General features: G+C 71.5%; 51 protein-coding genes, 7 tRNA genes and 1 pseudogene (2 of these 59 cut by a window edge). 45 read left to right on the top strand and 14 right to left on the bottom strand.

Annotated features, from left to right (window positions below; translation table 11 throughout):
• Positions 1 to 210, top strand: partial view of a zf-TFIIB domain-containing protein gene (locus IG88_RS0117190; RefSeq protein ID WP_031041394.1) — the 3' portion only. Its footprint begins 75 nt before the window's first position; the window shows 210 of its 285 coding nt (coding positions 76–285); its start codon lies beyond the left edge, outside the window; it ends in the stop codon at positions 208 to 210.
• A gap of 55 nt (positions 211 to 265) precedes the next feature.
• Here IG88_RS0117190 and IG88_RS0117185 read toward each other — a convergent pair.
• The 5 genes from IG88_RS0117185 to IG88_RS0117165 form a co-directional block, all read right to left on the bottom strand.
• A tRNA-Val gene (locus tag IG88_RS0117185) sits at positions 266 to 337 on the bottom strand.
• A 25-nt stretch (positions 338 to 362) separates the two neighbouring features.
• Positions 363 to 434, bottom strand: a tRNA-Val gene (locus IG88_RS0117180).
• 36 nt (positions 435 to 470) lie between these two features.
• Positions 471 to 542 (bottom strand) — tRNA-Val (locus IG88_RS0117175).
• 1 nt (position 543) lies between these two features.
• Positions 544 to 617 (bottom strand) — tRNA-Cys (locus IG88_RS0117170).
• A gap of 38 nt (positions 618 to 655) precedes the next feature.
• Positions 656 to 728: transfer RNA gene (locus tag IG88_RS0117165), tRNA-Gly, on the bottom strand.
• A 177-nt stretch (positions 729 to 905) separates the two neighbouring features.
• On the opposite strand from IG88_RS0117165, the gene IG88_RS0117160 reads away from it, so the two are divergent.
• The 3 genes from IG88_RS0117160 (at position 906) to IG88_RS0117150 (ending at position 3,697) form a co-directional block, all read left to right on the top strand.
• Positions 906 to 1,970, top strand: coding sequence for a chorismate-binding protein (locus IG88_RS0117160; RefSeq protein WP_031041392.1), 1,065 nt, complete (start codon positions 906 to 908; stop codon positions 1,968 to 1,970).
• Complete coding sequence (locus IG88_RS0117155; protein ID WP_031041390.1) at positions 1,967 to 2,788, top strand: aminotransferase class IV; 822 nt, start codon at positions 1,967 to 1,969, stop codon at positions 2,786 to 2,788. The genes IG88_RS0117160 and IG88_RS0117155 overlap by 4 nt, the downstream gene beginning before the upstream one ends.
• An 84-nt stretch (positions 2,789 to 2,872) precedes the next feature.
• The gene (locus IG88_RS0117150) at positions 2,873 to 3,697 is read left to right on the top strand and encodes a GNAT family N-acetyltransferase (RefSeq protein WP_031041387.1); all 825 of its coding nucleotides are present in this window, start codon (positions 2,873 to 2,875) and stop codon (positions 3,695 to 3,697) included.
• A gap of 16 nt (positions 3,698 to 3,713) precedes the next feature.
• On the opposite strand, the gene IG88_RS0117145 is transcribed toward IG88_RS0117150, so the two are convergent.
• Entirely contained in the window at positions 3,714 to 4,238 is a 525-nt protein-coding gene (locus tag IG88_RS0117145; RefSeq protein WP_031041384.1) for a DsbA family protein, read from the bottom strand.
• Positions 4,239 to 4,440: 202 nt separating this feature from the next.
• Here IG88_RS0117145 and IG88_RS0117140 point away from each other — a divergent pair, with 202 nt between their 5' ends.
• Both IG88_RS0117140 and IG88_RS0117135 read left to right on the top strand, forming a co-directional pair.
• A complete protein-coding gene (locus IG88_RS0117140; RefSeq protein WP_031041379.1) occupies positions 4,441 to 4,893 on the top strand; it encodes a hypothetical protein in 453 nt (150 codons plus the stop codon).
• 175 nt (positions 4,894 to 5,068) lie between these two features.
• A complete protein-coding gene (locus IG88_RS0117135; protein WP_030399110.1) occupies positions 5,069 to 5,248 on the top strand; it encodes a hypothetical protein in 180 nt (59 codons plus the stop codon).
• An 85-nt stretch (positions 5,249 to 5,333) separates the two neighbouring features.
• Here the strand turns inward: IG88_RS0117135 and IG88_RS0117130 are convergent.
• A pseudogene (locus IG88_RS0117130) lies at positions 5,334 to 5,777 on the bottom strand (CGNR zinc finger domain-containing protein); the annotation flags it as partial.
• 322 nt (positions 5,778 to 6,099) lie between these two features.
• A complete protein-coding gene (locus IG88_RS0117125) occupies positions 6,100 to 6,513 on the bottom strand; it encodes an SsgA family sporulation/cell division regulator (RefSeq protein WP_004002642.1) in 414 nt (137 codons plus the stop codon).
• Positions 6,514 to 6,704: 191 nt separating this feature from the next.
• On the opposite strand from IG88_RS0117125, the gene IG88_RS0117120 reads away from it, so the two are divergent.
• The 9 genes from IG88_RS0117120 to IG88_RS0117080 all read left to right on the top strand — a co-directional run bounded on the left by IG88_RS0117120 (position 6,705) and on the right by IG88_RS0117080 (position 14,965).
• On the top strand, positions 6,705 to 7,169 hold the full coding sequence (locus IG88_RS0117120; protein WP_031041373.1) for a TIGR02611 family protein: 465 nt from the start codon (positions 6,705 to 6,707) through the stop codon (positions 7,167 to 7,169).
• A gap of 78 nt (positions 7,170 to 7,247) precedes the next feature.
• Positions 7,248 to 7,319 (top strand) — tRNA-Val (locus tag IG88_RS0117115).
• A 351-nt stretch (positions 7,320 to 7,670) separates the two neighbouring features.
• Complete coding sequence (locus IG88_RS0117110; protein WP_031041370.1) at positions 7,671 to 8,960, top strand: ABC transporter substrate-binding protein; 1,290 nt, start codon at positions 7,671 to 7,673, stop codon at positions 8,958 to 8,960.
• 29 nt (positions 8,961 to 8,989) lie between these two features.
• Positions 8,990 to 9,958 carry a carbohydrate ABC transporter permease gene (locus tag IG88_RS0117105; protein WP_031041368.1) on the top strand — a complete coding sequence of 323 codons (969 nt, stop codon included), beginning with the start codon at positions 8,990 to 8,992 and terminating at the stop codon, positions 9,956 to 9,958.
• On the top strand, positions 9,955 to 10,869 hold the full coding sequence (locus IG88_RS0117100; protein WP_031041365.1) for a carbohydrate ABC transporter permease: 915 nt from the start codon (positions 9,955 to 9,957) through the stop codon (positions 10,867 to 10,869). The genes IG88_RS0117105 and IG88_RS0117100 overlap by 4 nt, the downstream gene beginning before the upstream one ends.
• A gap of 11 nt (positions 10,870 to 10,880) precedes the next feature.
• Complete coding sequence (locus tag IG88_RS0117095) at positions 10,881 to 11,480, top strand: hypothetical protein (protein WP_031041360.1); 600 nt, start codon at positions 10,881 to 10,883, stop codon at positions 11,478 to 11,480.
• Between the two features lie 141 nt (positions 11,481 to 11,621).
• Positions 11,622 to 14,357, top strand: coding sequence for a hypothetical protein (locus IG88_RS0117090; RefSeq protein ID WP_031041357.1), 2,736 nt, complete (start codon positions 11,622 to 11,624; stop codon positions 14,355 to 14,357).
• A gap of 38 nt (positions 14,358 to 14,395) precedes the next feature.
• Positions 14,396 to 14,854, top strand: a complete 459-nt coding sequence (locus IG88_RS0117085; protein WP_031041354.1) for an SRPBCC family protein — start codon at positions 14,396 to 14,398, stop codon at positions 14,852 to 14,854.
• 39 nt (positions 14,855 to 14,893) lie between these two features.
• A tRNA-Val gene (locus tag IG88_RS0117080) sits at positions 14,894 to 14,965 on the top strand.
• 53 nt (positions 14,966 to 15,018) lie between these two features.
• On the opposite strand, the gene IG88_RS0117075 is transcribed toward IG88_RS0117080, so the two are convergent.
• On the bottom strand, positions 15,019 to 15,744 hold the full coding sequence (locus IG88_RS0117075; RefSeq protein WP_031041351.1) for an exonuclease domain-containing protein: 726 nt from the start codon (positions 15,742 to 15,744) through the stop codon (positions 15,019 to 15,021).
• Between the two features lie 326 nt (positions 15,745 to 16,070).
• Here IG88_RS0117075 and thrS point away from each other — a divergent pair, with 326 nt between their 5' ends.
• Both thrS and IG88_RS0117065 read left to right on the top strand, forming a co-directional pair.
• Entirely contained in the window at positions 16,071 to 18,047 is a 1,977-nt protein-coding gene (gene thrS / locus IG88_RS0117070; RefSeq protein ID WP_031041348.1) for a threonine--tRNA ligase, read from the top strand.
• A gap of 95 nt (positions 18,048 to 18,142) precedes the next feature.
• Positions 18,143 to 18,691 carry an HIT family protein gene (locus IG88_RS0117065; RefSeq protein ID WP_031041344.1) on the top strand — a complete coding sequence of 183 codons (549 nt, stop codon included), beginning with the start codon at positions 18,143 to 18,145 and terminating at the stop codon, positions 18,689 to 18,691.
• A 118-nt stretch (positions 18,692 to 18,809) separates the two neighbouring features.
• Here IG88_RS0117065 and IG88_RS0117060 read toward each other — a convergent pair whose 3' ends face one another.
• Complete coding sequence (locus IG88_RS0117060; protein ID WP_031041341.1) at positions 18,810 to 20,465, bottom strand: hypothetical protein; 1,656 nt, start codon at positions 20,463 to 20,465, stop codon at positions 18,810 to 18,812.
• 467 nt (positions 20,466 to 20,932) lie between these two features.
• Positions 20,933 to 23,131 carry an elongation factor G-like protein EF-G2 gene (locus IG88_RS0117055; protein WP_031041338.1) on the bottom strand — a complete coding sequence of 733 codons (2,199 nt, stop codon included), beginning with the start codon at positions 23,129 to 23,131 and terminating at the stop codon, positions 20,933 to 20,935.
• Between the two features lie 210 nt (positions 23,132 to 23,341).
• On the opposite strand from IG88_RS0117055, the gene pgsA reads away from it, so the two are divergent.
• From pgsA to relA, 15 genes are all read left to right on the top strand, one after another.
• Positions 23,342 to 24,067 (top strand): phosphatidylinositol phosphate synthase, encoded by a 726-nt coding sequence (pgsA, locus tag IG88_RS0117050; protein WP_031041335.1) that lies wholly within the window; start codon positions 23,342 to 23,344, stop codon positions 24,065 to 24,067.
• Positions 24,064 to 24,993, top strand: a complete 930-nt coding sequence (locus tag IG88_RS0117045) for a phosphatidylinositol mannoside acyltransferase (RefSeq protein WP_031041332.1) — start codon at positions 24,064 to 24,066, stop codon at positions 24,991 to 24,993. Before pgsA ends, IG88_RS0117045 begins: the two co-directional genes overlap by 4 nt.
• The gene (locus IG88_RS0117040; protein ID WP_031041329.1) at positions 24,990 to 26,153 is read left to right on the top strand and encodes a glycosyltransferase family 4 protein; all 1,164 of its coding nucleotides are present in this window, start codon (positions 24,990 to 24,992) and stop codon (positions 26,151 to 26,153) included. The genes IG88_RS0117045 and IG88_RS0117040 overlap by 4 nt, the downstream gene beginning before the upstream one ends.
• A gap of 164 nt (positions 26,154 to 26,317) precedes the next feature.
• Positions 26,318 to 26,860, top strand: a complete 543-nt coding sequence (locus IG88_RS0117035; protein WP_030399093.1) for a membrane protein — start codon at positions 26,318 to 26,320, stop codon at positions 26,858 to 26,860.
• Positions 26,861 to 26,970: 110 nt separating this feature from the next.
• The gene (gene pdxS, locus IG88_RS0117030; RefSeq protein WP_031041316.1) at positions 26,971 to 27,882 is read left to right on the top strand and encodes a pyridoxal 5'-phosphate synthase lyase subunit PdxS; all 912 of its coding nucleotides are present in this window, start codon (positions 26,971 to 26,973) and stop codon (positions 27,880 to 27,882) included.
• Between the two features lie 11 nt (positions 27,883 to 27,893).
• Positions 27,894 to 28,502, top strand: a complete 609-nt coding sequence (gene pdxT / locus IG88_RS0117025) for a pyridoxal 5'-phosphate synthase glutaminase subunit PdxT (RefSeq protein WP_031041314.1) — start codon at positions 27,894 to 27,896, stop codon at positions 28,500 to 28,502.
• Positions 28,503 to 28,551: 49 nt separating this feature from the next.
• Complete coding sequence (locus IG88_RS0117020; protein WP_031041311.1) at positions 28,552 to 29,304, top strand: YebC/PmpR family DNA-binding transcriptional regulator; 753 nt, start codon at positions 28,552 to 28,554, stop codon at positions 29,302 to 29,304.
• Positions 29,305 to 29,414: 110 nt separating this feature from the next.
• A complete protein-coding gene (ruvC, locus tag IG88_RS0117015; protein ID WP_031041306.1) occupies positions 29,415 to 29,981 on the top strand; it encodes a crossover junction endodeoxyribonuclease RuvC in 567 nt (188 codons plus the stop codon).
• Positions 29,978 to 30,583, top strand: a complete 606-nt coding sequence (gene ruvA, locus IG88_RS0117010) for a Holliday junction branch migration protein RuvA (protein ID WP_031041303.1) — start codon at positions 29,978 to 29,980, stop codon at positions 30,581 to 30,583. The genes ruvC and ruvA overlap by 4 nt, the downstream gene beginning before the upstream one ends.
• A 47-nt stretch (positions 30,584 to 30,630) precedes the next feature.
• Positions 30,631 to 31,704 (top strand): Holliday junction branch migration DNA helicase RuvB, encoded by a 1,074-nt coding sequence (ruvB, locus tag IG88_RS0117005; RefSeq protein ID WP_031041300.1) that lies wholly within the window; start codon positions 30,631 to 30,633, stop codon positions 31,702 to 31,704.
• Positions 31,705 to 31,879: 175 nt separating this feature from the next.
• The gene (gene yajC, locus IG88_RS0117000) at positions 31,880 to 32,386 is read left to right on the top strand and encodes a preprotein translocase subunit YajC (RefSeq protein WP_031041297.1); all 507 of its coding nucleotides are present in this window, start codon (positions 31,880 to 31,882) and stop codon (positions 32,384 to 32,386) included.
• 134 nt (positions 32,387 to 32,520) lie between these two features.
• Positions 32,521 to 34,359 (top strand): protein translocase subunit SecD, encoded by a 1,839-nt coding sequence (secD, locus tag IG88_RS0116995; protein ID WP_037836066.1) that lies wholly within the window; start codon positions 32,521 to 32,523, stop codon positions 34,357 to 34,359.
• 3 nt (positions 34,360 to 34,362) lie between these two features.
• Positions 34,363 to 35,484 (top strand): protein translocase subunit SecF, encoded by a 1,122-nt coding sequence (gene secF / locus IG88_RS0116990; protein WP_031041292.1) that lies wholly within the window; start codon positions 34,363 to 34,365, stop codon positions 35,482 to 35,484.
• Positions 35,481 to 36,029, top strand: coding sequence for an adenine phosphoribosyltransferase (locus IG88_RS0116985; protein ID WP_031041290.1), 549 nt, complete (start codon positions 35,481 to 35,483; stop codon positions 36,027 to 36,029). The genes secF and IG88_RS0116985 overlap by 4 nt, the downstream gene beginning before the upstream one ends.
• A gap of 174 nt (positions 36,030 to 36,203) precedes the next feature.
• Positions 36,204 to 38,747, top strand: coding sequence for a GTP pyrophosphokinase (relA, locus tag IG88_RS0116975; protein ID WP_031041288.1), 2,544 nt, complete (start codon positions 36,204 to 36,206; stop codon positions 38,745 to 38,747).
• Positions 38,748 to 38,864: 117 nt separating this feature from the next.
• Here the strand turns inward: relA and IG88_RS0116970 are convergent, their stop codons facing one another.
• Positions 38,865 to 40,094, bottom strand: a complete 1,230-nt coding sequence (locus IG88_RS0116970) for a DUF349 domain-containing protein (RefSeq protein WP_031041286.1) — start codon at positions 40,092 to 40,094, stop codon at positions 38,865 to 38,867.
• Between the two features lie 135 nt (positions 40,095 to 40,229).
• A complete protein-coding gene (locus IG88_RS0116965) occupies positions 40,230 to 41,063 on the bottom strand; it encodes a peptidylprolyl isomerase (RefSeq protein WP_031041284.1) in 834 nt (277 codons plus the stop codon).
• A 183-nt stretch (positions 41,064 to 41,246) separates the two neighbouring features.
• Here IG88_RS0116965 and IG88_RS0116960 point away from each other — a divergent pair, with 183 nt between their 5' ends.
• The 5 genes from IG88_RS0116960 to rpsD all read left to right on the top strand — a co-directional run bounded on the left by IG88_RS0116960 (position 41,247) and on the right by rpsD (position 46,421).
• Positions 41,247 to 41,954 (top strand): MBL fold metallo-hydrolase, encoded by a 708-nt coding sequence (locus IG88_RS0116960; protein ID WP_031041281.1) that lies wholly within the window; start codon positions 41,247 to 41,249, stop codon positions 41,952 to 41,954.
• Between the two features lie 11 nt (positions 41,955 to 41,965).
• Positions 41,966 to 43,228 carry a histidine--tRNA ligase gene (gene hisS / locus IG88_RS0116955; RefSeq protein ID WP_031041278.1) on the top strand — a complete coding sequence of 421 codons (1,263 nt, stop codon included), beginning with the start codon at positions 41,966 to 41,968 and terminating at the stop codon, positions 43,226 to 43,228.
• A 196-nt stretch (positions 43,229 to 43,424) separates the two neighbouring features.
• On the top strand, positions 43,425 to 44,087 hold the full coding sequence (locus IG88_RS0116950; protein WP_031041275.1) for a vitamin K epoxide reductase family protein: 663 nt from the start codon (positions 43,425 to 43,427) through the stop codon (positions 44,085 to 44,087).
• A gap of 69 nt (positions 44,088 to 44,156) precedes the next feature.
• A complete protein-coding gene (locus IG88_RS0116945) occupies positions 44,157 to 45,512 on the top strand; it encodes a replication-associated recombination protein A (protein ID WP_031041272.1) in 1,356 nt (451 codons plus the stop codon).
• Between the two features lie 294 nt (positions 45,513 to 45,806).
• The gene (gene rpsD / locus IG88_RS0116940) at positions 45,807 to 46,421 is read left to right on the top strand and encodes a 30S ribosomal protein S4 (protein WP_030185023.1); all 615 of its coding nucleotides are present in this window, start codon (positions 45,807 to 45,809) and stop codon (positions 46,419 to 46,421) included.
• Between the two features lie 49 nt (positions 46,422 to 46,470).
• On the opposite strand, the gene IG88_RS0116935 is transcribed toward rpsD, so the two are convergent.
• Positions 46,471 to 48,660 (bottom strand): ATP-binding protein, encoded by a 2,190-nt coding sequence (locus IG88_RS0116935; protein WP_031041269.1) that lies wholly within the window; start codon positions 48,658 to 48,660, stop codon positions 46,471 to 46,473.
• A gap of 165 nt (positions 48,661 to 48,825) precedes the next feature.
• Here IG88_RS0116935 and IG88_RS0116930 point away from each other — a divergent pair, with 165 nt between their 5' ends.
• The 8 genes from IG88_RS0116930 to IG88_RS0116895 all read left to right on the top strand — a co-directional run.
• Complete coding sequence (locus IG88_RS0116930; RefSeq protein WP_076973493.1) at positions 48,826 to 49,275, top strand: DUF948 domain-containing protein; 450 nt, start codon at positions 48,826 to 48,828, stop codon at positions 49,273 to 49,275.
• 7 nt (positions 49,276 to 49,282) lie between these two features.
• The gene (locus IG88_RS0116925; RefSeq protein ID WP_031041265.1) at positions 49,283 to 49,654 is read left to right on the top strand and encodes a hypothetical protein; all 372 of its coding nucleotides are present in this window, start codon (positions 49,283 to 49,285) and stop codon (positions 49,652 to 49,654) included.
• Complete coding sequence (gene alaS / locus IG88_RS0116920; protein WP_031041263.1) at positions 49,654 to 52,326, top strand: alanine--tRNA ligase; 2,673 nt, start codon at positions 49,654 to 49,656, stop codon at positions 52,324 to 52,326. The genes IG88_RS0116925 and alaS overlap by 1 nt, the downstream gene beginning before the upstream one ends.
• A 35-nt stretch (positions 52,327 to 52,361) precedes the next feature.
• Entirely contained in the window at positions 52,362 to 52,826 is a 465-nt protein-coding gene (gene ruvX, locus IG88_RS0116915; RefSeq protein ID WP_361673103.1) for a Holliday junction resolvase RuvX, read from the top strand.
• A gap of 127 nt (positions 52,827 to 52,953) precedes the next feature.
• The gene (mltG, locus tag IG88_RS0116910) at positions 52,954 to 54,714 is read left to right on the top strand and encodes an endolytic transglycosylase MltG (RefSeq protein ID WP_037836064.1); all 1,761 of its coding nucleotides are present in this window, start codon (positions 52,954 to 52,956) and stop codon (positions 54,712 to 54,714) included.
• Positions 54,695 to 55,534: a shikimate dehydrogenase gene (locus IG88_RS0116905; protein WP_031041257.1), complete on the top strand. Its 840-nt coding sequence runs from the start codon at positions 54,695 to 54,697 to the stop codon at positions 55,532 to 55,534. The genes mltG and IG88_RS0116905 overlap by 20 nt, the downstream gene beginning before the upstream one ends.
• Positions 55,535 to 56,054: 520 nt before the next feature.
• Positions 56,055 to 57,239, top strand: coding sequence for a chorismate synthase (gene aroC / locus IG88_RS0116900; RefSeq protein ID WP_031041255.1), 1,185 nt, complete (start codon positions 56,055 to 56,057; stop codon positions 57,237 to 57,239).
• Positions 57,236 to 57,254 carry the beginning of a shikimate kinase gene (locus tag IG88_RS0116895; RefSeq protein ID WP_031041254.1) on the top strand. Its footprint extends 497 nt past the window's final position, so only the first 19 of its 516 coding nucleotides appear in the window; the start codon lies at positions 57,236 to 57,238; its stop codon lies off the right edge, out of view. Before aroC ends, IG88_RS0116895 begins: the two co-directional genes overlap by 4 nt.

Here is a 57,254-nt window from a genome sequence, read left to right as displayed (position 1 = left end):
TGCCGCGGCATCTTCCTCGACTACGGCGAGCTGGAGTCGCTGACCCGCCTGGAGGCCCAGTGGTCCCAGCCCGCTCCACCGCCGCCGCCCGCCGCGCCGCAGGCCTACCCGGCGGCCCCGGCTCCGGCATGGGGCGCCCCGCACGGCGGCCACGGCCACTACGGCCACCACCGCCACAAGAGCTTCGGACGGATGCTCTTCTCCAGCTGACCGGCTCACGACGAAGCCCCCGGCCGTGCGAGACGGCCGGGGGCTTCGGTGGGTGTGGACGATACTGGGATTGAACCAGTGACCTCTTCCGTGTCAGGGAAGCGCTCTCCCGCTGAGCTAATCGTCCTGGAAGCACCAGGTGCGGTACTGCGTGCGCGATACTGGGATTGAACCAGTGACCTCTTCCGTGTCAGGGAAGCGCTCTCCCGCTGAGCTAATCGCGCGGGGATCCTTGCGGACCGGAGATCCTTGCGGATCAGTGGACGATACTGGGATTGAACCAGTGACCTCTTCCGTGTCAGGGAAGCGCTCTCCCGCTGAGCTAATCGTCCTTGGAGGTGGAGACGGGATTTGAACCCGTGTAGACGGCTTTGCAGGCCGTTGCCTCGCCTCTCGGCCACTCCACCAGGAGTGTAGGAGACCCGGGAGGCCCCCTGTTCCTGCGAGCGGACGACGAGGCTCGAACTCGCGACCTCAACCTTGGCAAGGTTGCGCTCTACCAACTGAGCTACGTCCGCCTGTCGGTTCGGTCCGCTTGCGCGGCCCGGCGACGTGATGAACTCTAGCGGATTCCGGGGCCAGTACAAAAACGCGTTTGTGCAGCGTGCTGCGGTGCGCCCGCCCCCGGACCTGGTCAGGGCACCCGGAAGGACACGTTCGGGTCACCTGGGAGCCACCCGCCTAGACTCGGCGGCGTGCTCGACCTCCCTCCCCTCGCCCGCTTCGGTGACCGTGTCGCCACCGGTCTCCTCGACGTCACGAGCGACCCCGCCGCCCTCGAATCCGAGGGGTTCTGGGCCGTCTGCGCGGACTTCGAAGGCCGCCTGACCTGCGCACGCTTCGCCGACGTACGCACCGAACCGGTGCCCGCGCCCACACCCGGAGCGTGGCGCGGCCCGGCCGTCGGCGACTGGGCGTCCTCCCTCGACCGCGCCGCGTACACGGAGGGCGTACGGCGCATCCGCGCGCACATAGCAGCCGGCGAGGTCTACCAGGCCAACCTCTGCCGGGTGCTGTCGGCGCCGGTCGGGCCCGGCGCCGACGTGGACGCCCTCACCGCCCTGCTGGCACGCGGAAACCCGGCGCCGTACGCCGGAACGATCCGGCTGCCCGGGCACGGCGTCGAGATCGCCACCGCCTCGCCCGAGCTGTTCCTGCGCCGGGACGGCGGCACGGTCGAGTCCGGCCCGATCAAGGGCACCGGGCGGACCGAGGCCGACCTGCTGGAGAAGGACCACGCCGAGAACGTCATGATCGTGGACCTGGTCCGCAACGACCTGGGGCGGGTCTGCGCCACGGGCACGGTCTCGGTGCCCGACCTGTGCGCCGTGGAGAAGCACCCCGGCCTCGTCCACCTGGTGTCCACGGTGCGCGGCGAGCTGCGGACGGACGCCGGCTGGCCGGAGCTGCTGGCCGCCGCCTTCCCGCCCGGTTCCGTCACCGGCGCGCCCAAGGCGAGCGCCCTGCGGATCATCGACGCGCTGGAGACCGCGCCCCGGGGGCCCTACTGCGGGGGCGTCGGCTGGGTCGACGCCGACCGGGGCACCGGCGAGCTGGCCGTCGGCATCCGCACCTTCTGGCTCGACCGGACCGCCGACGGCCCCACCGCCCGGCTGCGCTTCGGCACGGGCGCCGGCATCACCTGGGGATCCGACCCGGAGGGCGAGTGGCGGGAGACCGAACTGAAGGCTTCCCGGCTGCTCGCGGTAGCGTCGGGAGAGTACGAGGCGAACGTGAGTGGAGAGGCGCTGGCGACGTGAAGATCTGGCTCGACGGCGGACTGCAGGACACCGAGGCCGCCCGCGTCTCCGTGTTCGACCACGGGCTGACCGTGGGCGACGGCATCTTCGAGACGGTGAAGGCGGTGGACGGCAGACCGTTCGCGCTGACCCGGCACCTGGACCGGCTGACCCGCTCGGCCCGCGGCCTCGGCCTGCCCGACCCGGACCTCGACGAGGTGCGCCGTGCCTGCGCCGCCGTCCTCGAGGCCAACCCGATGCCGCTCGGCCGGCTGCGCATCACCTACACCGGCGGCCACGGCCCCCTCGGCTCCGACCGCGGCGAGCAGGGCACCACCCTCGTCGTCGCCCTCGGCGCGACCACCCGCCGTCCCGACTCCACCGCCGTGGTCACCGTGCCGTGGACCCGCAACGAACGCGGCGCGCTCACCGGCCTGAAGACCACCTCGTACGCCGAGAACGTCGTCGCCCTGGCCCGGGCCCGTGAACGGGGCGCCACCGAGGCCCTGTTCGGCAACACGGTGGGGCAGCTCTGCGAGGGCACCGGGTCCAACGTCTTCGTCGTCCTCGACGGCGAGATCCACACCCCGCCGGTCGCCTCCGGCTGCCTCGCCGGCATCACCCGGGCCCTCGCGGTGGAGTGGACCGGGGCCCGCGAGACCGACCTCCCGCTGGACGTCCTGGACCGCGCCGACGAGGTGTTCCTGACCTCCACACTGCGGGACGTCCAGGCGGTGCACCGCGTCGACGACCGTGAGCTGCCGGGCGCTCCCGGCCCGGTGACCGCCAAGGCCATGCGCGTCTTCGAGGAGCGTTCCGGGGACGACCTGGACCCCTGATCCGGGCCCCGGGCCACGCACCCGCCCCGCGAAGTCGCCGATATTCGGCTGCCGTTCTTGTCCGCGGTGGGTAGAACTGCCGTGATGACAACGACTCTGCGGCCGACCGAGCCGCTCCAGCGCGCCGCCGACGGGACCCGTTCGCGCCACTACCGGGTGTGCGTGAACAGCCGCCCCGTCGGCGAGCTGCACCTCGGTACCTCACGCGACCTCGGCGACACGGTGGCCGTGATCCACAAGCTGCGCGTCGACGGGCCGGACCGCCGGCGCGGCCGCGGCACGGTGGCCGCGCTCGCCGCCGAGGAGGTGGCGCGCGGCTGGGGCTGCCGCGTGATGGAGGCGGCCGTCGACGGTGACGCCGAGGCGGGCACACGCCTCGCGGCCTCGCTCGGTTACGTCCTGCGCAACCGCACCATGACCAAGCCGCTCGGCGACACCCCGCCCGGCCTGCCCGCGGGCAGCCGGGCCCGGTCCATGACGCCGGAGGAGTTCACCGGCTGGCAGGCGTACGAGAAGGAGCACTACGCCCGGACCTGGATGGAGCGGGGCGTGCCCGAGGCCGACGCGCACGCCAAGTCCCGCCGCGATCACGAGGTGTTGCTCCCTCAGGGGATGGACACCGAGAACATGCTGTTCAGCGTGTTGGAACACGAGGGGGAGCGGGTCGGGACCCTGTGGCTGGCGCTGCGCGAGGACCGGGCCTTCGTCTTCGACGTCGAGGCCGACGCGGCCCACCGGGGCCGGGGACACGGCCGCACCCTGATGCTGCTGGCCGAGGCCCGGGCGATCGCCGCCGGCCGCCCGCTCATCGGCCTCAACGTCTTCGCGGGCAACACCCCGGCCGAGCGGCTCTACGAGTCGCTCGGCTACCGGACGACGCGGTTCAGCTACAGCAAACCGCTGCTGTGACGGGGGCGGCCGGCCCTCAGCCCCGCTGCTCCGCGAGCAGCCGGTCGGCGATCTCCTCGACGCGCTCGCGCAGCCCTTCCTGACTCTTGCCGCCGTCCAGGCGTTCGCCGCCGATCACGTACGTGGGGGTGCCGGTCACGCCGATCGCCTTGCCCTCGGCCTGGTCGGCGTCGACGATCAGGATGTGCCGGCCGTCGACGAGCGCCGTGTCGAACTCCTCGGCGTCCAGTCCCAGCTCCCGGGCCACCTCGACCAGCACGGTCTCGCCCTTGCGGTCCAGCTCCGCGACCCGGCCCAGGACGGCTTCGACGTACGGCCAGCCCGTGCCCTGGGCGACGGCTTCCTCGGCGGCCTGCGCGGCGGCGAAGGCGTGCTTGTGCTTCTCCAGCGGGAAGTGCCGCAGCCGCACCTCCAGGCGGTCGCCGTAGCGGGCGCGCAGGGCGCGGAGGTCGTCCAGGGCGGTGCGGCAGTCGGGGCACTGGAGCTCGCACCAGACGTCGAGGACGGGCGCGGCGGGACGGGCGGGGGAGGAGTCGCTCATGGCACCCATCCTCCCAGCCCCCGGCGCGCCGCCCCAACCGGCGTCGTGCGTCACCCACCGGCACCTGCGGAGGAGCCGACCCCGAGCCGACCCCGAGATCTCCCTGATCTCCGGCTTGCGGCATGGCCTCACGGCGGGCGGACGGTGCAGGATGGAAGGGACGAAGTACTCACACCCGATCGAGCCCAGCCTGGAGGACCGGATGATTGCCGAGACCGTCTGCTCCGCGGTGTCCGCGGCGGGCTTGGGCATCGCGGCGGTCACCGCGTACCGCAGGCGTTTCCTCACCGCCGCCCGCATCGCCGCCTACTCGCTGGTCCCGATCGGCCTGGTGATGACCGGCGTCGTCGAGTGGCTCGCGGACACCGCCTTCAGCCCGGTGGCCTGGGCCGGCTTCGGAGTGCTGGGCGTGGCCTGGGTGCTCTTCATGACGACACGTGCCGTGGAGCGCCGCCGCGGCGGCACCCGCAAGGAGCGCAGGGCGGCCCGGGCCGCCGCACAGCGCGACGCGGTGGCGCCGGAGGCCTCCGCGCCCTCGCTCGGCCCGGGTGCCCGTCCGGCCGCCCAGCCGGCGTCCCGGCCCGCCAAGGCATCCCGGGGCGGCGACGACGACTTCAGCGACATCGAGGCCATCCTCAAGAAGCACGGGATATGACCGCCGGCCCGGGGTGGGAGTCCTGGGACTGAAACGACACAGCGGTCGCAGGCCGACAGCGCGCGCTCCGGAATGATCACGATCCGACCCGACCTTGCGACATTCAACGAACACCCGGTCTCAGCGGGCGTGTTGATCGCGCGGACCAGGCCCGTTGCGTCATCATCGCGGCGAGATGCCGGACACCACTCGGCTGGAGCCCCAGCCGGACACGAGACAGAGCGAAACCGCGCGGACGCAGGACGAACCACGCGGCTGCCTCTTCGCCCTATCCCAGCCACCGCTCATGATCTTCCTTGCGGTGATCGGGTGTCTGCTGCTCATGGCTTCGTTGCACGACCTGCTGTTGCTGTGAGCCGTACCCGCGCTCCCCGGCGTCACCCGCCGGGGGCCGCGTCGCCGTCCGCGTCCTCGCCTCCTCGGGGCCGAAGGCGGGAGGGTCAGCCCGCCGCCTCCTTGCGCCGCGCCCGGTAGGCGGCCACGTGCAAGCGGTTTCCGCAGGTGCGGCTGTCGCAGTACCGCCGCGAGCGGTTCCGGGAGAGGTCGACGAAGGCGCGCCGGCAGTCGGGGGCCTCGCAGCGCCGCAGCCGCTCCTGCTCCCCGGCGACCACGAAGAACGCCAGGGCCATCCCGCAGTCCGCGGTGAGGTGGTCCGCGACGGAGGCGCCGGGCGCGAAGTAGTGGATGTGCCAGTCGTAGCCGTCGTGGTCGGTGAGCCGGGGCGTGGTGCCGGCCGCCGCGACCAGGTCGTTGATCAGCCCCGCCGCCGTACGTGCGTCGGGGGCGGCGAAGACCGCCGCGAACCGCCCGCGGACCCGGCGCACCGCCGTGAGGTCGACGTCCGAGAGCACACCGACGTCGCTGATCTCGTGCGTTCCCACGAACTCCCCCGGGGGGGGGGGGGGGGGGGGCCCCCCGCCGATGCTGGCCGATGGTAGTGGCTCGCGCGGCGGGCGAACCGGCCGTGATCCGGTCCCGGTCGTGGATTGCCCCGAAGACTGCCCCTGCAACGGCGGCCGGCCCGCCTTCGTTCCCGGCGCCACCCGCGCGGCGCCACCCGCCCGGCGCCGCCGCGCCACACACGCGGCGGCGGCGCCCCCGCGGAGGACCGCGGCGACGACGCCGGTGTGTGCCGTATGCGGTTGTCCTGGCCCGTGCCGTCACCCCGAGTCGACGGCGACGGGCGGCTTCACGCGGGGCCCCGCCCTAGCTTTCCGCCAGGATGTGCGAGAGCTCCTGATCGAGATCGAAGTGCCGGTGCTCCGTGCCGGGGGGCACGGCGGCGTCTGTGCGCTTCAGGAAGGACTCCAGGGCCCGCGCCGGGGCCTCGAGCAGTGCCTCGCCCTCCGGGGAGCTGAGAGCGATGCACACGACGCCCTGGCCGTGACTGCGCGACGGCCAGACACGGACGTCGCCGGTTCCGGTGGGGCGGTGGAGACCTTCGGCGAGGAGGTCGCGGGCGAACACCCACTCGACGGTCTCCTCGGCTCCGGTGTGGAAGGTGGCGTGCACGGCGTAGGGGTCGGCCGTGTCGTACCGCAGGCCTGCGGGGACAGGCAGGGAGGACTCGCTCGACACAACGAGGCGCAGGTGCAGCTCGCAGCTGACCGTGGTGTTCATAAGCGCCAGGGCCTTTCGCTCAGTGTGCGCTCGGGGATTCGCACGTCGGCGAAATCGACATGCCACCTACGGTGCCGTTGTAAACCCCTCTGCGTGTTTTGCGTGCCTTTACGTAACTCTTCCGGCCGAGAGATCGTTCGGGTCGTACGCCCATTCCGGTGACAGCTTTCGCTCCGGTAGTGTTTGGCCGTATGAACACGGGGAGTGACAAGCCCGGCGAGGCGGCCGTGACGGCAGACCGTGCGGGGACGGACGAGGTCACGGCCGGGGCCACGGACGAGCGGGCGCTCGGCTCCAGAGCGCCGGAATTCGTCAAGGCGCGCCGTGCGCTGCACCTGAGCTGGCAGGTCGGCGTCTTCGTCGTCGGCCTCGCGGTCGTGGTGACCGGCATCATCATGCTGCCGCTGCCCGGGCCGGGCTGGGTCGTGATCTTCGGCGGCATGGCGATCTGGGCGACCGAGTTCGTCTGGGCCCAGTTGGTGCTGCGCTGGACCAAGCGCAAGGTCACCGAGGCGGCGCAGCGCGCCCTCGATCCGAAGGTGCGGCGCCGCAACATCATCCTGACCTCGGTCGGCGTGGTGATCATCGCCGTGCTGGCCGGGATCTACCTGTGGAAGTTCGGCCTCGAGATGCCCTGGAAGATCAAGGACCAGTGATCGTCCGCGGGGGTGCGCGGTCGCGGCCCCCGTTGGTCACGGGCGCCTGTGACATGGGGTAATGTTCTTCCTGCGTCCGGGCGATTAGCTCAGTGGGAGAGCGCTTCGTTCACACCGAAGAGGTCACTGGTTCGAACCCAGTATCGCCCACCGGATCAGCAGGCGGCCCCGTTCACGATCGTGAGCGGGGCCGCCTTCGTGTGCGGTGTCCGCGGGTGCGCGGCCTTCCCGGTCCGCCCGCCTTCACCCAACCGTGACCTTCCGCGGCGGCGCCCCCGACGGCCCTCCGCGTGTTCGGCCCGTCGGTCACACCGCGCCGACCTGTGGGTTTTCCACGGTGACCGACCACCGCTTCCCGGGGGGTGACAACTCCGTCCCGGCCGCTGTCCGTCAATTCCTGTCGGAATCATTGACGCGCCCCCGACCCCTCCGTACCTTGTGCCAGCAAGCGCTTACTTGAAACGATTCATGAGGCGAACGCGACGTTGCGGGGAGGCTCGTATGCAGCAGGGCGGGAATGTGGAGAGGCGCACGATTCTCAAGGCGGCGGGGGCCTCACTGGCCGTCGCGGGACTGGGGGCCACGGCCACCGCGTGCGGCGGCGGCAGCGGCTCGGGGGACGGGACGGTGACGATCCGTTACTCCTGGTGGGGCGCCGAGGACCGGGCGGAACGCATCAACAAGACCATCGCGCTCTTCGAGAAGAAGTACCCGAAGATCAAGGTCAAGACCGACTTCCAGCCGTACACCGACTTCTGGAAGAAGTTCAACACCCAGGCCTCCGGAGGCAATCCACCGGATGTCTTCCAGAATGCCATTGGATTCCTGCGCAAATACGACGCCAAGAATGTGCTGCTCGACCTGAGCGGACAGGTCGAGGCGGGAAACCTGTCCATGGACGGATTCCGCGCGGGTCTTGAGAAGTTCGGCGAGGTCGACGGCAAACTCCTCGGTGTGCCCGTCGGTTCCAACTCGATGGCCCTGGTCATCGACAAGCCCGTCTACACCCGGGCCGGCGTCAAGCCCGAACAGGGCTGGACGTGGGACGACTTCGACGAGGCGATGACGAAGGTCCGGGACAAGACCGGCCGGGCCGGCGACAGCGGCATGTACGGCGTCATGTACCTCTACGACCTGTACCTGCGTCAGAACGGCAAAGCATTCTTCACCGAGGACGGACTCGGCTTCACCGAGGCCGACCTGACCGCCTGGTGGACCAAGGCCGAGAAGCAGGTGAAGTCCGGCCTGTTCGCCGACGCCAAGAAGGTCGCCCAGATCAAGCCCAAGTCCGCGCTCTCCGCCGAACTCGCCGGCAGCGAGTTCACCTGGGACAACTTCACCGTCCGCTACACCTCCGAGGGCAAGAGCGAGTACGGGCTCGCGCCGATCCCCACCACCGACGGCAAGCGGACCGCCCAGTACCTCGGCTCGCTCATGCTCAGCGCCTCCAAGCGCACCCAGCACCCCAAGGAAGTCGCCCAGTTCATCGACTTCATGGTCCACGACCCCGAGGTCGCCAAGATCATGGGCTACGACCGCGGCGTCCCCACGACCCAGACCCAGTACGACGCGTACAAGCCGACCGACCCGGTCAACCAGGCCATCGCCGCCTACGAGGAGTCGCTCGTCGAGGCCGGTGTCCTGGAGAAGATCACTCCGCACCCGAACGGTGCCGACATCTGCGAGGCGGCCTTCCTGCGCATCGCGGAGGAGATGGCGCTCGGCTCGCGGTCCGTCGAGGAGGCCGTCAAGCAGTTCTTCACCGAGTCGAAGACGGCTCTCGCCGGCTGAGGAGAAGCGCCGTGACACACGCCCCCGCGATGGAGGGCCCGACGGTCTCCGGGCCGCGGCCCGACCCGGTGAAGCCCCCGCACCCCGCCGGACCGAAGCGGCGGGGCCGCCGGGAGAACCTGGCCGGATACCTCTTCATGTCCCCCTGGATCGCCGGATTCCTGCTGCTGACGGCGGGACCGATGGTCGCTTCCCTGTACTTCGCCTTCACCGACTACAACCTGTTCGACGCCCCGCGGTGGATCGGCCTGGACAACTTCTCCGAGATGTTCGGCGACCCGCGCTGGCGGCACTCGGTCCGCGTCACCCTGTGGTACGTCGTGCTCGGCACGCCGGTGAAGCTGCTCGCGGCGCTCGGCGTAGCCCTGCTGCTCGCCCAGAAGCGGCGCGGGCAGGCCTTCTACCGGGCCGCCTTCTACGCCCCGTCGCTGATCGGCGCGAGCGTGTCCGTCGCCATCGTCTGGAAGGCCATCTTCTCGGACGACGCGGTCGTCGACCGCACCCAGCGGCTCTTCGGGATCGACGCCGGCGGCTGGACCGGCGACCCGGAGCTGATCATCTACAGCCTGGTGGCGCTCACCGTATGGCAGTTCGGCGCCCCGATGGTCATCTTCCTGGCCGGTCTCAAGCAGGTGCCGCGCGAGCTGTACGAGGCGGCCGACGTCGACGGCGCGGGCAAGCTGCGCCAGTTCTGGAACATCACCCTGCCGATGATCTCCCCGGTCCTCTTCTTCAACGTCCTGCTGGAGACCATCCACTCCTTCCAGATCTTCAGCTCCGCCTACATCGTCGGCGGCGGTGCCGGCGGCAACGCCTGCGGCCCGGCCGACGGCACGATGGTCTACACCTGCTACCTGTACGTCCAGGGCTTCGAGAACAGCCGCATGGGCCTGGCCTCCGCCATGGCGTGGATGCTGCTGGTCGCCGTCGCCCTGGTCACCGCGGTGCTGTTCTGGTCCCAGAAGCGCTGGGTGCACTACGAGGAGGGCGGCCGATGAGCGCGCAGGCCACCGACATCACACCACCGGCCACCGACGCCCCGCCGCCCCGGTCCGGCCGGGCGGCCGCGCTCCGGCGCGGGCTGCCCGGGTCGCTCGCCTGGCACCTCGGGTCACTGGCGATCCTCGCCGTGATCCTCTACCCGGTGCTCTGGGTCGTCGGCGGCTCCTTCAAGGAGAGCGGCGACATCGTCGGCAGCCTGGACCTCTTCCCGGGCGACCCGATCACGGACAACTACACGAGCCTGGCCGACGGCATCGCGGACATCCCGATCTCCACCTTCTTCGTCAACTCGCTCTTCCTCGCCGTCGGTTCCGTCATCGGCATCGTCGTGTCCTGCTCGCTGACCGCGTACGCCTTCGCGAAGATCAGGTTCGCCGGCCGCAACCTGCTGTTCACCCTGATGATCGGCACGCTGCTGCTGCCCTACCACGTGCTGCTGATCCCGCAGTACGTGCTCTTCCGCAACCTGGACATGGTCAACACGTACACCCCGCTCCTGCTGGGGAAGTACCTGGCCACCGAGGCGTTCTTCGTCTTCCTGATGGTGCAGTTCATGCGCAACCTGCCCAGGGAACTGGACGAGGCGGCCCGCCTGGACGGCTGCGGGCACTTCCGAATCTACTGGTCGATCGTGCTCCCGCTGTGCCGGCCGGCGCTGATCACCAGCGCGATCTTCACCTTCATCAACTCCTGGAACGACTTCATGGGCCCGCTGATCTACCTCAACGAGCCCAGCAAGTACACGATCTCCCTCGGCCTGAAGATGTTCGTGGACCAGGAGGGCCTGGCGAACTACGGCGGCATGATCGCCATGTCGCTCGTCGCCCTGCTGCCGGTCCTCGCCTTCTTCCTGGCCTTCCAGCGCTACCTGATCGACGGCATGGCGACGTCCGGCCTGAAGGGCTGAGGTGGAGTGCGATGAGCGAAGCGCGTGCCAAGGCCCGTACGGAACCGGGGGAGTCCCGGTTCGCCCAGGGCTTCGCCCTGTTCGCCGAGTGCCTGCTCACCGGCGTGTGGATCGCCGTGGCGGCGCTGCCGCTGGTCACCTACCCCGCCGCGTTCGCGGCCGGCGCGCGGCACCTCGGGCGCCGGCTGGCCCACGAGAGCGGCGGCTGGCGGAAGTTCGTCGCCGACTTCCGGGCGGCGGTGCGCCGCGGATGGCTCGTCGGGGTGGCCGGCTGGGTGGCCCTGACGGTGGTCTGGATCGACGTACGGGCCGTACGGGACGGTCTGCCCGGCGGACCGCTGGTCGGTGCCGTCGGCGTCCTCGCCCTCATCGGCGCGGCCGTCGCCGGACTGCGCGCGGCGGCTGTCTGGCGCCCCGGTGCCTCCTGGCGGTCGCTGCTCGCCCGGGCGGGCCGGCGCACCGTCCTGGACCCCGCCGGTTCCTTCCTGCTCGTCGGCGGGCTGGCCGTCGTGGTCTGCTCCGCCTGGTTCAGCGCCCCGCTGGCCGTCGCCGCCCTGGGCGCCGTCGCCGCGGCGGCCGTGGCGGTGGAGGAACGCCACCGGCGCCGCTGACGAGGTCACTTCTCCCCGGGGGCGGTTCCGTGCCGGACCGGCCGCCGCCCCCTTCCCGCCGGTGCCGGTGCCCGGCGCCGTACCTCGGTCTGTCATGCCCTTGACATGTCTTGCACAGTCGCACGGAAAGGAACGGCCATCATGTCCCCCATCCCCCGCAGGTCCCTCCTCAAGGCGGCCGCCGTCGCCGGCGCCGCCGCCCAGTTCAGCTTCGCCCTGGGCACCAGGAGCGCCCAGGCCGCCCCCGCCGCCCCGGCCGCCGACGACAGCCCCGTCACCCTGGCCTGGCTGGAAGACGGAGGTCTCGGCGCCGCCCCCGGCTCGACCGTCGGCGTCCCCTGGCCCCGGGGCACCTTCCAGGAGGACCAGTCCTTCGCCGTCACCGACGCGGACGGCAAGGCCGTACCCGTACAGTCCTGGCCGCTCGCGTACTGGCCCGACGGCTCCCTCAAGTGGACCGCCCACGCCGTCGGTTCCGGAAACGGAAAGCTCACCCTCGCCCCCGGCGCGCCCGCCGCCCCCGCCAAGAAGGTCACCGTCGCCCGGCACGGCGGCACCATCGACATATCGACCGGCGTCATCACCGCGCGGATCGGCACCTCCGGATCGGCACTGATCAAATCCGTCACCCGCGGCTCCACCGAGATCGCCAAGAACGGCCGCCTGGTCCTGCTGCGCCAGCCCGAGATCGAGGACGGCGACCAGGGAACCGTGAAGTACGAGCGCTTCGACGGCGCCGTCGACGCGGTGAAGGTCGAACAGGACGGCCCGGTCCGCGCCGTCGTCCGCATCGACGGCAAGCACCGCAAGGGCAACCGCGGCTGGCTCCCCTTCTCCATCCGCCTCTACTTCTACGCGGGCGCCGACTCCTTCCGCATGGTGCACACCCTCACCTTCGACGGGAAACAGGAACCCGGAAAGGCCGGCGGCGACTTCGTCCGCGGCCTCGGCGTCCGCTTCACCGTCCCGATGCGCGACGCCGCCCACGACCGCCACATCCGCATCGGCGGAGAGGGCACCGGCCTGCTCCGCGAAGCCGTCAAGGGCATCACCGGCCTGCGCCGCGACCCCGGAGCCGCCGTCCAGGCCGCGCAGTTCGCCGGCGAGAAACTGCCCGACCCCGCCACCTGGGACCAACGGGTCACCACCCGCCTCCAGTACATCCCCGAATGGGGCGACTACACCCTCTCCCAGCTCTCCGCCGACGGCTTCACCGTGCGCAAGCGCACCAAGAAGGGCCACGGCTGGATCGGCGCGGGCGGCGGACGGCGCGCCTCCGGCTTCGGCTACGTCGGAGGCGCGAGCGGCGGCCTCTCCTTCGGCCTGCGCGACTTCTGGGAGAAGTACCCCGCCCAGCTCGACATCCGCGACGCCCAGACCGACGCGGCCGAAGTCACCCTCTGGCTCTGGTCGCCCGAGGCCCAGCCCATGGACCTGCGCTTCTACCACGACGGCATGGGCCAGGACACCTTCCCCGAGCAGGTCGAGGGCCTCAACATCACCTACGAGGACTACGAACCGGGCTTCGGCACCCCCTACGGCATCTCCCGCACCTCCGAACTCCTCTTCTGGGCCAACGCCGCCACCCCGAGCGCCGAGAAGCTCGCCGAACAGGTCGAGGCGGTGCGCGTCCTGCCGCAACTGGCGGCCCCGCCGAAGCAGCTCATCAAGGCCGGGGTCTTCGGCCCCGGCCTCTACTCCGAGCCCGACCGCTCCACCCCCGCCAAGTCCAGGATCGAGGACCACCTCGACTTCCTCTTCACCTACTACAAGGACCAGGTGGAACAGCGCCGCTGGTACGGCTTCTGGGACTACGGCGACATCATGCACACCTACGACGCCGCCCGGCACACCTGGCGCTACGACATCGGCGGCTACGCCTGGGACAACTCCGAACTCTCCCCGGACCTCTGGCTCTGGTACGCCTACCTGCGCTCCGGCCGCGCCGACATCTTCCGCTTCGCCGAGGCCATGACCCGGCACACCGGCGAGGTCGACGTCTACCACCTCGGCGAATGGGCCGGCCTCGGCACCCGGCACGGCGTCCAGCACTACGCCGACAGCGCCAAGCAGCAACGCATCGCCAACACCACCTACCGGCGCTTCTACTACTTCCTCACCGCCGACGAACGCGTCGGCGACCTCATGCGCGCCAACGTCGACTCCGACGAGACCTTCCTCGCCCTCGACCCCCTGCGCAAGATCCGCACCGAGCCCTACACCCCCGACCGCAACGCCCTGTCCATCGGCTTCGGCACCGACTGGAGCGGACTGGTCTCGGCCTGGCTCACCGAGTGGGAACGCAAGGGCCCCCAGTGGAAGAAGGCCCGCGACCGCGTCCTGTCCACCATGGAGACCATCGCCGCCCAGCCCAACGGCTTCGTCCAGGGCAGCGGCCTGTACGACCTGGACACCGGCAGGTTCGCCGTCGCCGACACCCCGAAGGTCGAGGTCTCCCACCTGTCCGCCGTCTTCGGCCTCAACGAACTGTGCGCCGAACTCATCGACCTCGTCGACATGCCGGAGTTCGAGGAGGCGTACTACGACTACTGCCGGTACTTCAACGCGAGCAAGACGGAACAGGCCGAACGCTACGGCAGCAACTTCGGCAGCCTCATCCTCTTCCAGGGCCACTCGCGCCTCGACGCCTACGCGGCCGTACGCACCGGCGACGACAGGCTCGCCACGCGCGCGTGGCAGAAGTTCTACGACTCCGACGGCTACAAGGAGTCCGCCCCCTGGACGACGGAGAAACTGACCGGCCCCGCAGCCCTGGTCCCCGGCAGCGAGGCGAGCTGGGTCTCCACCAACGACACCGCCCTCTACGGACTCGCCGCCATCGAGAACCTCGCACTCCTGGGCGACAGAATGCCGTAGCGGCCCCCGCCGGGCGCGGGCGCGGGCACACTGCACGGGTGGACTGGAACCATTACCGCTTCCGCAGCCTGTGGCCGCTGCCCGCGCCCGCCCCCGACGTCTACCGCGCCCTGGAACGCATCGAGGACTACCCCCACTGGTGGCCGCAGGTGCGCGAGGTCACCCGGCTCGACGACACCAGCGGCGTCCTGCGGGCCCGCTCCCTCCTCCTGTACGACCTGACGACGACCCTGCGCAACGGGCACCGGGACCCCGCCGCCGGCGTGCTGGACGTCGAGATGGACGGCGACATGGAGGGCTGGGCACGCTGGACGATCACCGGACGGGGCTCCGGCAGCCTCGCCCACTACGACCAGGAGGTCGTCGTACGCAAGCCGCTGCTGCGCCGCCTCGCCGTGCCGGGACGGCTCCTGTTCCGGGCCAACCACCGCCTCATGATGCGGGACGGACGCCGGGGCCTCGCCGCCCGCCTGGCACCGGGGCGGCGGGCGGTTTGATGGAAACGCGGAGCGCCCTGTATTGTTCAGTGCGTTCCCGGGCGATTAGCTCAGTGGGAGAGCGCTTCGTTCACACCGAAGAGGTCACTGGTTCGAACCCAGTATCGCCCACCCGGAAAGGCCGGTCCGTCACAGAACGGACCGGCTTCTTCATGCCCGCACGGTCACGCCGCCGCCCGCAGCTCCGGGCGCAGCGGCCAGGCCGGGTCCGCCTCCTCCTCGGCGCCGTTGAGCGCGAACCACGCCTGCGTCCCGCGTATCTGACCCGCGTACCACACGGCCTGCAACGTGTGCAGTTCGGCGGGGGAGAGACGCTCCAGCCGCGCCCGGAAGCGGCGCCCCACCGCCCGCACGACCTCCAGCGCCGCCTGGGCGTCGGCCGCCGCGTCGTGCGCGGCCGTCAACTCCACGCCGTAGTGCGCGCACAGGTCGCTCAGGGTGCGGCCGCCCTTGCGGTACCGGTCCAGGTGCCGGTCCAGCACCCGCGGGTCCAGCACGTGCAGCGACGTCCGCTCCAGCCACCGGCCCAGCGACGAGGCGCGGTGCCGGCGCAACTCCCGGTCCAGCAGGGTGAGGTCGAACGGCGCGTTCATCACCACCAGCGGACGCCCCGCGCGGGCCTGCTCGGCCAGCGCCTCCGCCATCTCGTACATCACCGGCGCCGGCCACCGTCCGTGCCGCTCCACGTACTCCTGCGTCAGCCCGTGCACCGCCGTCGCCGCCCGCGGCACCGGCACGCCCGGGCTCACCAGCCACCGGGTCGCCCGCGGCCGCAGCCCCGGCGCGTCCTGGACGACGAGGGCCGCCGACACGATCCGGTCGGTCTCGGTGTCCACACCCGTGGTCTCCGTGTCGAAGGCGGCCAGCGGCCCCTCGAACCAGCTCGTCATAGGGCACTCAACTCCTCGTCCCGGCACGGCAACTGACCCACCGTCCCTTGTCCCGGTTCGGTGATACCCGGGCTGTTTGCGGCGTACGCCGCAAGGACGCAGATCGAGACCTGGCGGGTCGGCCACGGTCGGCCACGGTCGGCCACGGCCGGCCGGAGTCCGGGCCTGAGCATGCCAAGACCGCGGCCGGCTCCCCCGGGGGCCCGTGGCCTCGGAGGCGCCTGCCGGTATTGGTTTCGCGGTGGGCGGGCCCGGGTCGGTACGATCGGCCCCATGCGTGCGCTCCGGTATGGCGCCGCAGCCCCACCTTCAGTCAGGAGAGACCGGTGTCAGACGTCCGTGTGATCATCCAACGCGATTCGGATCAGGAAGAACGCGTGGTGACGACGGGCACTACGGCCGCCGAGCTCTTCGCCGGCCGGCGCTCGATCATCGCGGCGCGCGTGGCCGGTGAGCTCAAGGACCTCGCCTACGAGGTCAAGGACGGCGAGACCGTCGAGGGCGTCGAGATCTCCTCCGAGGACGGTCTGAACATCCTGCGCCACTCCACCGCGCACGTCATGGCCCAGGCCGTGCAGGAGCTGTTCCCGGAGGCCAAGCTGGGCATCGGGCCGCCGGTCAAGGACGGCTTCTACTACGACTTCGACGCCGAGAAGCCCTTCCACCCCGATGACCTCAAGGCCATCGAGAAGAAGATGCAGGAGATCCAGAAGCGCGGGCAGAAGTTCTCCCGCCGCGTGGTCACCGACGACGCCGCCCGCGAGGAGCTGGCCGACGAGCCGTACAAGCTGGAGCTGATCGGCCTCAAGGGATCCGCCTCGCACGACGACGGCGCGGACGTCGAGGTCGGCGCCGGTGAGCTGACGATCTACGACAACCTGGACGCCAAGACCGGCGAGCTGTGCTGGAAGGATCTCTGCCGGGGCCCCCACCTGCCCAGCACCCGCAGCATCCCGGCGTTCAAGCTCATGCGCAACGCCGCGGCCTACTGGCGCGGCAGCGAGAAGAACCCGATGCTCCAGCGCATCTACGGCACCGCCTGGCCCACCAAGGACGAGCTGAAGGCGTACCTGGAGTTCCTCGCCGAGGCCGAGAAGCGGGACCACCGCAAGCTCGGCAGCGAGCTGGACCTGTTCTCCATCCCGGAGCAGATCGGCTCCGGCCTCGCCGTCTTCCACCCCAAGGGCGGCATCGTCCGCCGGGTCATGGAGGACTACTCGCGGCGCAGGCACGAGGAAGAGGGCTACGAGTTCGTCTACACCCCGCACGCGACCAAGGGGAAACTCTTCGAGACCTCGGGTCACCTGGACTGGTACGCCGACGGCATGTACCCCCCCATGCAGCTCGACGAGGGCGTGGACTACTACCTCAAGCCCATGAACTGCCCGATGCACAACCTGATCTTCGACGCGCGCGGCCGCTCCTACCGTGAGCTGCCCCTGCGCCTGTTCGAGTTCGGCACCGTGTACCGGTACGAGAAGTCGGGCGTCGTGCACGGCCTGACCCGGGCCCGCGGCTTCACCCAGGACGACGCGCACATCTACTGCACCCGCGAGCAGATGTCGGAGGAGCTGGACAAGACCCTCACCTTCGTCCTGAACCTGCTGCGCGACTACGGCCTGACCGACTTCTACCTGGAGCTGTCCACCAAGGACCCCGAGAAGTTCGTCGGCACCGACGAGGCATGGGAAGAGGCCACCGAGACGCTGCGCCAGGTCGCCGAGAAGCAGAACCTGAAGCTCGTGGCCGACCCGGGCGGTGCCGCCTTCTACGGCCCGAAGATCTCCGTCCAGGCCAGGGACGCCATCGGGCGCACCTGGCAGATGTCGACCATCCAGCTCGACTTCAACCTGCCGGAGCGCTTCGACCTGGAGTACACGGCCGCGGACGGCACCAAGACCCGCCCGGTCATGATCCACCGTGCGCTGTTCGGCTCCATCGAGCGGTTCTTCGCGGTGCTCCTGGAGCACTACGCGGGCGCCTTCCCGGCGTGGCTCGCCCCGGTCCAGGCGGTCGGCATCCCGGTGGGGGACGCCCACGTGCAGTACCTGGAGGAGTTCGCGGCCGAGGCACGGCGCAAGGGGCTGCGCGTCGACGTGGACTCCTCCTCGGACCGGATGCAGAAGAAGATCCGCACGCACCAGAAGCAGAAGGTCCCGTTCATGATCATCGTCGGGGACGAGGACATGCACGGGGGCACGGTGTCGTTCCGCTACCGCGACGGGTCGCAGGAGAACGGCATTCCGCGTGACCAGGCGCTGGCGAAGCTCGTCGACGTGGTGGAGCGGCGCGTTCAGGTGTGACGTGGTCCCCGCACACGCGGGGAACGGGAAGGCCCCCGGGGCGAACACCCCGGGGGCCTTCCCGTCCGCCACGCACGACGCCATATGCTGCACGCATGACGAGTGAGCCGGAACAGCAGCTGGGAGTGGGGACGCCGGACGCGTTCCAGCGTCTGTGGACGCCCCACCGGATGGCCTACATCCAGGGTGAGAACAAGCCGAGCGGCCCCGGTGCCGACGACGGCTGCCCCTTCTGCTCGATCCCGGCCAAGTCCGACGAGGACGGCCTGATCGTCCGGCGCGGCGAGCATGTGTACGCGGTGCTCAACCTCTACCCGTACAACGGCGGTCACCTGATGATCGTGCCGTACCGCCACGTCGCCGACTACACCGGGCTGAACGCCGTGGAGACCGCCGAGCTGGCCGAGCTGACCAAGCAGGCGATGACGGCTCTGCGCACGGCCTCCGGGGCGCAGGGGTTCAACCTGGGGATGAACCAGGGCACCGTGGCGGGCGCGGGCATCGCCGCTCACCTGCACCAGCACGTGGTGCCCCGCTGGGGCGGCGACACGAACTTCATGCCCGCGATCGGCCACACGAAGGTGCTGCCCCAGCTTCTGGGCGACACCCGCAAGATGCTGGCGGAAGCCTGGCCGACGGCCTGAGCGTCCAGTCCGTCCGGCGTCCGGCGTCCGAGGGCGAGGCCGTTCAGGCGGGAGCCGGGGCCTGGGGGCGGCAGCCCCCGGTGAAGCCGCGCCCACACCCCGCCCAACCGCCGGGGGCCTACGCGTCGTAGACGTCGGCCTTCTTCGGCACCGCCTCCTGCACCGCCCCGCTCAGACCACCCGCGCGGGCGCCGAACTTCTCCGTGTCCACGCCGTTCTCCTGCAGCACCTTGATCGCCGCCGAGTGCACCGCCCGCAGGACCGGTGTGGCCGCGCGCAGGGCGTCGTCGGCCATGAAACGGTGCCGCCACGGCCGGTCCGCCCAGGCGTGCCGCACGCCGAAGGGCTCGGGCAGGGTGAGCTTGCCGCCCAGCCAGTACAGCAGCGGGGGATACCAGGTCAGCGGGGCCCGCGCGGCCAGCCGTACCACCTCGTCGGTGTCGACCAGCGGGAGCTTCACCGTGCGGGTCTCCCAGAACTTGACCGACTTCTGGACCGTCTTCTCCTTGGCCGCGGGCTTGCTGGTGAACAGGGAGTGCACCGGTCCCAGGGCGTGCCCGGTGACCTCGATGCGCAGCGTTTCGTGCAGCACGGTCACCGTGATCAGCATGGAGATGACCAACTGGCCGTCCCACAGGGTCCACTGCACGCCGAGGTAGTGCCGGTCGCCGGCGCCGAACTGCTGCTTGTCGCAGATCTCCTGTATCGCGTGCTGCTTGACCTGGTACGCCTCGACGTCCGTGCCCTCGGGCCGGGACACGGCGTCGGCGTTCTCGCCGATCGGGGTCACGATCCAGTGCCGTACGGTCGGCTTGGGGAAGCCGCCGGTGTGCAGCGGACCGCGCTCCAGCATGCGCAGCCGGTCGTGGATGGCCTTGACGACGTCCCAGCTCCGGAACGGGTTGATCTCCCGGTCCGGGTGGGCGGGGACCAGTTCCTCGGCGAGCTGCCAGTTGCCCCAGCGGGTGCCCATGCCGAGGATGCCCTTGGGGCCGGCGTAGAAGACGGAGTTGGACTGCTGTTCGGCGCTGAGCCGGGCCAGGGACTGGCGCAGTTCCTCGGCGGCGGTCTCGCCGGGGCTGCTCGGCACCGCCTCGGGGACCTTGGCGCCCACGCCGGCGCCGGACAGCAGGCCGCTCCAGCGTTCCCGCAGGTCGCGTGCCGTGCGCTCGCAGATCCGCTTGGCCCAGAACCAGCCGATCACCGGGGCGACGACGCAGGCGCGCGCGTACCAGGCCCAGAAGCCGCTGAAGGGCATCTTGAGCAGGAAGAGCACGGCGAGGACGCCCATCGCGAGGAGCAGCGCGGTGGCGAGGGCGCCGGCCCGCTTGTCCTCGCGCCGGGCGACGGTGGTGCGGATCTGGAAGACCAGGAGCCAGATCAGCAGCCCGGGCAGGAACAGCAGCCCGCACAGCACCATGACGGCGGTGAGCCAGTTGTCCCGGTCCCGGCGTATGCGGTGGGCGGCGAGGCTGTGCTCGACGACGACCTGGGGCTGGGTGCCGAAGGACTGGATGAGCGGGGCCCGCTTGGGGCCCAGCATCCGGTCGATGATCGCGCGGGAGTACGCCTCGCCGAGATTGGGCCGGAAGAGCTTGATCCGCGGTTTGCTCACGGACGATTTGTGCCACTCGCTGTTGGCCTTCAGTATCTCGTCGGCCTCGCTGTCCCGGTAGGCGGCCGAGGCCAGCGCGAAGGTGGCCGTCTGGCCGCCGTCGTCCGTGCGCGGCACCTGCGGCCCGAAGAAGTCCGCGTAACCGCCGTCAACGGTCATTACCGCCCCCGATCGCCACCACTGTCGCTCCTGCGGCCTTCCCGACTTCCCTGCCCCGCACACCTGTTGATCTGGTCATCAGCGTATCCGCCGCTGCCGTCGCGCGTCACGGGACGCCCAAACGCGCCCCCACGCGCGCGGGTTGACGGCCGGGTGCGCCCTCGTGCGCCGGGCCGGGCGGCCTCGGGACGCGGGGGCACGGGGCCCTGGTGCGGCGGATCCCGCACCGGGATCCAGGACCGACGGGCGACCGGAGCTCCGGACCGGCGGGCGACCGGAGCCGCGGGCCGGCGGGTGACCGGAGCTCCGGGCCGGCGGGTGACCGGAGCTGCGGGCCGGCGGGTGACCGGAGCCCCGGGCCGGCGGGCGACCGGAGCCGCGGACCGGCGGGCGACCGGAGCTCCGGACCGGCGGGCGACCGGAGCCCCGGGCCGGCGGGCGACCGGAGCCGCGGGCCCGGGGCCGTGTCAGGACGCCGCCCCCACCTCCTCGCGCAGCCGGTCCGCGACCTGGGCCGGCATCGGTTCGTGCCGGGCGTAGCGGCGGTCGAAACGGGCGCTGCCGTGGGAGAGGGAACGCAGGTCGACGGCGTAGCGGCCGATCTCGATCTCGGGCACCTCGGCCCTGATCAGGGTCCGGCCGCCGCTGGTCTGCTCGGTGCCCAGCACCTTGCCGCGCCGTCCGGACAGGTCGCTCATCACGGCGCCCACGTAGTCGTCGCCGACCAGGACGCTCACCTCGGCGACCGGCTCCAGCAGGTTGATCCGCGCCTCGGCCGCGGCCTCCCTGAGCGCCAGCGCGCCGGCCGTCTGGAACGCGGCGTCGGAGGAGTCCACCGAGTGCGCCTTGCCGTCCAGCAGCGTGATCCGCACGTCGGTCAGCGGGTGGCCCGCGGCGACGCCCTTGGCGGCCTGCGCGCGCACCCCCTTCTCGACGGAGGGGATGAACTGCCGGGGCACGGCGCCGCCGACGACCTTGTCCACGAACTCGATGCCCGAGCCGCCCGGCAGCGGCTCCACCTCGATCTCGCAGATGGCGTACTGCCCGTGCCCGCCGGACTGCTTGACGTGCCGCCCGCGTCCCGCCGCCCGGCCGCCGAAGGTCTCGCGCAGGGGCACCCGGTGGGGCACGACGTCGACCTGGACGCCGTAGCGACCGCGCAGCCGTTCCAGCGCCACGTCGGCGTGTGCCTCGCCCAGGCACCACAGGACCACCTGGTGGGTGTCCTGGTTGTGCTCCAGGCGCATCGTCGGGTCCTCGGCGACCAGCCGGGCCAGCCCGTGGGAGAGCTTGTCCTCGTCGGGTTTGCTGTGCGCCTCGATGGCGAGCGGCAGCAGCGGGTCGGGCATCTCCCACGGGGCCATCAGCAGCGGGTCGTCCTTGGCCGAGAGCGTGTCCCCGGTCTCCGCGCGGTTCAGCTTGGCCACGCAGGCGAGGTCGCCGGCGATCACGTGCGTGACCGGCCGCTGCTGCTTGCCGAACGGCGTCGACAGGGCGCCGATCCGCTCGTCGACGTCGTGGTCCTCGTGCCCGCGGTCGGTCAGGCCGTGCCCGGACACGTGCACCGTCTGGTCGGCGTGCAGGGTGCCGGAGAAGACGCGGACCATGGAGATCCGGCCGACGTACGGGTCCGAGGACGTCTTGACGACCTCCGCGACCAGCGACTCCTGCGGATCGCACATCCGCAGCTCGCGCACCGCGCCCTCGGGCGTGGTGACCCGGGGCGCCGCGCGCTCCAGGGGGGTGGGGAACCCGCGCGTGATCAGTTCCAGGAGCTCGACCGTGCCCAGTCCCTGCCGGGCGCCGTCGGCGGCGGGCGCGGCCGCCAGGACGGGGAAGAACACCCCGCGCGCCACGGCCCGCTCCAGGTCCTCGACGAGCGTCCTGACGTCGACCTGCTCGCCGCCGAGGTAGCGCTCCATCAGGGTCTCGTCCTCGCTCTCCGAGATGATCCCCTCGATGAGCAGGGAGCGGGCCTCCTCGAGCTGCGGCAGGTCCGCCTCGCCCGGTTCCGACACCACGCGCTCGCCGGAGGCGTAGTCGACGAGCTTGCGGGAGAGCAGTCCCACGAGCCCCGTCACGGGCGCGTGTCCGTCGGGGCCGGGCGGGCCGTGCAGCGGGAGGTACAGCGGCAGTACGGCGTCGGGGTCGTCGCCGCCGAAGGCCTCCGCGCAGATCCGCGTCATCTCCTCGAAGCCGGCGCGGGCGGCCTCCAGGTGCGTGACCACGATGGCGCGCGGCATGCCGACGGCGGCGCACTCCTCCCAGACCACGCGGGTGGCGCCGTCCACGCCGTCCGAGGCCGAGACGACGAAGAGGGCCGCGTCCGCCGCGCGCAGACCGGCCCTCAGCTCACCGACGAAGTCGGCGTACCCGGGGGTGTCCAGCAGGTTGATCTTGATGCCGTCCCATTCGACCGGCACCAGGGAGAGCTGTACGGAGCGCTGCCGGCGGTGCTCCATGTCGTCGTAGTCCGAGACGCAGCCGCCGTCCTCCACGCGGCCCGCCCGGTTCACCGCTCCCGTCGTCAGCGCGAGAGCTTCCACCAAGGTCGTCTTGCCCGATCCGGAGTGGCCGACCAGCACCACGTTCCGTACGGACGCGGGATGGTCGGCCGCCGTTGCCCTTCCGGCGGCTCCGGGGTGGCTGTGTGCCTTGTCGCCCATGTCCTCTGCCTCCCGTGCACGGTGAGGTCGTCGTGGGCGCGGACACGCGGGACCGCGTGCTGCGGCGGCTCCGGCGACGCCCGCGGTCCTTCGAGCTTTCCACTCCGGTCACGCCGCGTCCATACGAAGGACCCGATCCCGTCGCCCCCGGGGCCGCCCGCCGGCGGGCTCAGGGTGCCCGGCCACCGCCCACCCGCGCGCGTGACTACGATGGGCCAGCCGGTGGCCAGCAAGGGCCGCGGCGCCACACCGACCGTCGGGAAGGCCATGCTGAACAAGTACGCGCGTGCATTTTTTACGCGTGTCCTCACACCGTTCGCCGCGTTTCTCATCCGCCGGGGCGTCAGCCCGGACACGGTCACGCTCCTCGGCACCGCCGGTGTGGTCGCGGGTGCGCTGGTCTTCTACCCCAGGGGTGAGTTCTTCTGGGGCACGGTAGTGATCACGCTCTTCGTCTTCTCCGACCTGGTCGACGGCAACATGGCCCGCCAGCTCGGCCGCTCCAGCCGCTGGGGCGCGTTCCTGGACTCCACCCTCGACCGGGTCGCCGACGGCGCGATCTTCGGCGGTCTCGCGCTGTGGTACGCCGGGTCGGGCGACGACAACGTCCTGTGCGCGGTGACGATCTTCTGCCTGGCCAGCGGCCAGGTGGTGTCGTACACCAAGGCGCGCGGCGAGGCGATCGGGCTGCCGGTGGCCGTCAACGGGCTGGTCGAGCGAGCCGAGCGCCTCGTCATCTCGCTGGTCGCCGCCGGGTTCGCCGGGCTGCACAAGTTCGGTGTGCCCGGCATCCAGTACCTGCTGCCGGTCGCCCTGTGGATCGTCGCCGTCGGCAGCCTCGTCACGCTGGTCCAGCGGGTCGTCACGGTCCGCCGGGAGGCCGCCGAGGCGGACCGGGCCGCGCAGGAGAGCCAGGGCACCGAGGCGGCCAAGTGAGCGCTCGGGACCGGCTGGCCGACGGTCTGTACGGCGCCGGCTGGAGCACCGTGAAGAAGCTCCCCGAGCCCGCCGCGGTGCGCCTGGGCCGGACCGTCGCCGACGTCGCCTGGAAGCGGCGCGGCGCGGGCGTGCGGCGCCTGGAGAGCAACTATGCGCGCGTGGTGCCCGGCGCGGGTCCCGAGCGGCTGGCGGCGCTCTCGCGCGCGGGCATGCGTTCGTACCTGCGCTACTGGATGGAGTCCTTCCGGCTCCCGGCGTGGAGCAGGGAGCGGATCGAGGGCGGCTTCGCCCCCGCGGACCTGCACCACCTCACCGACGGCATGGCCGCCGGCAAGGGCGTGATACTCGCCCTGCCGCACCTGGCCAACTGGGACCTCGCGGGCGCCTGGGTCACCACGAAGCTCGGCATCCCCTTCACCACGGTCGCCGAGCGCCTCAAGCCGGAGACCCTGTTCGACCGCTTCGTCGCCTATCGCGAGGGCCTCGGCATGGAGGTCCTGCCGCACAGCGGCGGCAGCGCCTTCGGCACGCTGGCCCGGCGGCTGCGCGACGGCGGCCTGGTCTGCCTGGTCGCCGACCGCGACCTGTCCGCCTCCGGCGTGGAGGTCGACTTCTTCGGGGAGACGGCCCGGATGCCGGCCGGCCCCGCCCTGCTCGCCCAGCAGACGGGGGCGCTGCTGCTGCCGGTGACGCTCTGGTACGACGACTCGCCGGTGATGCGGGGCCGCGTCCACCCGCCCGTCGAGGTGCCCGGGGCGGGCACCCGGGCCGAGAAGACGTCCGCCATGACACAGGCGCTGGCCGACGCCTTCGCCACGGGCATCGCCGACCACCCGGAGGACTGGCACATGCTGCAGCGCCTGTGGCTGAAGGACCTCGATCCCGCCAAGGCGCCGGGGGCCCGCGAGCGGGGCGCCCGGTGAGGATCGGCATCGTCTGCCCGTACTCCTGGGACGTGCCGGGCGGCGTCCAGTTCCACATCCGGGACCTCGCCGAGTACTTCCTCCGGCTCGGTCACGAGGTGTCCGTCCTCGCCCCCGCCGACGACGACACGCCGCTGCCGCCGTACGTCGTCTCCGCGGGCCGCGCGGTGCCGGTGCCGTACAACGGCTCGGTGGCCCGGCTGAACTTCGGCTTCCTGTCCGCGGCGCGGGTGCGGCGCTGGCTGCACGAGGGCGCCTTCGACGTCATCCACATCCACGAACCGACCTCGCCGTCGCTGGGCCTGCTCACCTGCTGGGCGGCGCAGGGGCCCATCGTGGCGACGTTCCACACGTCCAACCCGCGCTCCCGCGCGATGATCGCCGCGTACGCGATCCTCCAGGCCGCCCTGGAGAAGATCAGCGCGCGGATCGCGGTGAGCGAGTACGCCCGCCGCACGCTGGTCGAGCACCTGGGCGGCGACGCGGTCGTCATCCCCAACGGCGTCGACGTCGACTTCTTCGCCCGCGCCGAGCCCAGGCCCGAGTGGCAGGGCGACACGATCGGCTTCATAGGGCGCATCGACGAACCCCGCAAGGGCCTGCCGGTCCTCATGCGGGCCCTGCCGAAGATCCTCGCCGCCCGCCCGCAGACCCGGCTCCTGGTCGCGGGCCGCGGGGACGAGGAGGAGGCGGTCGAGAGCCTGCCCGGGGAACTGCGCTCCCGCGTGGAGTTCCTCGGCATGATCAGCGACGAGGACAAGGCCCGCTTCCTGCGCAGCGTCGACCTGTACGTGGCGCCCAACACCGGCGGCGAGAGCTTCGGCATCATCCTCGTCGAGGCCATGTCGGCGGGCGCCCCCGTCCTCGCCGCGGACCTGGACGCCTTCGCCCAGGTCCTCGACCAGGGAGCAGCCGGCGAACTCTTCCCCAACGAGGACGCCGACGCCCTGGCCGGGGCCGCCGTACGCCTGCTGGCCGACCCGGAACGCCGCGCCGCCCTGCGGGAGCGGGGCAGCGCGCACGTGCGGCGCTTCGACTGGTCCACGGTCGGCGCGGACATCCTGTCCGTCTACGAGACGGTCACGGCGGGAGCGGCGGCGGTGGCGGCGGACGACCGCGCGACGGGCCTGCGGGCCCGCTTCGGCCTGACGCGGGACTGACCGGGCGGCGGAAGCGCGCCCACGCGCGCGTGCCGGAGGCTCCAGCAGGGCCCGAGGTCTCCGCGGATCTCGCGCACGCCCACGCGCGCGTGCCGGAGGCCACGGCCGCGCGGGCACCACCGGGCGCGTCCGGCCCGCGCGGCCCACCGATAGGGTTGCGGCCCGTGACCGCAACCCTCATCTGGATCCTGGTCGTCCTCGTCGCCGTCGGCCTGTACCTGAGCTGGACCGCGGGCCGCCTGGACCGGCTGCACGCCCGGATCGACGCCGCCCGCGCCGCCCTGGACGCGCAGTTGCTGCGCAGGGCGTCCGTGGCCCAGGAACTCGCCACCGCCGGCGTCCTGGACCCGGCCGCCTCCATGGTGCTGTACGAGGCCGCGCACGCCGCCCGGCAGGCCGAGGAGGAGCAGCGGGAGGTCGCGGAGAGCGAGCTGAGCCAGGCGCTGCGCGCCGTGTTCGCCGACGCCCACCAGGTGGACGCGCTGCGCGAGGCACCCGGGGGAGAGGCGGCGGCCCGCGAACTGGCCGAGGCGGTACGGCGGGTGCCGATGGCCCGGCGCTTCCACAACGACGCGGTGGGCGCCGCCCGCAGGCTGCGCGAGCACCGCAAGGTCCGCTGGTTCCGCCTGGCCGGACACGCGCCGTTCCCGCTGGCCTTCGAGATGGACGACGAGTCACCGGCCGCCCTGGTGGAGCGGGCCGCGTAGCGCGGCGGCGTCGAAAACGATCCACCGCCTTCCCATTGGCCCTTGCTGTGGCCTGCTCACCTCGCGTTTCCTCGGTCCGGCAGAGACTCCTTCCCCTCAGCGAGGTACCCGTGTCCAGCACGCTCCCCGAAAACCAGGCACCCGAGACCGGCACCGCCCGCGTGAAGCGCGGCATGGCCGAGCAGCTCAAGGGCGGCGTCATCATGGACGTCGTCACGCCGGAGCAGGCGAAGATCGCCGAGGACGCGGGCGCCGTGGCCGTCATGGCCCTGGAGCGCGTCCCGGCCGACATCCGCAAGGACGGCGGCGTGGCCCGGATGTCCGACCCGGACATGATCGAGGGCATCATCGGCGCCGTCTCCATCCCCGTGATGGCCAAGTCCCGCATCGGCCACTTCGTGGAGGCCCAGGTCCTGCAGTCCCTCGGCGTCGACTACATCGACGAGTCCGAGGTCCTCACCCCGGCCGACGAGGTCAACCACAGCGACAAGTTCGCCTTCACCACCCCCTTCGTGTGCGGCGCCACCAACCTCGGCGAGGCCCTGCGCCGCATCGCCGAGGGCGCCGCGATGATCCGCTCCAAGGGCGAGGCCGGCACGGGCAACGTCGTGGAGGCGGTTCGCCACCTGCGCCAGATCAAGGGCGGGATCGCGAAGCTGCGCGGCTGCGACAACAACGAGCTGTACGCCGCCGCCAAGGAACTGCGCGCCCCGTACGAACTGGTCAAGGAGGTCGCCGAGCTGGGCAAGCTCCCGGTGGTGCTGTTCTCCGCCGGCGGCGTGGCCACCCCGGCCGACGCCGCGCTGATGCGCCAGCTCGGCGCCGAGGGCGTCTTCGTCGGCTCCGGCATCTTCAAGTCCGGCGACCCCGCCAAGCGCGCCGCCGCCATCGTGAAGGCGACCACCTTCTACGACGACCCGAAGATCATCGCGGACGCGTCCCGCAACCTCGGCGAGGCCATGGTCGGCATCAACTGCGACACCCTCCCCGAGGCCGAGCGCTACGCCAGCCGCGGCTGGTGAGGCACCCCGCCATGAGTGACACCCCCGTCATCGGCGTCCTGGCCCTCCAGGGCGACGTACGGGAGCACCTCGTCGCCCTGGCCGTGGCCGACGCCGTGGCCAGGCCGGTGAGGCGCCCCGAGGAACTCGCCGAGGTGGACGGCCTGGTCCTCCCCGGCGGCGAGTCCACCACCATCTCCAAGCTCGCCGTCCTCTTCGGCGTCATGGAACCCCTCCGCGCGCGCGTGCGCGACGGCATGCCCGTCTACGGCACCTGCGCCGGCATGATCATGCTGGCCGACAAGATCCTCGACCCGCGCTCCGGGCAGGAGACGATCGGCGGCATCGACATGATCGTGCGCCGCAACGCCTTCGGACGGCAGAACGAGTCCTTCGAGGCCGCCGTCGACGTCAGGGACGTGGAGGGCGGTCCCGTGGAGGGCGTCTTCATCCGGGCGCCCTGGGTCGAGTCCGTGGGCGCCGCCGCCGAGGTGCTCGCCGAGCACGACGGCCACATCGTCGCCGTCCGCCAGGGCAACGCGCTGGCCACGTCGTTCCACCCGGAACTGACGGGCGACCACCGCGTGCACCGCCTCTTCGCCGACATGGTGCGCGCGAACGGCGCGGCCCGGTCCTTGTAGGATTCCTGCGTTCGTTGCAGAAGATGGGTTACGCGAAGGAGACAGGCAGATGTCCGGCCACTCTAAATGGGCTACGACGAAGCACAAGAAGGCCGTGATCGACGCCAAGCGCGGCAAGCTCTTCGCGAAGCTGATCAAGAACATCGAGGTCGCGGCCCGCATGGGCGGTGCCGACGTCGACGGCAATCCGACGCTCTACGACGCCATTCAGAAGGCGAAGAAGCAGTCGGTGCCGAACAAGAACATCGACTCCGCGGTCAAGCGCGGCGCCGGCCTGGAGGCGGGCGGTGCCGACTACGAGACGATCATGTACGAGGGCTACGGCCCCAACGGCGTCGCGGTGCTCATCGAGTGCCTCACCGACAACCGCAACCGCGCCGCCTCCGACGTCCGCGTCGCCATGACCCGCAACGGCGGCTCCATGGCCGACCCCGGCTCGGTGTCGTACCTGTTCAACCGCAAGGGCGTCGTGATCGTGCCCAAGGGCGACCTGGGCGAGGACGACGTCCTCGGCGCCGTCCTGGACGCGGGCGCGGAGGAGGTCAACGACCTCGGCGAGTCCTTCGAGGTGCTCAGCGAGGCCACCGACCTGGTCGCGGTCCGCACCGCCCTCCAGGAGGCCGGCATCGACTACGAGTCCGCCGACGCCAACTTCGTCCCCACCATGCAGGTCGAGCTGGACGAGGAGGGCGCGCGGAAGATCTTCCGGCTCATCGACGCCCTGGAGGACAGCGACGACGTGCAGAACGTCTTCGCCAACTTCGACGTGAGCGACGAGATCATGGAGAAGGTCGACGCGTAACGCGTCCCCTGCTCAGCGGGCCGACGGGGACACCACCCGTCGGCCCGCCGCTTTGTCGGTGGCACCCGATAGCCTGCACAAACAGGTGATCGACGAGAGGGGCCGGGCACGTGCGCGTACTGGGGGTGGACCCGGGGCTGACCCGTTGCGGGGTCGGCGTCGTGGAGGGCGTCGCGGGCCGGCCGCTCACCATGGTCGGCGTCGGTGTCGTGCGCACACCCGCGGACGCCGACCTCGGCCACCGCCTCGTCGCCGTCGAGCAGGGCATCGAGCGGTGGCTGGACGAGCACCGGCCGGAGTTCGTCGCCGTGGAGCGCGTCTTCAGCCAGCACAACGTCCGCACCGTCATGGGCACCGCCCAGGCCAGCGCCGTCGCGATCCTGTGCGCCTCCCGCCGCGGCATCCCGGTCGCCCTGCACACGCCCAGCGAGGTCAAGGCCGCCGTCACCGGCACCGGGCGCGCCGACAAGGCGCAGGTCGGCGCCATGGTGACGCGTCTGCTGCGGCTCGCCGCACCGCCGAAGCCCGCCGACGCCGCCGACGCCCTCGCGCTCGCCATCTGCCACATCTGGCGCGCCCCCGCGCACCACCGCCTCCAGCAGGCCGTCGCCCGGCACACCTCCCCGGGCACGCGCCGCCCGCAGACCCCCCACCCGTCGAAAGGCCGCCCCGCATGATCGCCTTCGTCAGCGGCACCGTCGCCGCCCTCGCCCCCGACGCCGCGGTGGTGGAGGTCGGCGGCGTCGGCATGGCCGTCCAGTGCACGCCGAACACGCTCTCCACCCTGCGCGTCGGCAAGCCCGCCAGGCTCGCCACCTCCCTCGTCGTGCGCGAGGACTCGCTCACGCTCTACGGCTTCGCCGACGACGACGAGCGCCAGGTCTTCGAGCTGCTCCAGACCGCCAGCGGGGTGGGACCCCGCCTCGCCCAGGCCATGCTCGCCGTGCACCAGCCCGACGCCCTGCGCAGAGCCGTCTCCACCGGCGACGAGAAGGCACTCACCGCCGTCCCCGGCATCGGCAAGAAGGGCGCGCAGAAGCTGCTCCTCGAACTGAAGGACCGGCTCGGCGAACCGATCGGCGCCCCCGTCGTCGGCGCCCCGGTCAGCACCGGCTGGCGCGACCAGCTCCACGCGGCCCTGATCGGCCTCGGGTACGCCACCCGCGAGGCCGACGAGGCCGTCACCGCCGTGACGCCGCAGGCCGAGGCGGCCGGGGGCACCCCGCAGGTCGGCGCACTGCTCAAGGCCGCCCTGCAGACGCTCAACCGCGCCCGCTGACCACGCCCGCCACCACCGACCCGGTGCGCCACGGCAAGGAGAACGAAGTGAACTGGGACGACACGACCGACGCGGAAGCCGCCGCCGAGCGGCTGGTGGGTGCCGTCGCCGACGGCGAGGACCAGGCCGTGGAGGCCGCCCTGCGCCCCAAGGACCTGGACGAGTTCATCGGCCAGGAGAAGGTCCGCGAGCAGCTTGACCTGGTGCTGCGCGCCGCACGCGCGCGCGGCGCCACCGCCGACCACGTGCTCCTCTCCGGCGCCCCCGGCCTCGGCAAGACCACCCTGTCGATGATCATCGCGGCCGAGATGGAAGCCCCCATCCGCATCACCTCGGGCCCCGCCATCCAGCACGCGGGCGACCTCGCGGCGATCCTCTCCTCGCTCCAGGAGGGCGAGGTCCTCTTCCTCGACGAGATCCACCGCATGTCGCGGCCCGCCGAGGAGATGCTGTACATGGCCATGGAGGACTTCCGCGTCGACGTCGTCGTCGGCAAGGGCCCCGGCGCCACCGCCATCCCCCTGGAGCTGCCCCCCTTCACCCTGGTCGGCGCCACCACGCGCGCGGGGCTGCTGCCGCCCCCGCTGCGCGACCGCTTCGGCTTCACCGCCCACATGGAGTTCTACGGCCCGGCCGAACTGGAGCGCGTGATCCACCGCTCCGCCGGCCTGCTCGACGTCGGGATCGACACCACCGGTGCCGCGGAGATCGCCGGCCGCTCCCGCGGCACCCCGCGCATCGCCAACCGCCTGCTGCGCCGGGTCCGCGACTACGCCCAGGTCAAGGCCGACGGCCGGATCACCCAGGAGATCGCGGCCGCCGCCCTCGCGGTCTACGAGGTCGACGCCCGGGGCCTGGACCGGCTCGACCGGGGAGTGCTGGAAGCCCTCCTCAAGCTGTTCGGCGGCGGACCGGTCGGCCTGTCCACGCTCGCCGTCGCCGTGGGGGAGGAGCGTGAGACAGTGGAAGAGGTCGCCGAACCCTTCCTCGTACGGGAGGGTCTGCTCGCCCGTACCCCACGCGGGCGGGTGGCCACTCCGGCCGCATGGGCGCACCTCGGCCTCACCCCGCCGCGTCCGCAGAGTTCAGGAAACGGACAACAGGACTTGTTCGGGGCGTGACGACCCGCTCACGCGGGGCACATTCGCCGGAGCAGGAACCCCGGTGCCATGCTGGGCGTTGTTCCATGCGCGCGGACTCGCCTAGACTCCGCCGATGCCGCCTTCGCCGGTGGCGTACACACCCCCAACCATCAGGCCGCTCCCCAGCGCGGTCGTGTGAAGGAAGTACCGACCCGTGAGTCTCGTGACCCTCCTCCCGTTCATCGTGCTCATCGGGGCCATGTTCCTGATGACCCGGTCGGCGAAGAAGAAGCAGCAGCAGGCCGCCAACATGCGGAACGAGATGCAGCCCGGAACCGGTGTCCGCACCATCGGGGGCATGTACGCCACGGTCAAGGAGGTCAACGAGGACACGGTCCTCCTCGACGCCGGCCCGGGCGTGGAACTGCTCTTCGCCAAGAACGCGATCGGTGCCGTCCTCTCCGACGACGAGTACAACCGCATCGTCCACGGCATCGAGCACGACCTGAAGTCCGACATGGACGTCGTCCCCGACGACGCCTCCTCCCTCACCGAGACCGACGCCCCCGCCGACGCCGCCTCCGACGACAAGTCCGTCGACCTCGGCAAGAAGGCCGCGGACGACGAGACGGCCGACGAGCCGACGGTCGACGCCGCGCCCGCCGAGGCGCAGACCGACGAGAAGGCGAAGAAGTCCGACGGCGGTTCCGAGGCGAAGTAGGCCGTGCCCGGGGTGCGCGGGACGGGTTCCCGCGCACCCCGCGCGACGCGCGGCTCGCACGGATCCGGACACCATGTGATGGCCGCCGGTGACGCCTTCTGGGCGCCAAGCGGCCCGAGAGGGAGTACACAAAGGTGGCAGCACCTAAAAAGGGAAAGAATGCGAGCGCTCAAAGCAAGCCCGGGCGCTCGCTGGCCCTGATCCTGATCGCCATCGTGGCGCTCACCGGAGGCATGTTCGCCTCCGGGCACACGACTCCGCGTCTCGGCATCGACCTGGCGGGCGGCACGAGCATCACGCTCAGGGCTGTCCCGGAGGCGGGCCAGGAGTCCGCGATCAACAAGACCAACATGGACACCGCGGTCGACATCATGGAGCGCCGTGTCAACGGTCTGGGTGTCTCCGAGGCCGAGGTCCAGACCCAGGGCGACCGGAACATCATCGTCAACATCCCCAAGGGGATGAACTCGAAGGAAGCCCGGCAGCAGGTCGGTACCACCGCCAAGCTGTACTTCCGGCCGGTCCTCGCCACCGAGCTCTCCGGCGCCAACGCGACCGGCAGCCCCTCGCCGAGCGAGACGGGCGGCGCCTCGGACAAGGCGACCGACAAGGCCACGGACAAGGCGACCGACGGTGACAAGGCGACCGACGGTGACAAGGCGACGGACGGCGACAAGGCCACCGACGGCAGCAAGCCGAGCAGCGGCACGCCGTCCGACCCCGCCTCGGCCAGCGCCACCACCCAGGGCCGCGCCGCGAGCGACGCCCTGAAAGCCGACCCCAGCCCGTCCGCGAAGAGTTCCGACGCCGCCTCCCCGTCCCCGAGCGCCAGCGCGTCCGGCGACGACGCCACCGCCAAGCTGCAGCAGCAGTACGCGGCCCTGGACTGCACCGACGCCAACGCCCGCGCCCAGACCGGCAAGGGTGCCAAGCCGGCCGACTCGACCCTCGCCTGCGGCCAGAACGCGCAGGGCCAGTGGCAGAAGTACATCCTCGGCCCCGCCGCGGTCGACGGCACCGAGGTCGACAAGGCCGACGCCGTCTACAACACGCAGACCGCCGCCGGCTGGACCGTGACGATGAAGTTCACGGACAAGGGCAGCAAGAAGTTCGCGGACATCACCGGTCAGCTCGCCCAGAAGCAGTCCCCGCAGAACCAGTTCGCCATCGTCCTGGACAACGAGGTCGTCTCCGACCCGTACGTCAGCCAGGAGCTGACCGGCGGCAACGCGGAGATCTCCGGCAGCTTCGACCAGGAGGAGGCCCAGAGCCTCGCCAACATGCTGTCCTACGGCGCGCTGCCGCTGACCTTCAAGGAGGACAGCGTCACCACCGTCACCGCCGCGCTCGGCGGTGAGCAGCTCCACGCCGGTCTGATCGCGGGCGCGATCGGACTCGCCCTGGTCGTCCTCTACCTGCTCTTCTACTACCGCGGCCTGTCGTTCATCGCCGTCGCCTCGCTCGGCGTCTCCGCGGGTCTCACGTACGTGATCATGTCGCTGCTCGGCCCGACCATCGGCTTCGCGCTGAACCTGCCGGCCGTGTGCGGTGCCATCGTCGCCATCGGCATCACCGCGGACTCGTTCATCGTGTACTTCGAACGCGTCCGCGACGAGATCCGCGAGGGCCGCACGCTGCGTCCCGCCGTCGAGCGGGCCTGGCCGCGTGCCCGGCGCACCATCCTCGTCTCCGACTTCGTGTCCTTCCTCGCCGCGGCGGTGCTCTTCATCGTCACCGTCGGCAAGGTGCAGGGCTTCGCGTTCACGCTCGGTCTGACGACCCTGCTCGACGTGGTGGTGGTCTTCCTCTTCACCAAGCCGCTGCTGACGCTGATGGCCCGGCGCAAGTTCTTCGCCAGCGGTCACAAGTGGTCCGGCCTGGACCCGAAGGCCCTGGGTGCCAAGCCCCCGCTGCGCCGCACCCGCCGCCCCTCCCGTCCTGCCGCCGGCCCTGTCGACCCGAAGGAGGCGTGAGAGATGTCGAAGCTCGGCACACTCGGCGCCCGACTGCACCACGGCGAGGTCGGCTACGACTTCGTCAAGAACCGCAAGATCTGGTACGGCATCTCGATCCTCATCACCATCACGGCCATCGTCGGCCTGGCGGTGCGCGGCCTGCACATGGGCATCGAGTTCCAGGGCGGTGCGGTCTTCACCACCCCGAAGAACATGAGCGCCTCCGTCTCCCAGGCCGAGACCTGGGCGGAGGACGCCTCCGGCCACGACGCGATCGTCCAGAAGCTCGGCGACGGCAGCCTCCGCATCCAGATCGCGGGCACCGACACCCAGCAGTCGGACCAGATCAAGGACGACCTCTCCCAGAAGCTGGACGTCCCGGCGGACAGGATCAACGCCGACCTGGTCGGCCCGAGCTGGGGCGACCAGATCGCGAACAAGGCCTGGCAGGGCCTCGGGATCTTCATGGTCCTCGTCGTGATCTACCTGGCGATCGCGTTCGAGTGGCGGATGGCACTGGCCGCCTTCGTCGCCCTGATCCACGACATCACGATCACGGTCGGTGTCTACGCCCTCGTGGGCTTCGAGGTCACACCCGGCACGGTGATCGGCCTGCTGACGATCCTCGGCTACTCGCTCTACGACACGGTCGTCGTCTTCGACAGTCTCAAGGAGCAGACGAAGGACATCACCAAGCAGACCCGCTGGACGTACTCGGAGGTCGCCAACCGCTCGATCAACGGCACCCTGGTCCGCTCCATCAACACCACGGTGGTCGCACTGCTGCCGGTGGCGGGCCTGCTCTTCATCGGCGGCGGCGTCCTCGGCGCCGGCATGCTCAACGACATCTCGCTGTCGCTGTTCGTCGGCCTCGCCGCGGGCGCCTACTCGTCGATCTTCATCGCCACGCCGCTCGTCGCCGACCTCAAGGAGGCCGAGCCGCAGATGAAGGCCCTCAAGAAGCGGGTCCTGGCCAAGCGCGCCCAGGCGGCGGCCAAGGGCGAGACCGCGGACTCCGCGTCCGGCGAGGGGACGTACGACGCCGACGAGGCGGACGACGCCGCACCCGCGGTCGTCGGCCCCCGCAACCAGAGCGCCTCCCGCGGCAGGGGACGCGGCCGACCCTCGGGGAAGCGCCGATGACCGGGACGACCGACCTCACCGAGCTGCTCCTCAGCCGCATCCGGGACGTGGCCGACTACCCGGAGCCGGGCGTGATGTTCAAGGACATCACCCCGCTCCTGGCGGACCCGGCGGCCTTCGCCGCCCTGACCGACGCCCTCGCCGAGGTCGCCGGGCACACCGGCGCCACCAAGGTCGTCGGCCTGGAGGCCCGCGGCTTCATCCTGGGCGCCCCGGTGGCCCTGCGGGCGGGCCTGGGCTTCATCCCCGTGCGCAAGGCGGGCAAGCTCCCCGGAGCCACGCTCAGCCAGGCCTACGACCTGGAGTACGGCTCCGCCGAGATCGAGGTGCACGCCGAGGACCTCAGCGCGGGAGACCGCGTGCTGGTCGTCGACGACGTCCTCGCCACCGGCGGCACCGCCGAGGCCTCACTGGAGCTGATCCGCCGGGCCGGTGCCGAGGTCGCGGGCCTCGCCGTCCTGATGGAGCTGGGCTTCCTCGGCGGACGGGCCCGGCTGGAGCCGCACCTGGCCGGGGCACCGCTGAGGGCGCTGCTCACGGTCTGAACCACGCACACCGCGACACCTGGGGCGGGCCCGGAGGAATCCGGCGCCCGCCCCAGGCGTTGCACTGGTGGACGGCCCTCATATCGGCCTGAAGGCGATCCTGGAGCGCAGGATCGCTACGATGGGGTATCCGGAGCCTGACCGGGGGACCCGGATCGCGCACGAGGAGTCCTCTTGCCAGACGAGGCCCAGCCACTGACCGCCGCAAAGCCCGAGTCCGCCTCGGCGTCCGCGGCGAAGCCCGCGCCGAGCGCGCCCCAGGCGAAGAACGACACGCACGGGCCGATCCAGCACGCCCCGTCCGCGCCGGTCGACAAGCCCGCCGAGCAGCAGGCGCGCCCCAAGCCGCTGCCCTCCGAGCGCCCGCAGAACGCGCCCGTGGTCCGCACTCCCACCGGCCAGCCCGCCCGCTCCGGCTCCTCCAACCGCGTCCGCGCCCGCCTCGCCCGCCTCGGTGTGCAGCGCGCCAACCCCTACAACCCGGTCTTGGAGCCGCTGCTGCGCATAGTGCGCGGCAACGACCCCAAGATCGAGACGGCGACCCTGCGCCAGATCGAGCGTGCCTACCAGGTCGCCGAACGCTGGCACCGCGGCCAGAAGCGCAAGAGCGGCGACCCGTACATCACACACCCGCTCGCCGTCACCACCATCCTCGCCGAGCTGGGCATGGACCCGGCGACGCTGATGGCCGGGCTGCTGCACGACACCGTCGAGGACACCGAGTACGGCCTGGAGGACCTGCGCCGCGACTTCGGCGACGTGGTCACCCTGCTCGTCGACGGCGTCACCAAGCTGGACAAGGTCAAGTTCGGCGAGGCCGCGCAGGCCGAGACGGTGCGCAAGATGGTCGTCGCCATGGCCAAGGACCCGCGTGTCCTGGTCATCAAGCTCGCCGACCGCCTGCACAACATGCGCACCATGCGCTACCTCAAGCGTGAGAAGCAGGAGAAGAAGGCGCGCGAGACCCTGGAGATCTACGCGCCGCTCGCCCACCGCCTGGGCATGAACACCATCAAGTGGGAGCTGGAGGACCTCGCCTTCGCGATCCTCTACCCCAAGATGTACGACGAGATCGTCCGCCTGGTCGCCGAGCGCGCCCCCAAGCGCGACGAGTACCTCGCCGTCGTCACCGACGAGGTCCAGCAGGACCTGCGCGCGGCCCGCATCAAGGCGACCGTCACCGGCCGCCCCAAGCACTACTACAGCGTCTACCAGAAGATGATCGTCCGCGGCCGGGACTTCGCGGAGATCTACGACCTGGTGGGCATCCGCGTCCTGGTGGACACCGTCCGCGACTGCTACGCGGCGCTCGGCACGGTCCACGCCCGCTGGAACCCTGTTCCGGGGCGGTTCAAGGACTACATCGCGATGCCCAAGTTCAACATGTACCAGTCGCTGCACACGACGGTCATCGGGCCCGGCGGCAAGCCGGTCGAGCTGCAGATCCGCACCTTCGACATGCACCGTCGCGCGGAGTACGGCATCGCCGCCCACTGGAAGTACAAGCAGGAGGCCGTCGCCGGCGCCTCCAAGGTGCGCACCGACGCCCCCAGGTCGTCCGGCAAGAGCAAGGACGACCACCTCAACGACATGGCCTGGCTGCGCCAGCTCCTGGACTGGCAGAAGGAGACGGAGGACCCCGGCGAGTTCCTGGAGTCCCTGCGCTTCGACCTCTCGCGCAACGAGGTCTTCGTCTTCACCCCCAAGGGCGACGTCATAGCGCTCCCCGCCGGGGCCACCCCCGTGGACTTCGCCTACGCCGTCCACACCGAGGTCGGCCACCGCACCATAGGGGCACGGGTCAACGGGCGGCTGGTACCGCTGGAGTCCACCCTCGACAACGGCGACCTGGTGGAGGTCTTCACCTCCAAGGCGGCCGGCGCGGGCCCCTCCCGCGACTGGCTCGGCTTCGTGAAGTCGCCGCGCGCCCGCAACAAGATCCGCGCCTGGTTCTCCAAGGAGCGCCGGGACGAGGCGATCGAGCAGGGCAAGGACGCCATCGTCCGCGCGATGCGCAAGCAGAACCTGCCGATCCAGCGCATCCTCACCGGCGACTCCCTGGTCACGCTCGCCCACGAGATGCGCTACTCGGACATCTCCGCGCTGTACGCGGCGATCGGCGAGGGCCACGTCTCGGCGCCGAACATCGTGCAGAAGCTCGTCCAGGCGCTCGGCGGCGAGGAGGCGGCCACCGAGGAGATCGACGAGTCGGTCCCGCCGTCCCGCGGCCGGGGCCGCAAGCGCCGGGCCAACGCCGACCCGGGCGTGGTCGTCAAGGGCGTCGAGGACGTGTGGGTCAAGCTGGCCCGCTGCTGCACGCCGGTGCCGGGCGACCCGATCATCGGCTTCGTCACCCGCGGCAGCGGCGTGTCCGTCCACCGCAGCGACTGCGTCAACGTGGACTCGCTCTCCCGCGAGCCCGAACGCATCCTCGAGGTCGAGTGGGCGCCCACCCAGTCCTCGGTCTTCCTGGTCGCCATCCAGGTCGAGGCCCTGGACCGCTCCCGTCTCCTGTCGGACGTCACCCGCGTGCTGTCCGACCAGCACGTCAACATCCTCTCGGCCGCCGTCCAGACCTCCCGCGACCGGGTGGCCACCTCCCGCTTCACCTTCGAGATGGGCGACCCCAAGCACCTGGGCCACGTCCTGAAGGCCGTACGCGGTGTGGAGGGCGTCTACGACGTGTACCGGGTGACCTCGGCACGCAGGCCGTCGTAGGCGGGCGCGCGGAAGAGCGCACCCAGCGCATACGACGCCGAACGCACCCAGCACATACGACGAGGGGCTTCCGTACGCACCGTACGGAAGCCCCTCGTCGTATGCGGTCCGCGACCGTCAGCCGCCGAACTCGTGCAGGCCCTTGAGCGCCTGGTCCAGCAGTGCCTGGCGGCCCTCCAGTTCGCGCGCGAGCTTGTCGGCCCTCGCGTCGTTGCCCTGGGCGCGGGCCTGCTCGATCTGGGCGCGCAGCTTGTCCACGGCGGCCTGGAGCTGTCCGGTCAGACCCTCGGCACGCGCGCGTGCCTCCGGGTTGGTCCGGCGCCACTCGGCCTCCTCGGCCTCCTGCAGGGCCCGCTCGACGGCGTGCATCCGCCCCTCGACCTTCGGCCGGGCGTCGCGGGGCACGTGACCGACGGCCTCCCAGCGCTCGTTGACCGAGCGGAAGGCGGCGCGGGCCGCCTTGAGGTCGGTGACCGGGAGGAGCTTCTCGGCCTCCTCGGCCAGCTCCTCCTTGAGCTTCAGGTTCTCCGCCTGCTCGGCGTCCCGCTCGGCGAAGACCGAGCTGCGGGCGGCGAAGAACACGTCCTGGGCACCGCGGAAGCGGTTCCACAGGTCGTCCTCGTGCTCGCGCTGGGCGCGGCCGGCGGCCTTCCACTCGGACATCAGGTCGCGGTAGCGCGCGGCCGTCGGCCCCCAGTCCGTCGAGTTCGACAGTGCCTCGGCCTCGGCGACCAGCCGCTCCTTGGTGCGGCGGGCCTCCTCGCGCTGCGCGTCGAGCTGGGCGAAGTGCTGCTTGCGGCGCTTGGAGAACGCCGAGCGCGCGTGCGAGAAGCGGTGCCACAGCTCGTCGTCGGACTTGCGGTCCAGGCGCGGCAGGCCCTTCCAGGTGTCGACCAGGGACCGCAGCCGCTCCCCGGCCGCCCGCCACTGGTCCGAGCGGGCCAGCTCCTCGGCCTCGGCGACCAGGGCCTCCTTGGCGCCGCGTGCTTCGTCGGACTGCTTGGCGCGCTGGGCCCTGCGCTCCTCGCGGCGTTTCTCCACGAGCGCGACGAGCTTGTCCAGCCGGGCCCGCAGCGCGTCCAGGTCACCGACCGCGTGGTGCGCGTCCACCTGCTCGCGCAGGTGGTCGACGGCGGTCTGGGCGTCCTTGGCCGACAGGTCGGTGGTCTTCACCCGCTTCTCGAGGAGGCCGATCTCCACAACCAGGCCTTCGTACTTGCGCTCGAAGTAGGCCAGCGCCTCCTCGGGGGAGCCTGCCTGCCAGGATCCGACGACCTTCTCGCCGTCGGCCGTACGCACGTACACGGTCCCCGTCTCGTCGACGCGGCCCCACGGGTCGCTGCTCACAGCGCCTCCTCCACATGATGCCTGCGGAGGGCTTCGCCACCCCCGGGCATCGTCCACAGTTTCGTCACGGCCAACATAGGCGACCGGCGGGTGGCCTGTCCGCATCCCGCACGACCGAACTTTCGCTGATGAGGGTCAGGATTTCGTGACCGTGGCCTTGTTGATCACGACCGTCGCGTTCGGCGCGGTGTTGCCGGTCGTCGGGTCCGCGGGCTGGGCCCCCGCGGCGGCGATCTTCTTCAGGACCGTCATGCCCTCCTCGGAGACGGTGCCGAACGGGGTGTAGCTCGGGGGGAGCTGGCTGTTCTGGTACACGAGGAAGAACTGGCTGCCGCCGGAGTCCGGCTGACCGGTGTTCGCCATCGCCACCGTGCCCGCCGGGTACGTGTTGTCCTTGAGGCTCTTGTCCTTCAGGTTCTCGTCCGGGATGTTGTAGCCGGGGCCGCCGTTGCCCTGGGCGGTGGGGTCGCCGCACTGGAGGACGTAGATGCCCTCGGTGGTCAGCCGGTGGCACTTCGTGTGGTCGAAGTAGCCCTTGCCCGCCAGGAAGTCGAACGAGTTGACCGTGTGCGGTGCCGCCTTCGCCTTCAGCGCGATGTCTATGTCACCGCACGTGGTCTCCAGCTTCATCGTGTACTTCGCCGACTCGTCGACGCTCAGCTCCGGTTCCTTCTTCCAGGTCTGCGTCTTGGCCTTGCCCTCGGCCGGCTTGTCGCAGGGGTCCGGCGCCTTGCTGGTCGCCGACGCGCTCGGCGTGACCTCCGCGCTCGCGTTCGTCTTGTCGTCGTCGTCCCCGAGGACCACCCCGGTCGTGTACAGCGCGACACTGCCGATCAGAATCACGCCGAGCACCGACGCGATCGCGGCGTTGCGCATGCGCGCCTTGCGTCGCGCGCTGGTACGTCGCTGCTGCTGCCGCAAGAACTTCTCCCGGGCGAGCTGACGCCGCCGCTGCTCCTGGCTGACCACCGGGTTCTCTCCTCGTGCGTCTTCGTGTGCCGACCGGTACGCGTGGGTGCGATGAGCCGACCGTGGGCGTGTAGCCCCGTACCGTATATGGGTTCGCTGAGGAATCGGCACCGCCGGTAGGCTCTGACCTTGGGCGCGACCCGTTCGCAAGCCCGCCCGAACCGACCCAAACGAAGGACGATCGTGCTCATTGCCGGGTTCCCCGCCGGGGCCTGGGGGACGAACTGTTATCTCGTCGCCCCCGCCGCCGGTGAGGAGTGCGTGATCATCGACCCGGGCCACCAGGCGGCCCCCGGCGTCGAGGACGCGATCCGCAGACATCGGCTCAAGCCCGTCGCCGTCGTCCTCACCCACGGCCACATCGACCACGTCGCCTCGGTCGTCCCGGTGTGCGGCGCCCACGACGTGCCCGCCTGGATCCACCCCGAGGACCGCTACATGATGAGCGACCCCGAGAAGGGCATCGGCCGCGCCATCGGCATGCCGCTCATGGGCGAGCTGACCGTGGGGGAGCCGGACGACGTCAAGGAGCTGACCGACGGCGCGAAGCTGGAGCTGGCGGGCCTGGAGCTGACCGTCGCGCACGCCCCGGGCCATACCAAGGGGTCGGTGACCTTCGGCATGCCCGAGGCGGCGGACGTCCCGCCGGTCATGTTCTCGGGCGACCTGCTGTTCGCCGGCTCCATCGGACGCACCGACCTCCCCGGCGGCTCCATGGACGACATGCTCGAGTCCCTGGCACGCGTGTGCCTGCCGCTCGACGACTCGACCGTGGTGCTGTCCGGACACGGCCCCCAGACGACCATCGGCCAGGAACGCGCCACCAACCCGTACTTGCGGCAGGTGGCCGCCGGCCAGGGCGCCCCGAACGCGCCCCGACGAGGAATGTGACGAGACCTTCCGTGAGCACCTTCAAGGCCCCCAAGGGCACGTACGACCTGCTGCCGCCCGACTCCGCCAAGTTCCTGGCCGTCCGGGAGGCGATCGCCGCCCCGCTGCGCAACTCCGGCTACGGCTACATCGAGACGCCCGGTTTCGAGAACGTCGAGCTGTTCGCGCGCGGCGTCGGTGAGTCGACCGACATCGTGACCAAGGAGATGTACGTCTTCGAGACCAAGGGCGGCGACCGCCTCGCCCTGCGCCCGGAGACCACCGCGCCCGTGCTCCGCGCGGTCCTGGAGGCCAACCTGCACAAGGCGGGCAACCTGCCGGTGAAGGTCTGGTACTCGGGCTCGCAGTACCGCTACGAGCGCCCCCAGAAGGGCCGTTACCGCCACTTCTCCCAGGTCGGCGCCGAGGCGATCGGTGCCGAGGACCCGGCCCTGGACGCCGAACTGATCATCCTGGCCGACCAGTCGTACCGCGCGCTCGGCCTGCGGGACTTCCGCATCCTGCTCAACTCCCTCGGCGACAAGGAGTGCCGTCCCGTCTACCGGGCCGCGCTCCAGGACTTCCTGCGCGGACTCGACCTCGACGAGGACACCCTGCGCCGCGCCGAGATCAACCCGCTGCGCGTGCTGGACGACAAACGCCCCGAGGTCCAGAAGCAGCTCACCGACGCCCCGCTGCTGCGCGACTACCTGTGCGACGCCTGCAAGGCGTACCACGAGGAGGTGCGCGAGCTGATCACGGCGGCGGGCGTGGTCTTCGAGGACGACCCGAAGCTGGTCCGCGGCCTGGACTACTACACCCGCACGACCTTCGAGTTCGTCCACGACGGCCTCGGCTCCCAGTCCGCGGTGGGCGGCGGCGGCCGCTACGACGGCCTGTCCGAGATGATCGGCGGCCCCTCCCTGCCCTCGGTCGGCTGGGCCCTCGGGGTCGACCGCACCGTCCTCGCCCTGGAGGCGGAGGGCATCGAACTGGACATCCCCTCCGCGACCTCCGTCTTCGCGGTCCCGCTGGGCGAGGAGGCCCGCCGGATCCTCTTCGCCAAGATCACGGAGCTGCGCAAGAACGGCGTCGCCGCCGACTTCTCCTACGGCGGCAAGGGACTGAAGGCCGCGATGAAAGCCGCCAACCGCTCGGGCGCCCGCTACACCCTGGTCCTGGGCGAGCGCGACCTCGCCGAGGGTGTCGTCCAGCTCAAGGACATGGAGTCCGGCGAGCAGACCGCGATCGGCGTCAACGAGATCGTCGCGGAGCTGGAGTCGCGGCTCGGCTAGCCGACCCGGGCATCTCTCCAGGGGCACGGATTTCGTTCGCGTGTGCCCCTGGGGAACGGGCGTTGGCCGGAACGTGCCGCCACGGGGTGATCGCCGTCCCTTTCATAGGCTCATCGAACGGTGCCCCTACAGGCTTGTGCGGCACAATGGCCCCTGCCCGAAGCAGGTCCCACTCCCCAGTGACGGAATCGGCGTGATGAGCAAGACGACAGTGAAGGACGCCTCCACCGTGGCAGAGCCCGCGCCGGACAGCGGCACCCGCACCCCGCGCACCGAGGGCGGCAGCCGCGCCCTCGCCCTGCTGCTGGTGATCACGGGCGCCGCCGGACTGCTCGCCGCCTGGATCATCACGATCGACAAGCAGAAGATCCTCGAGGCCAAGCTCGCCGGCACCACGTTCACCCCCGGCTGCAGCCTCAACCCGGTCGTCTCCTGCGGCAACATCATGGAGAGCGACCAGGCCTCCGCCTTCGGCTTCCCCAACCCGATGCTCGGCCTCGTCGCCTACGGCATCGTCATCTGCGTCGGCATGAGCCTGCTCGCCCGTGCCGCCTACCCGCGCTGGTACTGGCTCACCTTCAACGCCGGCTGCCTCTTCGGTGTCGGGTTCGTCTCCTGGCTGCAGTTCCAGTCGCTGTACCGGATCAACTCGCTGTGCCTGTGGTGCTGCCTGGCCTGGGTGGCCACGATCCTGATGTTCTGGTACGTGACGTCCTTCAACGTCCGCAAGGGCTTCCTGCCCGCGCCGGCCTGGCTGCGCGGCTTCTTCGGCGAGTTCACGTGGGTCCTGCCGGTGCTGCACATCGGCATCATCGGCATGATGATCCTCACCCGGTGGTGGGACTTCTGGACGAGCTGACCGTCCTGCCGCAGCGGTGGACCCACCGGGCCCGCCGCGTTGTCGGTGCGGTCCTTTAGGGTTCAAGGCGTGGAGCCCGATCTGTTCACCGCCGCAGCCGAAGAACGCCAGGAGAAGGACCCGACCGGCAGCCCCCTCGCCGTGCGGATGCGCCCGCGCACCCTCGACGAGGTCGTCGGCCAGCAGCACCTGCTCAAGCCCGGATCCCCCCTGCGCCGCCTGGTCGGAGAGGGCGCGTCCGGCCCCGCGGGGCCGTCCTCGGTCATCCTCTGGGGCCCGCCCGGCACCGGCAAGACCACGCTGGCCTACGTCGTGTCCAAGGCCACCAACAAGCGGTTCGTGGAGCTGTCGGCGATCACCGCGGGCGTCAAGGAGGTCCGCGCGGTCATCGACGGCGCCCGCCGGGCGGTCGGCGGGTACGGCAAGGAGACCGTCCTCTTCCTCGACGAGATCCACCGCTTCAGCAAGGCCCAGCAGGACTCCCTCCTCCCGGCCGTGGAGAACCGCTGGGTCACCCTGATCGCCGCCACCACCGAAAACCCCTACTTCTCGGTGATCTCCCCGCTGCTCTCCCGCTCCCTCCTGCTCACCCTCGAACCCCTCACCGACGACGACATCCGGGACCTGCTCCGCCGCGCCCTGGGCGACGAGCGCGGCCTCAAGGGCGCCCTCGCCCTCCCCGAGGACACCGAGGACCACCTGCTGCGCATCGCCGGCGGCGACGCCCGGCGTGCGCTGACCGCCCTGGAGGCCGCCGCCGGGGCCGCGCTCGACAAGGGCGAGTCGGAGATCGCCCTGACCACGCTGGAGGAGACGGTCGACCGCGCCGCGGTGAAGTACGACCGCGACGGCGACCAGCACTACGACGTCGCCAGCGCCCTGATCAAGTCCATCCGCGGCTCCGACGTCGACGCCGCCCTGCACTACCTGGCCCGGATGATCGAGGCCGGCGAGGACCCCCGCTTCATCGCGCGGCGCCTGATGATCTCCGCCAGCGAGGACATCGGCCTCGCCGACCCGAACGCGCTGCAGATCGCCGTCGCCGCCGCCCAGGCCGTCGCCATGATCGGCTTCCCCGAGGCGTCCCTCACCCTCAGCCACGCCACCATCGCCCTGGCCCTGGCCCCCAAGTCCAACGCCGCGACCACCGCCATCGGCGCCGCCCTGGACGACGTGCGCAAGGGCCACGCCGGGCCGGTTCCCGCGCACCTGCGGGACAGCCACTACAAGGGCGCGGGCAAGCTGGGGCACGGGCAGGGGTACGTGTACCCGCACGACCTGCCCGAGGGCATCGCCGCCCAGCAGTACGCCCCGGACGGGCTGAAGGACCGCACGTACTACACGCCGACCCGGCACGGCGCCGAGGCCCGCTACGCGGACGCGGTGGAGTGGACCCGCGGGCACCTCGGTCGCAAGCCCTCCTGAGCAGCCTGTAGACTCGCCCGGAGTGCCGAGTCCCGTGCTGTCAGAACGGGACAGCCGGCCGGAACCCCCAGCGGGTTCCAGGAGCGTCGCGCACCGTCGATCGGTGTCGCGGGCAGCCCACCACCACCCGGTTCCGGGAGCGGTCGGTGGGCCACTCGCGTGCTGCACGTATGTGCCCAGACCAGGGGAGCGGCTGCCCGGCAGGTCCCGAGCGGACCCGGCGGGATTCCCCGGCTGCGGATTGCGACCTCCCTCAACCCTGACAAGCCGGAAACTAGAGAAGAGACACAGACAGTGGCGAACCAGTCCCGCCCCAAGGTCAAGAAGTCGCGTGCCCTCGGCATCGCGCTGACCCCGAAGGCCGTCAAGTACTTCGAGGCCCGCCCCTACCCGCCGGGCGAGCACGGCCGCGGCCGCAAGCAGAACTCGGACTACAAGGTCCGTCTGCTCGAGAAGCAGCGTCTGCGCGCGCAGTACGACCTCAGCGAGCGCCAGCTCGTCCGCGCCTACGAGCGTGCCTCCAAGACCAACATGAAGACCGGCGAGGCCCTGGTCATCGAGCTCGAGCGCCGTCTCGACGCGCTGGTCCTGCGTTCGGGCATCGCCCGCACGATCTACCAGGCCCGCCAGATGGTCGTCCACGGCCACATCCAGGTCAACGGCCAGAAGGTCGACAAGCCGTCCTTCCGCGTCCGCCCGGACGACGTGGTGCAGGTGCGCGAGCGCTCCAAGGAGAAGACGCTCTTCACCATCGCCCGCGAGGGCGGCTTCGCCCCCGACGGCGAGACCCCGCGCTACCTCCAGGTGAACCTCAAGGCCCTGGCGTTCCGCCTGGACCGCGAGCCGAACCGCAAGGAGATCCCGGTGATCTGCGACGAGCAGCTCGTCGTCGAGTACTACGCCCGCTGATCCGGCACACCCGCCGCATCAAACAGGCGCAGTACCCACCCGCGGTACCTCAGCCCGCCGTCTCCCCGCCCCTCCGGGTGGGGGAGGCGGCGGGCTTCGCCGTGCGGGCGCCCGCCACGGACCGCCCCCCGGCGGCCGTGCGCGGCGCCGGCAGCGAGACCGGCGACCCGGGCCGCCGCAGCGCCCGCGCCACCGCCTCCCGGCGGCCCAGCCGCGCCCCGTGCCGCACGCACTGCTCGTACCGCTCGTCGCCCAACTGCTCCCGGGCCGCCGCCTCGCACAGTTCGTGCGGCGCGTTGTAGTGCGCCGAGCCGAACAGCGGCAGACCCACCGACGGCCACATCCGCCCCGCCGCACCCTGCAGCACCGCCGCCTCCGCCGCGTCGCCCTCCGCCGCCGTGACCAGGGCGAGCAGCTCCACCGCCAGCACCGAGCCGAGCTGGTCGCGGAAGCGGTGCGCACCGCCCAGGCAGTCGGCCAGCAGCTCCCGGGCGCGCACCGGATCGCCCTCGCTCCAGGCCGCGTACGCCAGCACGTACAGGGCGTACCCCCGGGCCCAGCGCTCGCCGTGGTCCTCGCACACCTGGCGCACGTCCTCGCACAGGCGCACCGCGTCCGGCAGGTCGCCCTGGAACGCCCGGGCCATCGCCAGTTCCACCTGGCCCATCAGCACGTTGCTGTTCAGTTCGCCGATCTCCCGGTACCGGTGCAGCGCGGAGCGCAGCAGCGTCTCCGCGCGCGGCAGGTCGTCCGTCACCAGCGCCAGGCAGCCGCTGCGGTGCTCCGCGTACGCCACGGCCGTCGGGTTCGCCGAGCGTTCCGCCTCCTCGCGGCACTCCTGGAGCGCCGCCAGTGCGGGCACCGTGTCGCCCTGGAGGATCGCCACGTACGCGAGCACCCACAGTGCCTTCAGCCGGGACTGCTCGCCCGCCGTCGGCTCCGCCTCCAGCCGTACCGCCTGCTCCAGCCAGTGCCGCCCCTCCGACAGCCGTCCGCAGCCGACCCAGTGGAACCACAGGGCGCCCGCCAGGTACTGGCCCAGGTGCCCGCCGGCAGGATCGTTGAGGCAGTGCTCCAGGGCGCTGCGCAGATTCGGCAGCTCGGCGTCCACCCGCGTGGCGACCTCCGCCTGGCGCGGCGAGAACCACTCCAGCTCGCACCAGGTCGCCAGGCCCACGTACCAGTCCCGGTGCCGCCGCCGCAGCCGGTCCGCGTCGCCGGTCGCCGTCAGCCAGCCGGCGCCGTAGGCCCGCACGGTGTCGAGCATCCGGTAGCGCACCCCGGCCGGGGACTCCTCGCGGGTCAGCACGGACTGGGCGAGCAGTGCGGAGACCACGTCGAGCACCTCGTCGGCGGTCAGTCCGTCCCCGCTGCACACGTACTCGGCGGCCTCCAGGTCGAACGACCCGGTGAACACCGACAGCCGCGCCCACAGCAGCCGCTCCGGCGGTGTGCACAGCTCGTGGCTCCAGCCGATCGCCGTGCGCAGCGTCCGGTGCCGGGGCAGCGCGGTGCGGTCCCCGCCCGTCAGCAGCCGGAACCGGTCGTCGAGGCGGCGCAGCACCTGTCCCGGCGACAGCGTGCCGAGCCGCCCCGCCGCCAGCTCGATCGCCAGCGGGATCCCGTCCAGGCGCCGGCACAGCTCGCGCACCTCCCGCTGGTCCGCGTCGGGGCCGGCGGCGTAGCCGCAGGTGACGTGCCGCTGCCCGGCCCGGACCGTCAGCAGCTCCACCGCCTCCTCCGTGCCCAGCGGGGCCAGCGGAACCAGCCGTTCCCCGGCCACGTCCAGCGGTCTGCGCCCCACCGCCAGCACCCTGAGCCCGGGGGCGCGGCCCAGCAGCTCGGTCACCAGCGACGCGCAGGCGTCCGCCAGGTGCTCGACCCCGTCCAGGACCAGCAGCAGCTCCCGCTCGGCCAGGTGCTCGAGCAGCGTCTCGCGCGGCAGCCGGGTGGTGTGGTCGGTCAGGCCCAGCGCCTCCACGACCGCGTAGTCGACGAACTCCTCGTCGCGCACCGGCGCCAGTTGCACCCGCCACACCCCGTCCCGGGGCGAGCGGCGTCCGGCCGCCCGCGCGGCCAGCCGTGACTTGCCGACACCACCGGCCCCGGTGACGGTCACCAGCCGGGCCGAGTCCAGTGCCGCGGCCAGCTCCGCGAGCTCGGCCGCCCTGCCCACGAACACGTCGAGTTCCAGCGGTAGATTGCCGTGCGGGACGCCGTCGCGCCGAAGGTCTCGCATGAGACACGGAGCGTACTGAACCGTATTCACTCCGTACAATCGCCTTGCGCGGCCCGGTCGAAGCGCGCCGCGCGCGGCGGGGAATCCGGTACGGAGCCCCGCGCCCGGCGCGATAGGCTCGGTGCACGACTTTCCCGATGTTCAGGCACGTCTTTGAGGGAGCGGGTGCACACAGTGTCCGGTGGCGAGGTGGCCGGGATCCTGGTGGCCGTCTTCTGGGCGATCCTGGTCTCCTTCCTCGCCGTCGCACTGGCGAGGCTGGCCCAGACGCTCAGGACGACCACCAAGCTCGTGGCGGACGTGACCGACCAGGCCGTTCCGCTGCTGGCCGACGCCTCGGCGGCGGTGCGCAGCGCGCAGACCCAGATCGACCGGGTCGACGCGATCGCCTCCGACGTCCAGGAGGTCACCTCGAACGCCTCGGCGCTGTCCACCACCGTGGCCTCCACCTTCGGCGGCCCGCTGGTCAAGGTCGCGGCGTTCGGGTACGGCGTGCGCCGGGCACTCGGCGGTCGCAAGGAGGACATGTCCGCCCCGGCGGCACAGGCGCGGCGCACGGTGATCGTGGGCCGTACGCTCCCGGCCGCGCGGCGGACGAAGCGGAAGAAGGGCTGACCGAGCGATGTTCCGCCGTACGTTCTGGTTCGGCACCGGCGTGGCCGCCGGTGTGTGGGCCACCACCAAGGTCAACCGGAAGCTCAAGCAGCTCACCCCCGACAGCCTCGCCGCCACCGCGGCGAACAAGGCACTCGACGTGGGCACCCGCGTCAGGGACCGCGCGGTGGGCTTCGCGCTCGACGTCCGCGACAACATGGCCCAGCGGGAGGCCGAACTGGACGACGCGCTGGGCCTGAACGCCCCCGTCGACCCGGAACTCCCCGCCCCCCGGCGCCGCCACGCCATCGAGAACCACCACAGCAGCAACCCGAAGCACGTCGTCGACGACGCCACGGCGTACCCGACGTACTCGTACAACCGGAATGAGGACCACTGATGGAGTCGGCCGAGATTCGTCGCCGCTGGTTGAGCTTCTTCGAGGAGCGCGGTCACACCGTCGTCCCTTCGGCGTCGCTCATCGCGGACGACCCGACTCTGCTCCTCGTCCCGGCCGGCATGGTGCCCTTCAAGCCCTACTTCCTGGGTGAGGTCAAGCCGCCCTTCGACCGTGCCACCAGCGTCCAGAAGTGCGTGCGCACCCCGGACATCGAAGAGGTCGGCAAGACCACCCGCCACGGCACGTTCTTCCAGATGTGCGGCAACTTCTCCTTCGGCGACTACTTCAAGGAAGGCGCCATCAAGTACGCCTGGGAGCTGCTCACCAGCCCCCAGGACAAGGGCGGTTACGGACTCGACCCCGAGCGCCTGTGGATCACCGTCTACCAGGACGACGACGAGGCCGAGCGCATCTGGCACGACGTCGTGGGCGTCCCCTCCGAGCGCATCCAGCGCCTCGGCAAGAAGGACAACTACTGGTCCATGGGCGTCCCCGGCCCCTGCGGCCCCTGCTCCGAGATCAACTACGACCGCGGCCCCGAGTTCGGCGCCGAGGGCGGCCCCGCCGTCAACGACGAGCGGTACGTGGAGATCTGGAACCTCGTCTTCATGCAGTACGAGCGGGGCGAGGGCATCGGCAAGGAGGAGTTCGAGATCCTCGGCGAACTGCCGAGCAAGAACATCGACACCGGCCTCGGCCTGGAACGGCTCGCCATGATTCTGCAGGGCGTGCAGAACATGTACGAGATCGACACCTCCATGGCCGTCATCAAGAAGGCCACCGAACTGACCGGCGTGGCCTACGGCGACGCCCAGGCCTCGGACGTCTCCCTGCGCGTGGTCACCGACCACATGCGCACCTCCGTGATGCTCATCGGCGACGGGGTCACCCCCGGCAACGAGGGCCGCGGCTACGTGCTGCGCCGGATCATGCGCCGCGCGATCCGCAACATGCGCCTGCTCGGCGCGACCGGCCCGGTCGTCAAGGACCTCATCGACGTCGTGATCGGCATGATGGGCCAGCAGTACCCCGAGCTGATCACCGACCGCGAGCGGATCGAGAAGGTCGCCCTCGCCGAGGAGAACGCCTTCCTCAAGACGCTGAAGGCCGGCACCAACATCCTCGACACCGCCGTCAGCGACACCAAGGCCGCCGGCGGCACCGTGCTCGCCGGTGACAAGGCGTTCCTGCTCCACGACACCTGGGGCTTCCCGATCGACCTCACCCTGGAGATGGCCGCCGAGCAGGGGCTGTCCGTGGACGAGGACGGCTTCCGGCGCCTGATGAAGGAGCAGCGGGAGCGGGCCAAGGCCGACGCCCAGGCCAAGAAGACCGGCCACGCCGGCGCCGGTGCCTACCGGGAGATCGCCGACAAGGCCGGCGCCACCGACTTCGTCGGCTACACGGACACCGAGAGCGAGTCCACGATCGTCGGCATCCTCGTCGACGGTGCCTCGTCCCCGGCCGCCACCGAGGGCGACGAGGTCGAGATCGTGCTGGACCGCACCCCGTTCTACGCCGAGGGCGGCGGCCAGATCGGCGACACCGGCCGGATCCGGGTCGACACCGGCGCCGTCATCGAGATCCGCGACTGCCAGAAGCCGGTCCCGGGCGTCTACGTGCACAAGGGCGTCGTCCAGGTCGGCGAGGTCACCGTCGGTGCCAAGGCCCAGGCATCGATCGACGACCGCCGCCGCAAGGCCATCGCCCGCGCCCACTCGGCCACCCACCTCACCCACCAGGCCCTGCGCGACGCCCTCGGCCCGACGGCCGCGCAGGCCGGTTCCGAGAACCAGCCCGGCCGCTTCCGCTTCGACTTCGGCTCGCCGTCCGCCGTGCCGACGGCCGTGATGACCGACGTCGAGCAGAAGATCAACGAGGTGCTCGCCCGCGACCTCGACGTGCGCGCCGACGTCATGGGCATCGACGAGGCCAAGAAGCAGGGCGCCATCGCCGAGTTCGGCGAGAAGTACGGCGAGCGCGTGCGCGTCGTCACCATCGGCGACTTCTCCAAGGAGCTGTGCGGCGGCACCCACGTGCACAACACCGCCCAGCTCGGCCTGGTCAAGCTGCTCGGCGAGTCCTCCATCGGCTCCGGGGTGCGCCGCATCGAGGCCCTGGTGGGCGTGGACGCCTACAACTTCCTCGCCCGTGAGCACACGGTCGTCGCCCAGCTCCAGGAGCTGATCAAGGGCCGTCCGGAGGAGCTGCCGGAGAAGGTCTCCGCGATGCTCGGCAAGCTCAAGGACGCCGAGAAGGAGATCGAGAAGTTCCGGGCCGAGAAGGTCCTCCAGGCGGCCGGGTCGCTCGCCGACTCCGCCAAGGACGTCCGCGGTGTGGCCCTCGTCACCGGTCAGGTCCCCGACGGGACCACCGCCGACGACCTGCGCAAGCTGGTCCTCGACGTGCGCGGCCGCATCCAGGGCGGCCGGGCCGCGGTCGTGGCCCTGTTCACCACGGTGAACGGCAAGCCCCTCACGGTCATCGCGACCAACGAGGCCGCCCGCGAGCGCGGCCTCAAGGCCGGTGACCTGGTGCGCACGGCCGCCAAGACCCTCGGCGGCGGTGGTGGCGGCAAGCCCGACGTCGCTCAGGGCGGCGGCCAGAACCCGGCCGCCATCGGCGAGGCCGCCGAAGCCGTCGAGCGCCTCGTGGCGGACTCGGCCAAGTGAGCACGTCCGAGCACGACCAGTCCGACGGCCCGGTGATGCGCCGGGGCCGCCGCCTGGCGATCGACGTGGGCGACGCCCGTATCGGGGTCGCGTCCTGCGACCCCGACGGCATCCTCGCCACGCCGGTGGAGACCGTCCCCGGCCGCGACGTGCCGGCGGCACACCGCCGCCTGCGGCAGCTCGTCGCGGAGTACGAGCCGATCGAGGTCGTCGTCGGTCTCCCCCGTTCGCTCAAGGGGGGCGAGGGCCCGGCCGCGGCCAAGGTCAGGCGCTTCACCCAGGAGCTGGCCAAGGGCATCGCGCCCGTACCGGTCCGGCTGGTGGACGAACGGATGACGACGGTCACCGCCAGCCAGGGGCTGCGCGCCTCCGGGGTGAGGTCCAAGAAGGGGCGGTCCGTCATCGACCAGGCCGCCGCTGTGATCATCCTCCAGCAGGCACTGGAATCCGAACGGGTGTCAGGCAGGCCCCCGGGCGAGGGCGTCGAAGTGGTCATCTGATCGCGGTACGGTAACGTTCCGCGCGATGCGGAGGCATTCGAACAGCCACCGCACAGCAAGAGGCGGAACGGAAGCGGGCCCTTCGGCACAGGCCACGTCCCCGTCGCCTCGCGGCCCTAGGGGATCGATGACTGAGTATGGCCGGGGCCCAGGCTCCGAACCGTGGCATCCCGAGGACCCGTTGTACGGGGACGGTGGATGGGGCGGACAGCAGGCCCACGCGGGCATGCAGTCCCCCTACGGCGGCCAGCCGCAGCAGTACCCGGAGCAGCAGGCGCAGCAGCAGTACGCCGACTGGAGCAACGGCGGCCGGCCGGCGTACGGCGGCGGGCAGCCCCAGTACGACCAGTACGGGCACCAGCACCCCGAGCCGCGGCACGACCAGTACGGTCATCAGTACGACCAGCAGCAGTACCAGCAGCAGTACGGTCAGCACCAGTACGACCAGCAGTACGCGCCGCAGGCCCAGCCGCAGCAGGGGTACGACAACGGCGGCTGGGACGGCGGCACCCACCCCCAGGCGCACTACCCGGCGGACCCGTCCGACCCCTACGGACAGCAGCAGCCCGGCGGATACGGCGCCGAACAGCCCGACTACTACGGCACCCCGGAGGCGTACCCGCCGCCGGAGCCGCCCACCCGCCGGCGCGCCGAGCCCGAGCCGCAGCGCACCGACTGGGACCCCGGACCGGACGAGGGGGAGCACGCCTTCTTCGCGGGAGGGGGCGGCGACGAGGGCGACGACGCTGCGGACGACGGCCGTCACGACCGCGGGGACCGCAGGGCCCGGGGTGGCGGAAAGCCCAAGAAACGCCGCAGCGGATGCGCCTGCCTGGTGGTCTGCCTGGTGCTCGGCGGCGGCGTGGCGGGCATCGGGTACTTCGGCTACCAGTTCTACCAGGATCGTTTCGGCGCGGCCCCGGACTTCGCGGGCTCCGGCAACGGCGAGCAGGTGACCGTCACCATCCCCAAGGGCGCCGGCGGCTCCACGATCGGCCAGGAACTCAAACGCCAGGGCGTGGTGAAGAGCGTCGACGCCTTCATCGCCGCCCAGCAGAGCAATCCGCGCGGCAAGAGCATCCAGGACGGCGTGTACACGCTGCAGAAGGAGATGTCCGCCGAGAGCGCGGTCGAACTGCTGCTCAGCCCGAAGAGCCGCAGCAACCTGATCATCGCCGAGGGCAAGCGCAACGCCGCCGTCTACGAGCTCATCGACAAACGCCTCGGCGTGAAGGCGGGGACCACCGCCAAGGTCGCCAAGTCCGAGTACAAGAACCTCGGCCTGCCCGAGTGGGCGCTGAACCACAAGGACGTCAAGGACCCCCTGGAGGGCTTCCTCTACCCGTCCAGCTACTCGGCGGCCAAGGGGCAGAAGCCCGAGGACGTGCTCAAGCAGATGGTGGCACGCGCCAACGAGCAGTACGACAAGCTCGGCCTCGAACAGAAGGCGCAGGGACTCGGCCTCAAGGGTCCGTGGGAGCTGCTCACCACCGCGAGCCTCGTGCAGGCGGAGGGCAAGACGCACGAGGACTTCCGGAAGATGGCCGAGGTCATCTACAACCGGCTCAAGGAGTCCAACACCGAGACGAACCAGAAGCTCCAGTTCGACTCGACGTTCAACTACCTGATGGGCCAGAGCAAGATCCACATCAGCGAGTCCGAGATCAACAGCAACATGGACCCGTACAACACCTACACCAACCGGGGCCTGCCGCCCGGCCCCATCGGCAATCCCGGCGACGAGGCCCTGCAAGCGGCGGTCAACCCCACCGAGGACGGCTGGATCTACTTCGTGGCCACCGACGGAGTGGACAAGACCGAGTTCGCCAAGACCCACGACGAGTTCCTGAAGCTGAAGGACAAGTTCGATGCCAGCCACGGCAACTGACCGGCGCCGGGCCGCGGTGCTCGGCTCCCCGATCGCCCACTCCCTCTCGCCGGTGCTGCACCGCGCCGCCTACGCGGAGCTGGGCCTCACGGACTGGGCGTACGACCGCTTCGACGTCGACGAAGCGGCGCTGCCCGGCTTCTTCGCGGAGCTGGGGCCCGAGTGGGCGGGGCTGTCGCTGACCATGCCGCTCAAGCGGGCGGTCATCCCGCTGCTCGACTCGGTCAGCGAGACCGCGGCCTCCGTCGACGCGGTGAACACCGTGGTGTTCGGCGAGGACGGCCGCAGGACCGGCGACAACACGGACATCCCCGGCATCGTCGCCGCCCTGCGCGAGCACGGCATCGAGAAGGTCGAGACCGCCGCGGTCCTCGGCGCCGGCGCCACCGCGTCCTCGGCACTGGCAGCTCTGGCCCGGATCTGCTCCGGCGAGGTCGCCGTCTACGTGCGCAGCGCGGCACGCGCCGCCGAGATGCGGGGCTGGGCGGAGCGGCTGGACGTCGCCGTGCGCATCGCCGACTGGGCCGACGCGGAGGAGGCGCTGCACGCCCCGCTGGTCGTCGCCACCACACCGGCCGGCGCCACCGACGCGCTCGCCGCCGCCGTCCCCGGGAGGCCGGCCACCCTCTTCGACGTGCTCTACGAACCGTGGCCCACCGCGCTCGCCGCCCGCTGGTCGGCCTGCGGCGGGGCCGTCGTCAGCGGCCTGGACCTGCTGCTCCACCAGGCGGTGCTCCAGGTGGAGCGTATGACCGGCTGTGCTCCCGCGCCGCTGGCCGCCATGCGCAAAGCGGGGGAGCAGGCGCTCGCGCACCGCTAGCGTCCCGTCCGGTTCCGCAGGAGGCGGATCCGGAGGGGGCACGTTCCATGGCCACGGGGCCTGCCGCCGGCCTCGGCCACGAGCCAGATCTTCGAGGCCGCCCTGGGCTCCCTGCCCGGCCGGGCACAGAGCACGGTGCTCGCGCCGGCCGGGCACAGCCTCCCGGGCGCGGCCCACCACGAGCAGGCACCGGCGCCGACCACCCGGGACCCTGGGCGCGGGCGCGGCCGGGGGAGCGCGGTGCGGACTTCCTCGGCCCTGCGCCCCGGCGCGACGGCGGGAGCGCGGCGCGGACCTCCTCGCTTCCCACGTTCCTCCGCGGCAGCAACGCAACGCTCCCGCGTGACGCCGCCGGTGTCCCGCGCGTCCGTCCGGCAGATGGACCGGCGACCGGGTCCCGCCGCCGGACGTGGGAGGATCGGAGGCGGCGGACCGGGGCCGCGCACCCGGTCGGACCGTCGCGTACACGGAGAAGACGCGTACGCGGGGCATACCGGGGCGCGAGCACTGAGGAGCACCGTTGAGCAGGTTGCGCTGGCTGACCGCGGGGGAGTCCCACGGTCCCGCACTCGTCGCGACGCTGGAGGGACTGCCCGCCGGCGTGCCGATCACCACCGACATGGTGGCGGACCACCTCGCGCGGCGGCGGCTCGGCTACGGGCGCGGCGCGCGGATGAAGTTCGAGCGCGACGAAGTCACCTTCCTCGGCGGTGTCCGGCACGGCCTGACGATGGGCTCGCCCGTCGCCGTCATGGTCGGCAACACCGAGTGGCCCAAGTGGGAGAAGGTCATGGCGGCCGACCCGGTGGACCCGGAGGTGCTGGCCGGCCTCGCCCGCAACGCCCCGCTGACCCGGCCGCGCCCCGGCCACGCGGACCTGGCCGGCATGCAGAAGTACGGCTTCGACGAGGCCCGTCCGGTGCTGGAGCGTGCCTCGGCCCGGGAGACGGCGGCGCGTGTCGCGCTGGGCGCGGTGGCCCGTTCGTACCTGAAGGAGACGACGGGGATCGAGATCGTCAGCCATGTCGTCGAGCTGGCCTCGGCGAAGGCGCCGCACGGCGTGTACCCGACCCCGGACGACGTCGAGCGGCTGGACGCCGACCCCGTGCGCTGCCTGGACGCGGATGCGTCCGAGGCGATGGTCGCCGAGATCGACCAGGCCCACAAGGACGGCGACACCCTCGGCGGCGTCGTCGAGATCCTCGCCTACGGCGTGCCGGTGGGCCTCGGCTCGCACGTCCACTGGGACCGCAAGCTCGACGCGCGGCTCGCGGGCGCGCTCATGGGCATCCAGGCGATCAAGGGCGTCGAGATCGGCGACGGCTTCGAGCTGGCCCGCGTGCCCGGGTCACGGGCCCACGACGAGATCGTGGGCACGCCCGACGGCATCCGCCGGGTCTCCGGCCGCTCCGGCGGCACCGAGGGCGGCCTCACCACCGGTGAGCTGCTGCGGGTGCGCGCCGCGATGAAGCCGATCGCGACCGTGCCGCGCGCCCTGAGGACCGTCGACGTGACCACCGGCGAGGCGGCGCAGGCCCACCACCAGCGCTCCGACGTGTCCGCGGTGCCCGCCGCCGGCATCGTCGCCGAGGCCATGGTGGCCCTGGTCCTCGCCGACGCGGTGGCGGAGAAGTTCGGCGGCGACAGCGTCACCGAGACCCGTCGCAACGTGCGCTCCTACCTCGACCACCTGGCCATCCGGTGAGCGCGCCGCTGATCG

This window comes from Streptomyces sp. NRRL F-5650 (assembly GCF_000721365.1).
Classification (GTDB): Bacteria; Actinomycetota; Actinomycetes; order Streptomycetales; family Streptomycetaceae; genus Streptomyces; species Streptomyces ardesiacus.
This window is presented reverse-complemented; position numbering and strand designations above follow the sequence as displayed.

Bases quoted from the DNA above. Each gene is read 5' to 3' on its own strand.
- IG88_RS0117125 (WP_004002642.1), bottom strand. From the start codon at position 6,513: ATGAACACCACGGTCAGCTGCGAGCTGCACCTGCGCCTCGTTGTGTCG.
- IG88_RS0117075 (WP_031041351.1), bottom strand. From the start codon at position 15,744: ATGACGAGCTGGTTCGAGGGGCCGCTGGCCGCCTTCGACACGGAGACC.
- IG88_RS0117020 (WP_031041311.1), top strand. From the start codon at position 28,552: ATGTCCGGCCACTCTAAATGGGCTACGACGAAGCACAAGAAGGCCGTG.
- IG88_RS0117105 (WP_031041368.1), top strand. From the start codon at position 8,990: ATGGAGGGCCCGACGGTCTCCGGGCCGCGGCCCGACCCGGTGAAGCCC.
- IG88_RS0117060 (WP_031041341.1), bottom strand. From the start codon at position 20,465: ATGACCGTTGACGGCGGTTACGCGGACTTCTTCGGGCCGCAGGTGCCG.
- ruvX (WP_361673103.1), top strand. From the start codon at position 52,362: ATGCGCCGGGGCCGCCGCCTGGCGATCGACGTGGGCGACGCCCGTATC.
- IG88_RS0117135 (WP_030399110.1), top strand. From the start codon at position 5,069: ATGCCGGACACCACTCGGCTGGAGCCCCAGCCGGACACGAGACAGAGC.
- IG88_RS0117055 (WP_031041338.1), bottom strand. From the start codon at position 23,131: ATGGGCGACAAGGCACACAGCCACCCCGGAGCCGCCGGAAGGGCAACG.
- IG88_RS0117100 (WP_031041365.1), top strand. From the start codon at position 9,955: ATGAGCGCGCAGGCCACCGACATCACACCACCGGCCACCGACGCCCCG.
- IG88_RS0116935 (WP_031041269.1), bottom strand. From the start codon at position 48,660: ATGCGAGACCTTCGGCGCGACGGCGTCCCGCACGGCAATCTACCGCTG.
- IG88_RS0116905 (WP_031041257.1), top strand. From the start codon at position 54,695: ATGCCAGCCACGGCAACTGACCGGCGCCGGGCCGCGGTGCTCGGCTCC.
- pdxT (WP_031041314.1), top strand. From the start codon at position 27,894: ATGAGTGACACCCCCGTCATCGGCGTCCTGGCCCTCCAGGGCGACGTA.
- IG88_RS0117140 (WP_031041379.1), top strand. From the start codon at position 4,441: ATGATTGCCGAGACCGTCTGCTCCGCGGTGTCCGCGGCGGGCTTGGGC.
- IG88_RS0116950 (WP_031041275.1), top strand. From the start codon at position 43,425: ATGAGCAAGACGACAGTGAAGGACGCCTCCACCGTGGCAGAGCCCGCG.
- IG88_RS0116985 (WP_031041290.1), top strand. From the start codon at position 35,481: ATGACCGGGACGACCGACCTCACCGAGCTGCTCCTCAGCCGCATCCGG.
- pgsA (WP_031041335.1), top strand. From the start codon at position 23,342: ATGGGCCAGCCGGTGGCCAGCAAGGGCCGCGGCGCCACACCGACCGTC.
- IG88_RS0117110 (WP_031041370.1), top strand. From the start codon at position 7,671: ATGCAGCAGGGCGGGAATGTGGAGAGGCGCACGATTCTCAAGGCGGCG.
- secF (WP_031041292.1), top strand. From the start codon at position 34,363: ATGTCGAAGCTCGGCACACTCGGCGCCCGACTGCACCACGGCGAGGTC.
- ruvA (WP_031041303.1), top strand. From the start codon at position 29,978: ATGATCGCCTTCGTCAGCGGCACCGTCGCCGCCCTCGCCCCCGACGCC.
- IG88_RS0117150 (WP_031041387.1), top strand. From the start codon at position 2,873: ATGACAACGACTCTGCGGCCGACCGAGCCGCTCCAGCGCGCCGCCGAC.
- IG88_RS0117120 (WP_031041373.1), top strand. From the start codon at position 6,705: ATGAACACGGGGAGTGACAAGCCCGGCGAGGCGGCCGTGACGGCAGAC.
- alaS (WP_031041263.1), top strand. From the start codon at position 49,654: ATGGAGTCGGCCGAGATTCGTCGCCGCTGGTTGAGCTTCTTCGAGGAG.
- IG88_RS0116925 (WP_031041265.1), top strand. From the start codon at position 49,283: ATGTTCCGCCGTACGTTCTGGTTCGGCACCGGCGTGGCCGCCGGTGTG.
- IG88_RS0117095 (WP_031041360.1), top strand. From the start codon at position 10,881: ATGAGCGAAGCGCGTGCCAAGGCCCGTACGGAACCGGGGGAGTCCCGG.
- IG88_RS0117145 (WP_031041384.1), bottom strand. From the start codon at position 4,238: ATGAGCGACTCCTCCCCCGCCCGTCCCGCCGCGCCCGTCCTCGACGTC.
- mltG (WP_037836064.1), top strand. From the start codon at position 52,954: ATGACTGAGTATGGCCGGGGCCCAGGCTCCGAACCGTGGCATCCCGAG.
- IG88_RS0117090 (WP_031041357.1), top strand. From the start codon at position 11,622: ATGTCCCCCATCCCCCGCAGGTCCCTCCTCAAGGCGGCCGCCGTCGCC.
- IG88_RS0117065 (WP_031041344.1), top strand. From the start codon at position 18,143: ATGACGAGTGAGCCGGAACAGCAGCTGGGAGTGGGGACGCCGGACGCG.